Source organism: Paenibacillus sp. NEAU-GSW1 (assembly GCF_009737085.1).
Lineage (GTDB): Bacteria > Bacillota > Bacilli > Paenibacillales > Paenibacillaceae > Pristimantibacillus.
Genome location: NZ_WOVL01000015.1, coordinates 57672 through 115342 on the forward strand (window position 1 = coordinate 57672; position 57671 = coordinate 115342).

Genomic DNA, 57671 nt, shown 5'->3' on the forward strand with positions numbered 1-57671 from the left:
AGCGAAGAGGTGAGCTTCAATGAGCTTGGGACTTGTCGTCGTTGAAGTATGCGACCGTAACGCCATGGCGCTGCTCCCGCTCGAAGAGCTGGAGGAGAAGTACCCGGAGGCGGCGGTCATGCGCACGAATTGTTTGAATATGTGCAATATGTGCCGCGCCAGACCATATGCGATGGTTAACGAAAACCGCGTCCACGCGCCAACAACCGAGGAATGCCTCAGCCTGGTGGAGGAAGCGGTCCGCGAGGAAATTAGACAGTTTTTCGAATGAAATTCGATTTGGATTAGGAATGCAGCTCCCCTTTCGCGGCGGAACTGCATTCTTTTTTGAGTTATGCGATTCGCACTTACAGAGAATATCAGCAATTGACTATATACTTTCATTAATCTGGATTAACAAAATTAGTCCCATACGCACTAGCATGCTCCCAACCATATTCGTGCTTAGAATCCGTTTCAAGCGTAAAATGAATCCATGAAAGACCAGTAAATGATGGTCCTTCATGAAGACCTTCAAAAGAAAGTAAAACCTCATCCGGATTCTCAGAATCCTTAAATATAACAGGACTATATACGGTCCAAGCGGTCCCTAGCTTATTAATGATCTGAAGGGTTTGGAAAACAGCTTCCTCCATGGTCATATCATCTTTCAGTTCACTTACAAACGCTGCTCCTAAAAGTGAAGGGTTCTTCTTAGACCATTCAAATTGTTGCGATACAATGGGATGACCTGTTATTATTTCAATTTGTTTAATCAGCCGAGCTGCTTTCACCTCATTTTTGACAGCAAAAAAAGCCTTCCATATAATTTGAAATTTCATCGCAACTCCTTTTATTTACTTTTTATAAATATCACTATACCTCTACTATTGAATTTCTATATTGTAATAAAGCCCCTTCCTATGTCACATGGCTCCTAACTCCTATACTTCTCAGCTTTTATCAGCGATAATAGCTGTTATCCCTCAACCCTCCTGCTGCTTCCGGTATTGGTTTGGCGAGACGCCTTCAATTTTCTTGAACACCTTGCTGAAATATTTCTCATCATCGTATCCGACCATCTCGGCGATCTGGCCAATTTTCAAATTTGGGTTTGCAAGCAATAAACGAGCCTTCTCTACACGGATCCGGGCCAAATAATCGAACACATTCTCCCCCATCTCCTGTTTGAAACGGCGGGATATATATTCGCGGCTCAAGTAGAAACGTTCCGATATGTCTTGCAGCGTCACCTCACGGTGATAGTGCTGCTCCATATACTTCGCGATTTCGTGCATCACATTCATTTCTTGCTGGCGGTTGGATCCGCCATGATAGACTTGCGCAAGCTCGTTCAGCCCGGCAAGCAGCCGTTCGCGCCATATCGACAAAGACAATCGGCCTGTCTCGTCCATCAAGCTCGACAACAATTGAATTGAATTATCGGCAACGTTCAGCTTAAACTCTCCAATGTCTGCACCCGATTCTTCGGGCCGTGAAGCTTTGTCATTAAATAAACGATTTACGATCGCATCGAATTCGCTAAACCATTGCTCCATCTGCGACTGGCTGATCGATTCAAGCCTGCTGAGCGCATCGATCCAGCTGTCGACAGCGGCTTGAAGATCCTTCTCCCGACCGCTGCGCACGGCGACGCGGAACCGTTCTTCGTAATCGGTCATGCTAAGCGACCCGCCCGCACCGGACGCTGCTGCGGCTGGTTCCACACCATTCAGGCTGTCGCTGAAATCGAGCAAATTGCGCTGCTTAAGCGCTGCCCGCGCCTTCTGATAGGATACCGACACGCCGCTGGGAAACGGCTGAATCGTGCCGATGCCGAATTCGATCCGGCTTTGAATCGTATTGCGGATTCCCGCCTGAACCCGACGGATCGTGTCCGGCCACTCCTCAAGCCTGCCCCACAACAGCAATACCATTTCATGTTCGCTGTTCCAATAACGGAACGCGAATCCGCGCCCGTCTTCCCGTAATATTTCATTGCAAACATTCGACAATGCAAAAAAGAGCAGGTCGCGATTAAGGGCAAATTTCCGCATAACCGCCGGTTCGAGCGTATCGAGCCCAACGACTATCGTCAAGCAGCGTTCAATCAAATCAAGCTTGAATTCATCTTTGAGCACGCTTGGCAGCGAAGTTTTACCGCCGTTCTCGCTGATCAGTCCCGAAAACAGCTTATCCCAATAAAGCGGCTTAATTTGATTAATTTCCATATTCCGCTGCTGCGTAAGCTGACGCGACCGTTCCTCGCCTTCCCAGCTAAGCTTTGCTTTTCTTAATGCTTCAGTCAGCTGCTCCGGGTCAACCGGCTTCAGCAAATAATCAAGTCCGCCGTATTTCATCGAGCTTCGGACCAATTCGAAGTCATCATAACCGCTGACGACGATCGTTTTGCACTTGCGCGATTCCGCTTGCAGCCAAGCAAGCAAACTGACGCCGTCCCGGTGCGGCATGCGCATGTCGGTAATGACGATTTCCGGCTGCTCCTCTTCGATTAGCACAATCGCGGTATCGCCGTTGTCCGCCTCCAGTATCGCATCGATGCCAAGCGTTTCCCAATCGATCAGCAGCCGGATCGCATCGCGCACATGCTGCTCGTCATCCACTAACAATACTTTCATGACTGCTCCTCCAATTCGCTGCTCATCGGTATACGTATCGTCACACTAAAGCCTCCGGCAGCCGCCGAATCGACGCTCATTTCTGCCGCATCGTTGTAGTAAAGCTTAAGCCGCATCCAAACATTGCTGATGCCGATATGGCTCTGTTCCTCGAGCAGACCAGCGCCGGAGCGCTGCAGCAAGCTGTGAAGCTCCCGCAGTTTAACTGAATCGACTCCCGATCCGTTATCCTCCACACGAATCGTGAGCCACTCTCCGCCGGCAATATCTGCAGCAATGCGAATCCATCCGCTCCCGCCGGCATTCTCATAGCCATGCTTGAAGTAGTTTTCGATTAGCGGCTGCAGCAGCATTTTCGGCACTTTTATAGCGAGCGCGTCGGGCTCGATAGCATACACGACAGACAGCCCCTCGTTAAAACGCTGCTGTTGAAGCTCCAAGTAGGCTTTGGCATGGTTAAGCTCAACCGCGAACGATACAATCGTCTCGCTGGTGTTCATATTGTAGCGCATCATCTTCGCAAGCGCAGAGATGAGCGAATACACCTTTGGCGCCTTCGCCTGCAAGGCCAGCGTGCCGATCGATTGCAGCGCATTATACAGAAAATGCGGATTAATCTGCGCCTGCATCGCCCTGAGCTGATTCGTCTTATTCGCTATCTCGAGCCGGTATTCGCTGTTAATCAATTCTTTGATCGTTTGAATCATCGTATTAAATCTTCGCGCCAAAATGCCAACCTCATCGCGCCCCTGCACAGGAACGACGATGTTGAAATTACCGGCTTGCACCTGATTAATATGGCCGATAAGCCGTTTGATCGGTTTTGTAAAATGATACGATACAAACACGCTGGCGACAACGACAAAAGTTATAAAAACAATTAGGATCGATGTATTGATCGTCCGGATGGCATCGGCGCTTTCATACAGATAGGAGTACGGAAGCTGCTTAACGACGATCCAATCCATATAATTCGTTTGAAGCGTATCGTAAATAATAATGCCGGAAAATGAATCGTCCGTCCATTTCACAACCCCGTTGCCGGAGGCGCTTTCCGTTACTTTATCCGCCCATGGCATGTCCTTTACCGAGTCAATCCCGACTCCGTTCTCCGCACAAATGATGTTTTGCTCGCGGTCGATAATATACATTTGCTCCTCGTCGGCAAGCGTCAGCTGTTTGCATACTCGGTTCAACTCCGCCGAATTAATGTCCATCGACAAATAGCCGATCACCTGATCGCTAGGAGTGCGGATAATGGGACGCTGCAAGGTGAAAACGCTTTCTTTTTTAACAGAACTGCTCCAATCCAGCGCATAAGTAACGCTCTCATGAGTCGCCTCGACGAAAGGATTAGGGTTATCCTTTTTGGATTCCGGCCATTCGCTTTCCAGTTCTACACCGCTCCGAAACAGTCCGCGCGCCAGCAAATACGACAGCCGGTTCTTGCCAATTTCCAAATAGATTTGATGAATTCCTCTTGTCGATTGATAAATATTGAGCATGCTCGTATAAATTAGCATATTGTTTTTCTCGTCAAAAGCAAAGGCGTTCACGTTCGGAGACTGGCCGCGTTCAATCAACGCGTACAGCGAGCTGCTCGTATTCAAATTGTTATAGACGTCAAGCGATGTCTCGTTAATCGTCTCCATGTATCGGCTAATGTTGTTTTTTCCGAGCGATAACAGCTTCTGATTCTCGTGAATCGCCTGCTCTGTCACTTGATTTTTAATATAGTGATTGGACAGAATCATCGAGATCGTAATCGGAATAACCGTTACGGCAAGCAGCAGTGCCATCAGCTTCCTGCGAATACTTGTTGCGAACAACAGCCTCACCCCATGTCAATATATTACACCAAACCCATCATATCTATCTGTGTTCGAAAAAACAATAACGTTTTATATTTACATCATTAGGAGAGTCTTCGCAAAACCAAGCAAATGCTTACGAAGCAAAACTTTTAGGAGGGTTAAGAGATGCATACTCGAAAAAAATCAAGTCAATGGCTGCAGCAGCTCGTATTTCTTGGGCCTGGCACAATCGCATTTGCGTTAATCGTGCTCATTCCGTTTCTGCTCGGCTTCTACTACTCGTTCACCGAATGGAACGGACTCGACTTGGACAAAGCCAAATGGACGGGCATGGATAACCTGACGCGTATCTTTACGAATGATGACAAATTTTGGGCCGCGTTCTGGTTTACACTCCGTTTCACGTTCGTAACGATTATAGCGACGAATTTGTTAGGCTTTTTGCTCGCTTTGTTGCTCACGCGGCCGTTGAAAGGAAGAAACGCGTTAAGAACTGTTTTTTTCCTGCCGAACGTGCTTGGCGGCATCTTGCTCGGTTACATCTGGCAATTCATATTCACAAAAGGGTTTAAAACAATCGGCGAAATGACCGGCTGGCCGCTGTTCGAATTGCCGTGGCTCGGAACGCCGGACACCGGCTTCTGGGGACTCGTCATCGTATTCGTCTGGCAAACTGCAGGCTACATGATGATTATCTACATCGCGGCAATTGTCGGCGTACCGAAGGATATGCTCGAGGCGGCAACGATCGACGGCGCTTCCTACTGGCAGACGATTCGCAAAGTAACGGCTCCGCTCATTATGCCAGCCATTACCGTGTGCTTGTTCCTGACAACTTCGAACGCGTTCAAAATGTTCGACTTGAACTTCTCGTTGACCAAAGGCGGTCCCGGCACTTCAACGCAATCGCTCGCTTATAACATTTACGCCGAGGCGCTGGTCAACAATCGTTACGGACTTGGCACCGCCAAAGCGATGCTGTTCTTCTTCGCCGTATCGATCATCGCCATTACGCAAGTGTGGCTTACTAAACGGAAGGAGGTTGAAGCTTAATGGCTGCAAGTCGTTTTAGCCGCTTCACCGTCATCACGCTCGCGCTGCTGCTTGCGCTGCTGTTCTTGTCTCCCTTCTACTTCGTACTCGTCAATTCGTTGAAGGAGCTTGGCGAAATTATGATCGACGCCGCATCGCTGCCGGAGAAGTACTTATGGGGCAACTATAATAAAGTGTGGGAAATTATCCGGTTCCCGAAAGTGCTGTTCAACTCGATTATGATTACAGCTGTCAGCGTTACCGGCATCGTCATCATTAGCGCAATGGCCGGATACCGGCTCGTCCGCAGGCCGACACTGTTCAACAAACTGCTTTTCACCTGCTTCATCGCGGCTATGATTATCCCGTTCCAATCGATCATGCTGCAGCTGGTTCGCGTTACAAGCCTGCTCGAGCTTCGCGGCAACTTATTGGGCATTTTCGTTTGCTATCTCGGCTTCGGCCTCTCGCTTTCGACCTTTCTCTTCCACGGCTTTGTCAAAAGCGTGCCGGTTGAAATCGAAGAAGCGGCTGTCGTAGACGGCTGCACGCCGTACGGCGTCTTCTGGAAAATCGTATTCCCGTTGTTAAAGCCGATCATGGTTACGGTCATCATTTTGAACGGACTATGGATTTGGAACGACTATCTGCTTCCGGTACTCGTTATCGGCGCAAATAAAGATTTAACGACAATTCCGCTTGCGGTAACTCGCTTTTTCGGGCAATATACGAAACAATGGGATTTGGCGCTCGCAGGACTGACGATGAGCGTGGCTCCGATTCTAGCTGTATTCCTGATGCTGCAAAAACATATTGTCGAAGGCATTTCCGCAGGTTCTTTAAAAGGTTAATAGAATTAATCCCTTATTCTTAATGAAGTGGTAAAAACATCAATATATTGCACTTTTGTAGTCAACCATTTCGGTGTTTATCTAAAGATTCCTTATTTATAATCAAATTGTAAGCAGTTACAGCAATAATTCATCAGCAATTAATTTTGGGAGGTCAAAGAAATGAAAAAGCTATCGATTTTACTGGCATCCATCATGCTCGTCTTCGCTGCCGCTTGCGGCAATGGCAACAACGGAGGCAACACAGAAGAACAACAGCAAACGGAATCGAACAAGCCTGCTGAAACCGAAAAAGCAGCTGAAACAACTCAACCGAAGAAAGATGTAACGATTAAAGTGTTCCAGTTCAAGGTTGAGATCGCTGACGCGCTGAACCGGATGGCTGCGGAATACGAGAAAGAAACAGGCGTTAAAGTCGAAATTGAAACGCATGGCGGCGGCGAAGATTACAACGCCCTGCTGAGAGCGGAAATCGCTGCGGGCTCCGAGCCGGAAATTTTCAACTCTGAGGGCTTTGCCGCTCTTGAAGCTTACTATGACCGCGCAACGGACCTTTCGGGCGAAGCTTGGGCGAAAGATGTAATCCCTGCAGCAGCTAACCCTGCGACTGTAGACGGCAAGCTCCTCGGCATGCCGATGAACATTGAAGGCTACGGCATTTTCTACAATAAAGACCTGTTTGCAAAAGCAGGCATTACTGAGCTTCCAACAACTTTGACACAGCTTGAAGATGCAGCGAAAAAACTTGAAGCTGCCAACATTACGCCATTCTCGACAACAAACGAGTGGTGGTCGATCGGCCATCATACGATCAACGTAGCGCTTGCTGAGCAAACGGATCCAGCTGCGTTCATCGAAGGCACAAAAACAGGCGCTGAGCTGTTCAAGAACAACGAAATTTTCAAAAAATGGACGAATTACGTAGATCTCGTCTTCAAGTACAGCCAAAAAGACAAGTTGACAACTGACTATGCAACGCAAGTTGCAAACTTTGCTTCCGGCAAAGCGGCAATGATCCAACAAGGCAACTGGATTCAAGGCGACGTAGACAAAGTGGCTAAACTCAACGTTGGCTTGCTCCCTATTCCAATTGACGACAGCGGCAAAGGCCACATCTATACAGGTCCTGCAAACTTCTGGATCGTAAACAGCAAATCGAAAAATGCGGAAGAAGCTAAAGCATTCCTGAACTGGATGGTTACTTCGGAAACAGGCAAATCGTACCTGACAAAAGAATTCAAATTCATCCCTGCTCTGACTTCCATTAAAGCGACTCCTGAAGATGTTGGTCAAATGGGCGCAGCCGTATCCGAGCAAGCGGCAACAGCTGGCGGCTGGCATTGGGGACGTTACCCGGACGGCGTTATCCAAGCTTGGGGCGCAGCAATGCAAGAATACCAAGGCGGTCAAATCGACAAGGATGCGCTGCTTGACAAGTTCAACAGCGGCGTGGACGACATTGTAAAAAAATAATCAATAACGAAAAAGCGGGCACATAGTTGCCCGCTTTTTTCGTCGTCAATTGCAATAATATAGCAATATGCGTTTGATTATGCGCTGCTTACGGTTATAATAAAGGATGATTATACTACATACGGAATGTTATCAACGTCCATTTCGCTTCGCTTTAGGAGGATCTTATGCAACAAGTTAAAATTTTTTCCGGCACCTCGAACAAGCGGTTAGCCGAAGACCTTTGCAAGCAGCTTGGCTTGCCGCTCGGTCACGTGTATATTAATCGACTGCAAAGCGGCGAAATCCATCCATCGTATCAGGAACCGCTGCGTAATAATCATGTTTTTATCGTACAATCGCTTTCCAATCCAGTGAACGAGCATTTAGTAGAATTGCTCGTCCTGATCGACGCCGCAAAACGCGCTTCGGCTAAAACGATCAACATCGTTATGCCTTACTACGGTTATGCGCGCCAGGAACGCAAATCCGCTCCGCGTGAACCGATTTCAGCCAAGCTGGTTGCCGATATCGTGACGACGGTAGGCGCCAATCGGATCGTTACCGTAGATTTGCACGCCGATGCGATTCAAGGCTTCTTTGAAATTCCGGTTGACCATGTGACCGCACTCGATTTAATTACCGACTACCTTAAAAGCATGGATATTCCGAATCCGGTCGTCGTGTCGCCAGATGCGGGCCGCGCAACGATGGCCGAGAAACTGGCAGGCTATCTGGATTGTCCGTTCGCGATTATGATTAAAAATAGACCGGCACATAACAAAACGGAGATTACGCATGTTATCGGCAATGTCGAGGGCATGACGCCGATTATTATTGAAGATTTGATCGATACAGGCGGCACGATCGTCAATGTTGTCGAAGCTCTCCATAAACGCGGCGCGAATAACGCTTATATTTGCGCAACGCATGGCCTATTCTCCGAAAACGCGATTCAAAAGCTGGATCACCCGTACATTAGCGAGGTTGTCGTAACCGATACGATTGCGATTCCCGAAGATCGTCCGGCAAAATTCAAAGTGCTGTCGATGTCCCCTCTGCTCGCTAACGCGATCCGGATCATCAACAACGGCGGCTCGCTTGATCAAATGTTCAAGCATATTCTGTAACGCTCTAACAACTGAAAGAAGAAGCCTAGGCAACCACGTCGCGGTCCCTAGGCTTCTTTTTTTGTTTTTAGCTTTTTTTTAACCTTCAATATATTCGGCAATGGTGACCTTCCGGCCTTGCTTCGCACTCTCCAGCGCAGCAAGCACCATCGCCATGCTTAGCCGGTTATCGCGGCTGTTCGTCTCTGCCGGGCGGCCTTCCGCAAGCGATAAGAACATCTCATCCAAGCAGCCGTGATGGAACGTATTCGCAAACGTCTTAGGCTCGGTTTCAACTCTGTCGTGAGACCGATAAAATTGGCCGCTGTGATCTCCCTCGGCAACAACTTCGGCGTACGGATTGCTGTGTCCGTCCCATATGGCCGTCCCCTTCTCAGCTGTGATACGCCATGCCGCTTCCCAGGAAGTCGGCGCTCCTTCCGCGCACCATGAGCCGCGGTAGCAGAACACGGAACCGTCCGACATTTCGAAAATGCATATTGCCGCCGCATTGCCAGCGTACCACGACCCTGCAGGATTAAACTCCTGACAATATACCGTAACCGGATCTGCTCCGATAATGAACCGGGCCTGGTCGAACGTGTGAATGGCCATATCGAGCAGCAGCGGACTGTCCATCGCATCGCGGAATCCGCCGAAATGAGGCGCGAGGAAGAAATCGGCTCCGATATAGCCAGGCTTCCCGATCGTTCCCTGCTCGATCATTTCGCGCAATGCCCGGATACGAGGATCGTAGCGGCGATTTTGCATAATCGCATGCGACTTTTGCAATTGATCGGACAGCGCGACCAGCTCGTTGCATTGCTCCATCGTCTCCGCCAGCGGCTTCTCGCCCAATACATCGCAGCCGAGGCGCATCGCGGCTGAACTGATGTCAAAGTGGCTGGCCGGAATTGTCACATCAAAGACCAGATTAGCCCCCGACTCCGCTATCGCTTTCTCTACGTCCGTAAAGATCCCGCAGTTCAGCGAATGCCGTTCCGCCATTGCGCTTGCAAATTCAAATTGAATATCGACCAGACCGACGATTTCCGTATCCTGACGCTTCTTCGCGTAGTCGATCCAGGTGTTGGCCATGCCTCCGCAGCCGGCTACGACAACCCGATATTTTATCTGTTCCATGTATTCATGACCCCCTAAACCGGATTCGGTATGAAATCGCCGCCGCGGCATCTTTTCAAATAATTCAGCGCATGCACTTGGCCTGTCATCTCCAGCTCATCCTTATAAACCGGATCATGCCAGCCTTCTATGTCAATCGTTCCTTTATACCCAGCTTGGCGCAATATCGTAATGATATCAGTCCAATTTGTATCGCCGAAGCCCGGCGTGCGATGCCATACATACTCCTTCGGTCCGTGGATGCCGTATTCTTTCACGATATCCCAAGCGATCGTTGCATCTTTGCCGTGGACATGGAACACCTTATCGACCCATTTGCGAAGCTGCGGAATCGGATCAATCAGCGCAACCATCTGATGGCACGGCTCCCACTCCAGTCCTAGATTATCGGCCGGAACCGCATTGAACATTTTTTCCCATGCGGTCGGATTATGCGCAATATTCCAATCGCCTTTGTTCCAGTTGCCGTCCATTGCGCAGTTCTCAAAGGCGATCCGCAAGCCGCGGTCCGAAGCCCGCTTGGACAGCTCGCCGAACACTTTGGCAAAGGCAGGCATCGACTCGTCGATCGAGCAGCCCGGCAGCCTTCCTGCAAAGCCCGAAACGATGTCCGTGCCGAACAGCTCGGCATGATCGATCAACCGTTCCCAGCTCTTCAGCGTATCGGCATTGTCTCCCGTTTGCACGAGCGGATTGCCGAATACGCCAATCGTCGAAATGGTGAAACCGTATTCATCCGAAAGCTCGCGAACCCGCTTTGCCGTCTCTGCGAGATCGGTGCTTCCTGTCGTTTGCCAGAACGTCAAGCTGAATGATTCAAAGCCGTGCGATGCTATTTGCGGGATGACTCGAACAGCATCTCCGCCGCCAACCAAAGTTCCAATACGCAAGGATGGATTCACTTGTCGACCACTCCAATATTGTCTTATAGTAAGAAGAACACCTTCAGTATATAGAGGAAAATCAACATTTTCTCCACTTATATTGTTTATTACTAGTCGGATATTGCGGGAGTTGAAAAGAATGACCTACCCAAAAGAGCTGCGAGAAATAACGCCGTTGGAACAAAAAACGTACCCGTTTCGAGTGTTTCTGAACGAACAGCAGCATGTCGTTAAGGGCCAAAACATTTTATTTCTTCATTGGCATGAGCATTTCGAAATTATCGTTCAGCGTCAGGGCCGGGCCATTTTCCATATCGACAGTGATCCTTACGAGGTATGTCCGGGGGATGTCTTGTTTGTGCCTGCTGGCGGGCTTCATGTCGGATACAGTCTGGAAGACGGCAAATCCTCCTTCGTGTCCATCGTATTTAACGGCTCCTTGTTCAAGGATTGGGCGCATGATCCGATCCATATGCAATTTGTTGCGCCTTATCTGGAGGATCGCCGCCGCCTCCCAGTAAAGCCCGACCTGATCGAGCCGCTGTCCGCTCATTATTACAGTCTCATCAACCAACTGATCGACGAATCGCTCGCGAAGCGCCCCGCCTATCAGCTCATAGTAAAATCACAGCTGCATCTTCTGCTTGCTCAACTTGCGCGGCTTTTCTTCAATCGGCAAAGCGCTGCAGAAAAAGGAAAAGACCACTCGCCGAACCGGGAGCGGTTTAAACCGCTAATCGAGTATATTGAGGAGCGTTTTGCCGAGCCGATTACAATTGAGCAAGCAGCGCAGCAGGTAAGCCTCTCTCCCTACCATTTTTGCAAAATGTTTAAAAAGCTGACCGGCCGCACGTTCATTGAATATGTCAACGTATGCCGGGTCAACGAAGCCGAGCGGCTGCTGCGCGAATCCGATCTGAGCGTGACGGACATCGCCGGCCAAATCGGCTGCGATAACCCGAACTATTTTACGAAGCTGTTTAAACAGTACAAAGGGATAACCCCTTCAATGTGCAGGAAACAAGATTAAATGGCAAAAAGGCTGCGGGGCATCTGTTTTTGCCCGGCACAGCCTTTTATTTTTTCAGCAACGTTACTGTTTACGTTCAATCCTATATAAACCCAATTTGCTATTTGTTGCGATGACCTTCCCTTTAGGGGAAGCATACAGATCGAAGTAGCTGAGTCCTTTGTCTTTGACAATAATAATGAATCGTTCATTGCCATTGGAATCCAAGCTGTACAGATTTCCGCCGTTATCGTTAAAATAAACATTTCCATATTGATCGGAAGCTACGCTTCGAACTGCGCTATAACCGGAAAAGCGGATTTTATAATGCCATAAAATTTTACCGCTTTCATCTACCTTAACGAGACCGTTGCCGCTTGGCATTTTATACGGATCAAGCTTTTCAGGCTCATACCGGTTGCCTTTTCCGTCATTTGGCATGAGCTTCCCATCGTAAATTTTAGTTTGAATAGCTGAAGACGATACTGTTTTTCCAGTCTTCGTATCGATATAAGCGGTCTTTAAATGATTCGTATGAATAATATAACGCTCATCGCTAAGCAATGCCAGCCTGCCCTCGCCTATGCTCTTTTTCCACTGTATCTTTTTCTGAGCATCGATTTTGTATAAAACATAATCATTCGTCTCGAAGAATAGATTGCCCTTGCTATCGGAAAAAAGATCGTAAATATTGAAGTTGTTTTTATATTCCCATACCACTTTTCCGTCTTTAATGCCTGCAATTGAATTTTTCGTCTGTACGTACACCATACCCTTGGAATCGATATGAATGGCCGGGAAATCGTAATCCTGATGAGGCTCGGCAAATGTATATTTCCAATTTATTGTTCCGTCCGGTTTGAAGGAATACAGGACTGCCGGGATGTCATTTACGTCCTCGAAAAATATAGAAGTGATGACAAAAACATAAATGGCATTCTCGGTTGCCAGCATTCGTGCATATCCACGCTCCTCAATCGTATACGACCATGCTTGCTCTCCATCCTCATCGTAGGCAAATACTTCATCAGTATAGTCATTTACCCCATAGATGAGTTTATTTTTGTCCGAATAGTAAATATCTCTCGTTAATCCGTCAGGCGCAAGCTGTGCTTTAACCTGAAAATGATCGCTTCCGCGCATTTGGGCTTGAACAATACCGTCAATTGTAATTGGCTTCGATTGATCGGAGGGCAGCTGCTTTAAGCTTGCCGCAAATACGGCGGGAATCGCAATAAACATTAGCAGGATACAGATGGTTATTATTTTATAGCCAGAAAAAGCTCGTTTCATCATCTCTCCGATCCCCCTAATTTCTTCTGTTAAATAATTCAATTCAACGAGGATCGTTAATTACCTTCTATCTCAGTATTCCACGCGGTTTGAACAACAAAAAATCTTCATCCGCCTTACAGCGTGATGAAGATTTCGTCTATCCATTATAAGTTCGTTTTGTCAGCTTGTTTCTTGGCGATTTCCCGTCTAACCACCGGCGCTACCTTAACGGCCAGCAGCTCGATCGCATGAGCAACTTTAGCGTACGGAACCGCGCCGATATCGAATTGCGCAAGGAAACGCGTATGTCCGAACAGCTCATGCTGCAGCAAAATCTTCTCGGTCACTTCATCCGCGCTGCCGACGACAAGACCCATGTCAGGAGCGGTTAACTGATTGAATTGTTCACGGGTCGGCCGTTCATTCCCCATGAAATGCGAGAAGTAGTAAGCGTAATGAGGATAAAATTCCTCCCTCGCTTGCTGGGAAGAATCTGCGATGTAGCAATGCCCGGTAATGCCGACCGGCAATCTCGCCAAAGCATGTCCCGCCTTTGCGCCAGCTTGGCGGTACGCCTCAACGAGCGGCTGAAACTTTTGCATATCGCCGCCGAGTATAGCGAGCGCCATGCCTGCGCCCAACTGCCCGGCAAGTGCAGCGCTTGCCGGCGTTCCGCCTACGCCAAGCCAGATTGGCAGCTGGCGTTGCGCAGGCCGAGGCGCAATTTCCGCCTCTGACAGCGCGGAGCGGAAATTGCCGTCCCACGTTACCCGCTCATTCTCATTCAGCTGCAGAAACAGCTCCAGCTTCTCTCTGAATAGCTCCGCGTAGCTGTCAAGCTCGTACCCGAATAAAGGGAACGATTCTACATAAGCGCCCCGGCCTGCAATCATTTCAGCACGGCCGTTCGAAAGCAGGTCCAGCGTTGCGAAATCTTCAAAAACGCGGACCGGATCGGCCGTTCCAAGCACCGTAGTCGCGCTGGTCAACCGAATTTGTTTGGTCGCTTGCGCAATGGCGGCGAGCAGCACCGGCGGCGACGAAATGGCGAAGTCCAAACGATGATGCTCGCCGACGCCAAAGACGTCGATCCCGGCTTCATCCGCTAGCTTTGCAGCATCAATCACTTCTCGAATGCGCTGCTGCGCGCTCGCGGTTTGTCCGGTATGTGGATCGGGCGATAAATCGCCCAATGTATATATGCCGAATTCAAATGGCGCGCTCTCTTGTTGTTGCGGAATTACAGGCTGCGATGATTCCGGTTTACCGGCGATTTCACTATGTTCCATGATGATTGCATCCTCCTGAAAAAGCTGCTGTTCATATCTATTATGCGCAAAGTAAAAACATAACCACTAGTTACTAATTGTAAGTAATTATAATAAAGTAATTGAGGTATGTCAAACGAGATAGCAAAAAGAGCCGGCCGAAGTCGGCCAGCTCTTGGAACATTTATCTTAATAGGATGTCCAACCCGCGTCAGCAGTAACGACCGTGCCATTGACGAAGCTTGAATCATCAGAGGCGAGGAACAGCGCCACTTTTGCGATTTCTGACGGCTCGCCTAATCTTGGCATTACAGCCATCCCTGGCATCGTTTTACTCATGCCGAATTCGTTAGGCGCTGTGCTGCCTACTCCGATATTCGTATTTACGCCGCCCGGAGCGATTGCATTGGCGCGAATGCCGTTTTTCGCGTACTGGTAGCCGACGTTTTTCGTTAAACCGACTACCGCGTGCTTCGCCGCAGTGTAAGCTGCGCCAGCTCTGGAGCCGAACAAACCGCCGACTGAAGCGATATTGACGATCGTTCCTTGGCCTTTCTCCATAAAGATCGGCAGCGCTTTGCGAATCGCGCGCATTGGCCCCGTCGCGTTAACGGCAAATACTCGCTCCCATTGCGCGTCGGTTACTTCATGAGCTGGCACCATGCCGTCCATAATTCCGGCGTTGTTAATCAATATATCGAGCGTGCCGAATTTTTCGACCGCTGTGTCAATCATTTTTTGAACGTCTTCTTCAATTGCAACGTTCGATACAACCAATACGGCTGTACCTGCTTCTGCTGTAATTTGATCCACAGTAGCTTGCGCCGATTGTTCGTTTAAGTCCGAAACGACGACTTTAGCGCCTTCCTTTGCAAACAGCAATGCGATTTCTCTGCCCATACCGGAGCCTGCTCCCGTTACTACCGCCACTTTGCCATCAAGTCTCATCGAAATAACCTCCAATATAATTGTTGGGTGCTGAGCATGTTAAGAAGTATAATATACTGAACAGGTGTACGTTATCGTACATCCGTTGCTTTAAGTATAGTCAATGTCCAAATCCCGAACAATCAGCAAACAAATCGCCGTTGTACGTTAACGTACAACTTGCGCCATTTTGTGCAATAAGAACGAATGGAAGGATTGGAAGCATGGATAACGACAGCCAAAAAACGGACAAACGGATCGTTCGGAGCAAGCTTGCATTAAAATCGGCATTGCTGGAACTAATGAAGAAAAAAAGTTTTGCTTCAATAACGACAACGGAAATTGTAAAACATGCCGATTTCAATCGCGGCACGTTCTACGCGCATTACGAGCATAAGGAAGCGCTGCTCGAAGATATTATGCACGATTTGCTGGAGGGACTATCCGAAGCTTTTCGCAAACCTTATGAGAAAATCGATTCCTTTGAGATCGCGAGTTTGCCGGCAACGGCTGTCGCCCTGTTCGATCACATTTACGCCCATGCAGAAACCTACTCGTTGATGGTCGATGAGCGTGTCATGCCCGGGTTCCGGGAAAAGATGTTCAACACTTTGAAAAATACGAGCTTAAACGATTTGATTCATCAAGCCAATATGCCTGAAAAAAATATTGATATTGAGTTGTTTGTCATTTATCAGATGCACGCTTTGCTCGGACTTGCCTGCCACTGGATTCAATCCGGCTTTCAACATCCGCCTAAATATATGGCCGAGCAGCTTGTACATATTTTGCAGGCCCGGCCGAACAAAGTGGTCACGAAAAAGAGCTTAAATCGGTAGACAGCAAAAATAGAAGCGGAGTCGAGTGAAGAAACGGCGGCAGAGAACTGCCCAAACAAAGCTGATTTCAGCCTTGTTTGGGCAGTTGAGATGCGTGCCGCTTTGGATTGAAAAGAACAAGGCCGATTTCGGCCTTGTTCAGGAGGAATGGACTGCGGATTTGCGTATCAAGGCTAAAATCAGCCTTGTTTAAGCAGTGGGTCGCGCGCCGCTTAACGATGCTGCTCGTACGTATTCAATCTGGTCAAGCTGCGCAGTGTTGACAGCTCTTCCTCGGTCAGCGCCTTCACTTCCGATGCCGCGATATTGTGAAGCAGCTGCTCCAGTGAGCTGGCTCCAGGAATCGCCACAGAAACGGCCGGATGAGCCAGCGTATACCGAATGGCCAGCTGGCTCAAGCTCCTGCCTTCGTCTGCCAGCTCCAGCAGCTTGCCGTGCATCGAAGCAAGCTCCTCTGCCGAGTAGTCCAAGTAACCTTTCGCCGTCCGGGAGGCGCCTTTTTCTGTCAATATTCCTTTCGCTACCGGTCCGCGGGCGATCAGGCCGATGCCCTTCTCCTCCAGCAGCTCCAGCACCGTTTCTTCGGAACGGCGATCAAGCAAGCTGTACTGGCTCATCAAACTGACGATGCTTGAGCGATTTGCATATTCGCGAATAACGTTTGGACGGATCGAGGAAATGCCATAGTGGCGAATCCACCCTTCTTGCTTCAATTGCTCGAACGCCTCGATCGTTTCGTCGATCGGGTCCTCTATGGTGCCGCCATGAAGCTGATACAAGTCGATATATTCGACGCCCAGCCGGCGCAAGCTTCCTTTTACAGATGATAAAATATATGCTTTAGAGGGGTCCCAGACCCAGCCCTCTTGTCCAGGAATGCGGCGATTGCCAACCTTCGTCGCAACAACGATATCCTCGCGGCGAACGCTGCTGCTTCTAATCGCTTCCCCAACGATTTCCTCATTCAAACCGTCGTCATATAGATCTGCAGTATCCAGAAAATTGACGCCGCGATCGAGCGCTTCGTGAAGTAGCGAGACCGCCTTCGTCTTGTCCGTTCCGAGCGACATGCAGCCCAAGCCGATCTCGCCGACATACAAATCGGAATTGCCCATTCGGTTGCGTTTCATTCCAACCACTCCATTCTTCTATGTATATATCAGTTCTCAATCATTATATTATATTTTACTGAAAAGAAAGAGCCCACGGCCGTTCAAATCGGGGGAAATAAAAATGACTCCAACCATCCTCGGCATGCCTATAACGGCAAACTTAGAAATGTCTGAGACCTGTCTACAAGCACAGTCGCGATCGTGGACGTCAGCATATATAGTAATAACCAAGGATACAGCTCCATCAAATCTAGTAACAGTTGACGGTATGAGGCTGCTATTCTATTTTACTTAACGTTACGTTATATTTATTTTATTCTGCTATGAAATCCCGTCGTAGAGGTCGGAGGAGATACCTATGCAGGCTCACGAGATCATGATCAGACAAATCTACAAAGTGAAAAAAGACGACACCGTAAGGGATGTCGTCGATAAATTCATCAAATATCAGATCAGCGGGCTTCCAGTCGTGAACGACCGCAATGAGCTTGTCGCCTATATTAGCGACGGGGACATTATGCGTTATATCGGAAAACATAAGGATCTTATTATTAACAATATGTACTACATCGCCATTCTGCAGGGGGATTGCGATCATTTCGACGAACGGGCATCCCGACTGCTGAATTTGAATGTCATGGACATCGCGCGCCGTAAAGTCATAACCGTCTCATGGGATGAAGAAATCGAGAACATTGCCGCAACATTGGGCGAGAAGCGTATTAAAAAACTGCCTGTACTGCGCAGCGGTGTGCTCGTCGGCATTATTAGCCGAGGCGATGTTATCCGCAGCGTGTTTAAACAAAGAGACAGCCTGTAGACGCTCGCCCCGCTCTTTGCCTATTTATTGTTCTAAAGAGAGGCTGCCCGTTATGGGCAGCCTCTCTTGCCGTTTCTTATTTATTACCTTTGATTGGTTCAAGCGCCACTGGCACATGGCCATAGCTCGGATATTCGCGGCCAACCGGCTTCGCCCATTGGATCGCATTTGAAATGACTTTTCTTACTTCCGTATTGTAATAAGTCGGATACGTCTCGTGGCCTGGACGGAAGTAGAAAATTTTACCCGATCCGCGTGTATAGCAGCAGCCGCTGCGGAACACTTCTCCGCCTTCGAACCAGCTCGTAAATACAAGCTCGTCAGGCTGCGGAATATCGAAATGCTCGCCGTACATTTCCTCTTGCGCAAGCTCAATATATTCGCCAATGCCTTGTGCGATTGGATGGCCGGGATTTACAACCCACAGCCGCTCCTTCTCCCCCGCTTCGCGCCATTTCAGGTCGCAGCTTGTCCCCATCAGCTTTTTGAAAATTTTCGAGAAATGGCCGGAATGGAGTACGATCAGTCCCATTCCTTGCAGCACACGGTTGTATACGCGCTCGACAATGTGATCCTGCACATCGCCATGCGCCATATGTCCCCACCAAAGCAGCACATCCGTGCTGTTCAGCACTTCTTCCGTTAAGCCGTGCTCGGCATCATCCAGAACAGCGTATCTTACGCTTACGTCACCAGTAATCCCTTCGCCAATTGCTTGATGGATGCCGTTCGGATAGAGCTCGGTAACAGCCGGATTCGATTTTTCATGGCGGAATTCATTCCATATCGTTACATTTATCGTCATTGCAGATTCAATCCTCCTGGGTTGGTTAAGATGCTTTATATGCTTAACATTGTAAACAATTCAACCTGCATGACCAATTCCATATTCCAGCTTATTATTACGGTATTCTGTTGTATAATAATGATTATACTGGACGAGCAGGTGAAAAAATGTACCCTGATCTGTTATATGAGAAAGTCATCTACCAGAATCCGCTGCTTGCTCTGCGCGTGTGGCGAATTGACGAATACGACCGCACTCCGCCGGAGGAAATCCGTTTGCAAGCGGAAAACGATTGGCAGCAAAAAAAATATGTGAAATGGCATTACCATAAAGAAATTGAATTCGTCGCGATCGTACAAGGGCAACAAACCGCCTATTGCCCGGATGAAAAGCTGGTGCTGAATGCCGGAGACGTTGCCATCTTCGGTTCGAACGAGCCGCATACAACGATGCCCGCGGATCAGCAGTTGAGCTATTACGTCTTCCAAGTTGATTTACAAAACTATTGGGATCAAAGTACGATGGACAGCATGAAGCGGTTTTCCGAGGTTCTTCGTCCGCTCAGCTCGCTTAATTATATTTTCCGGGAACATGCAAATGTACGTATCCAAATTGCCGCCCTTATCCGAGAAATTCACGATGAAATGGAACGGGGCGAGGAAGGGCATGACTTGGCGGTCGCCTCCAAGTTCAAGCAGATTTTGCTATTGCTGCTCCGCCATGACAGCAAGCGTCGACTTCATTACAATGACAATCCGATGCTGCAGCGCATGCAGCCCATTCTTGATTATGTCGAGCAGCATCTGGACATCAAAATCGCCGTCGCCGATCTATGCGGGCAGATCAACATGAGCTATACGTATTTCATCAAGCAGTTCAAGCTCGCGGTCGGCATGTCTTTTACTGACTTTTTATCGTACAAACGAGTCAAACGGGCCGAACAGCTGCTGCTGACGAAAGATATGAGCATTGCCGAGGTTGCCGCCTCCGTCGGCATGTCGAACATCGGACATTTCTATTCGATGTTCCGCAGATACAATCATTGCTCGCCTGGCCAGTTCAAAGAAAAGCTCGGAGAGCCTTTCAAATAAACTAGAATACGCCATTCTCGTGGGGAGACTCCTCTGGAATAGGCTGCCCTACATCCCATAATTCGGCGATGAGTCCGTTGTCGAAGCGGAAAATATGGACGACAGCGCCGCTGGTACGCAGCCCGCACCTCCCCCGACGAAACATACTGTAAAAAGGATATTGCTTTTTCTTTATTGGAAATGATCATGGCGTTAGCTCCTTTCTTTCTTGCAACTGAATATCAGTCATCATTTCCTGTGATGAGCGCCATCCTTTTTGCTTCGTTCACAAAGCCGTGGCGTTTCAGTTCTGCGATTAATAGCACATCGGTTTCTTCGAAAGACGGGATATCGATATAACTGTTTTCTTGAACATCACGGATATAGGCCAGCTTGCTCTCCAGACTTGATGACTTTAGAAAATCGGTCAATAGAGCCATTATCTCCTCATCATCCTCCCCATCCGGCACGACAAACCGTTGGTGTGCCGTTGAACCCGTCAAGGTGCTGACGCCAAGGCCGTTATAAGTATCGACCACACTATTTTTTGCACGGTCCGCTTTTAACTGCTGTTTGTAAGACTGGACGCTTGCAAAAGGTTCAATCTGAAAAGTTTCCATAATCCGTTTATAAATATATTGATCTTCCGGGCTTACATCTGAAGCCGTATCCTCTTCAGACATCAGTCCAAAAACGCTCTTCTTTGTTATGAGCAGCCTTAAAAAATCGATAAAATGATGTGCGATCAATGTTGCATGCTTGTCCAATCCGATCGACTCGTATTGAACGATCGGCGCGTTCGCTAGATCATCAATCGTGCTAAACTCCGTTATAAATCCAAACGAACATTCAGAAACGGTTGTCGTCGCAAGCAATACCATATCGATAGGCATGTTCTCTTCATCATACTCAGCGTTTTCATCCTCAGGCCAATAATCGAAAGAAATTCCGATGGAATCAAAAAAGCTTTTTCCTATTTCTTCTTCAATTTCCCTTTCCAGCTCTTCCATCCTCTTGAGTGCTTCAAAAGCAGGATATGCCGATTGCCGAATCTTCTTATGCATCATTCGATCTCCTTGACAAAGATTTTCCCTACTGGTATGAAATATTATTCTCTTTCTAAACTGCCGATCGGTCATCTGAGTCATATACTTTGGGGTAGTATATTCTGTGCTCGTTGAAGTGTTTTCTTCAGTCAGGTCCCTTAATTTCAATTGCATATGATATCGCCTTTTCCCTGCTCATAGCCGGCGTTTCATAATACCAATATATAAACAATTTTACTGCGAGTATTGTAATGCATGCAGAAATAATAAAGGAGAAAATAGCAGTTAGACGGCTATATTTCGATTGGAATATACATTTGATATGATACATAAAAAGGACTACTGTAAAACATATCCATATTATTCCGTTTAATCCGATTAAACCATCCCGCAGCCAGTTTCTTTTTATCTCAATGTCATCAAGCAATGATAAGTAATTATCCATCATCGCCACTGCGGACATATATACTAAAGTGTAGAAAATCCATACAAACCAAACGATATTGAGGATAAAGCTTAATGAAATATATTTATAATCAATCCACTTTTTCCGCAATGGTCCGCCCCATCCCTATAACTAGATCGTTTCAACTGCCTAGATAATTATATTCACCAGAAAATGTTAATCACCTTGTATCGAATTAATTATAAGTTCCTTCTCTTCTGCCGCAATATCCTCATAGAGGTCGGCTATCGGATCGCCTTTCGCCTGAATATCAGCTGCTGTAAACGGAACTCACGAAGCGTTCTGATAGAATAACGCATTGTCATGCGACACATACGTATCGCCGAGGCCAACGGCCCGCATTTGGTCAGGAGTCGTGTCCTTCGTCAGCTTGTAGACCATGGCTGCATTCATTTCGAGGTGCGCAAATCTTTCTGTACATTAATGATATCAATAAGTTTTTTCGTTCATATTGAGTGATATAAATAAACGGAAGTTAAGCGTAATGAAATTGTGCTAAAATGAGGACATTATGTATATGGAGTGTGGGCAAATGAGCTCATTAGTCTTTCTGAAAAAATCAAAAGTAAAATATCTGCTACTACTGTCTTCCTCCGTTGTTACGTTTATTATTCTTTTCCTTTCTTACCTTTCGTTATTTGGTTTCGAATACGAACATCGTTTCAGGGACGAATACATTGGTCCGAGTCCAGCTTCAAAGTTGATTGGGGTTATAATAGTTATCGGTTACATCATAATGACATATATACTAATGTGGTTTTATAATGGGGACATAATTGGAACTTTCTCGAGGCTATCCAGATCATTGTTTAATACCTTTATTATTTTTACTGTGGGATGTATATCGAGTCTTCCGATGCTCATCTCTGCTTACTTTTCTCTAATAAGCTGACGGAGAACATAGGAGTCCAATCAAAAGAGGGTTGCCGGCACTAACTGTACCGGCAACCCTCTTTTCATTCCCACACTCAATAATAAATCTTCTCGTCCCGCTTCTCCTTTAGGATCTCCACCGCTTCGCGGAAACGCAGCGAGTGGACGATTTCCCGCTCCCGCAAGTACTTCAAACCATCCTGTAAATCGACGTCATCGGTCATGTCGATGAGCCATTGATACGTCGCTCTTGCCTTCTCCTCCGCCGCGATATCCTCATAAAGGTCGGCGATCGGATCGCCTTTCGCCTGAATATAGGCTGCTGTAAACGGAACTCCCGAAGCGTTCTGATAGAATAACGCATTGTCATGCGACACATACGTATCGCCGAGGCCAACAGCCCTCATTTGGTCAGGAGTCGCATCCTTCGTCAGCTTGTAGACCATGGTTGCAATCATTTCGAGGTGCGCAAACTCCTCCGTCCCGATATCTGTCAGCAACCCAATCACTTTATCGGGAATCGTATACCGCTGATTCAAGTACCGCAGCGCCGCAGCAAGCTCTCCGTCAGCCCCGCCGTACTGCTCAAGCAAAAACTTTGCCATAAGCGGGTCGCATTTGCTGACTCGCACCGGGTATTGCAACTTTTTCTCGTAAATCCACATGCCGGCGTCCTCCTCGCTTTCATGCCGAAGCCTAGCTTACAAACGGGCTTGCTCCCATCCAGTCCAGTCCAGTCCAGTCCAGTTCAGTTCAGTCCTGTCCTGTCCAATCCATTCCATTCTTACACCTGCCACGGCCAAGGCGTGTCGTTCCATTGCCAAGGAGCACCGGAAAAGCTATGTCCGAAGTTATTCAGCGGACCGTATCTCATTTCGTACTGATGAGCAAGCTGCTGCCTCACCTGCGCGCAATGATTGTACTGCTGTATCGCATTGAAATCGTTCGGGTGGGTATCGAGATATAGATTCAGCTCGACCAAAACGAAGTCAACCGCCTGCAATTCATGCAGCAGCTTGTAAAATTCCTCATCCATCGTTTTAGTCACCGGCTTCCTCCTCGCTTTCCTCTTTCCGCATGCATTTCGATTCATACGAGCTGTACAAAGCCGGCCATAGCGTACCGTATTTCAAAGCATCATGAGGACTGAACTGCGGCCAGTTCGGCGGCTGAAACGGTATAAATAATTGGGGCGGCGTACTATAGCTTTTCACACGGATGGGCGGGCAAGGATCAAAAGGACCGACATAAGGCTTGTAATACCGGATTCCATCGTTCGCGGACATACGAAAGCCTCCTCTCTTCTGCGCTTCGTTGCAGTATATGAGGAGGCGCTTGGCCAAAAGTACGGTTATCTAATAGCTTACTTCTAAAAATCCAGCTCGAACAGCCGCGCCGTTCTCGGTTCCGGCAAGCGGACAACAAGCGTTCCCGCTTCCGCATTCCACTGCGAAGACGTCCCTCTCGTGTCTGCCGGATACGCACAGCGTTGACTTGAAGCTTCCTTGCCTTTAAACGCCGAAAGCGGCAGACGAACCTCTTTCTCCCCTCCGGCAAGACGCCAAACGGCAACATATACGCGATTGCCCGCGCGCAGCCCAAAGCTGATCCAGTCATCCTGCTGCTTCGGCAAACCCAGCGGCCAGAACGGCAGCGCTTCCGGTATATCCGCGCGAATCGTTTTGTAATAATCGAGCGCCTCTTTCACCAGCGCGAGCCGGCGCGGGCTTAACTCCGCCAAATGGCCGCTCTGATGAATGCGCAGCAGCAGCGCGTTGACCATATTAAAAATAACTTCCTCATCGTCGCCTTCGCGCAGCGGATACGACCAGATCGCCGATTGTTCCGGCGTGAGCGCGGCTGGAGAACTCGCAGCGATGCCCGCATATTTAACGTAATCCTCTTGATCGCTCGTCGACTGGATGCTGTGCCGGCTGAGCATCGCATAATCCATGCGCATGCCGCCGCTTGAGCAGTTCTCAATAACAAGCTCCGGATAGCGCGCAAATATCCGGTCGAGCCATGCCAAATACGCGCGATTGTGCGCAAGCAGCCCGTCCCCGACGCTGTCCGCATCGGTTTCCGTGCCGATGCCCGCATTAATGTTGTAGTCCATCTTAATGTAGCCGACGCCATAGTCCTCGACCAGACGGCGAATGACTTCATCCGCATGCGCAATCACTTTCGGATTGCGGTAATCGAGCTGGTAGCGGCTGCGGTCTACGACCCGTTTGCCGTGCCGTTTGAAAAACCAGCTGTCATCGGTCTCCGCCAGCTTAGGGCTTCTTATCCCCATCACTTCAAGCTCCAGCCAAAGACCCGGAATCATCCCTTTGCTCCGAATATAGTCGAGCACATATTTAATGCCTTCCGGAAACCGTTCCGACGACGGAAGCCATTCGCCGACGCCGTCCCACCATTCGCCCGGCGCATACCATCCGGCGTCGATGCAGAAATATTCGCTGCCAACTTCTGCGGCCGCATCAATTAGAGGCAGCAGCTTGGCGGTTGTCGGGGAACCCCAAAGACAGTTCATGTAGTCGTTGAAAATAATCCGAAGCAGCCGATTATCGTCATTCGGCCTGCGAATGCGGCGGCGATAGCTTGTCAACTCGCCGATCGCTTTCTCGAAGCCGCCCTCGGCAACGCCTACCGCAACAGGGACAGAGACAAATTGCTCGCCTGGCATCAGCCGCTTCCACCAATGGTTGTCATGCTCCGTCGGGCCGCTGACCAGCAGCGTCAGATGGTCGTATTGATCAATGATCTCCCAATGCCAGGAGCCGCTATGCTCAATTTGCCAGAACAGGCTCGTCGCCGTTTCCGTATTCGTCAATACCGCCATCGGAATATGCTCCGCCGCCGACCACGAACCGGTATTGCTGCATGAAATGCGCTTTGAGCCGCGGTCTTTCATATGCGACATGCCAAGCTCCGGCAGCGTATAGCTGCGCCATTGCAGCTCGCTTTGCCACCCGTTATGAGGAATATAGACGCTCATTTTTTCGTCGCGGTCCAGCGTCCCTTCTTTCTCGATACCGGTCAAAGCAAACGAAGACACATATTCCACTTCCGCTGCTTCCGAGCCTTCGTTGCGAAGAACCGTCCAGCAGCGAACCGTCTTCACGCCGTTATAAAATTGAATATGAAGGTCCGCTTGCAAGCCCGTGACCGGATCAGCAAGCAATAGCTCCAGCTTTCGTCCTTGCTCATTTCGGCTGTCGTTCATGCCTTCATAAACCATGCGGAGCCCCGGATAGGTCGCGCGATGCGTACGGCCGTGATATTCCGCACGGTCCTCGCCGGTCAGCTGAAGCTCCAGCAAACGGAAGCCCGGCTTTTGCTCCTCTGCAATATCTGCCTCTACTAAAGGACGAGCGCCAAAATGAAGCAGCCGCGCGTCCCCTTCCGCAGTCACTTCTATTTTCAAATAAAGTCCGTTTTCTTCGATATCAATCATCATCGACTGCCGTATTCCGTTCATCCCGTTTCCCTCCATAAATAGCTTCACTCAGCGCCAATAGGCGCTGAGTGAAGGAAAGTTATTATTTAGAAGTTCCGAATTGTACCCAAGCCTTTTGAATTTCCTCGATCGCTTGATCCTTCGATTTGCTGCCGCCGATATAAGCTTGCATCAGCTCGCCGAATTTTTGGTGGAACGTATCAAGCGAGTAGTTGACGGAAAGGTCGCCTGCAGCTTCTGTTTTCAGCGCTTCTTCCATCAATCTCGGCATATCCAGCTTCGGAAGCGGAGCGTCCTTGATTGGAGGAATGACTTTCGCTACGTCAGAGAACCACGATTTGCCGTAATCCGAAGTGTACAGCCAGTTGAAAAATGCAATCGTTTCAGCAGCTACCTTCGAATCTTTGTTAATGCGAAGCGCTTGGTCGGCGCCGACGATCAGCTTGCTTTGCTCTGCTTTTTCGCTTACAGGATAGCCCGCGATGCCGATTTCAATGTCCGGCGTAATTTTTTTGATCGCTTCTTCATCCCATGCGCCCTTACCTGTCATGAATGCCGCTTTGCCAAGCGCAAAGTCGCTGACTTCCGCGTTGCTGTCGCGCTCCAGCGGTTTGTCCGTGCCGTGCTTAACTGTCAAATCGATGAATTTGAAGAAGTTGTCGTTCAACACCGGATGATCCTTGAATGTTGTTTCGCCAGCAATAAACTTGTTCACGAGCTCTTTAGGCGTAATGCCTGCATCCTCTGCAGCCGCATCAACGAAGTTTTGGAAAATATGCTTCCATACCCACCACTCTTTATAAGCGTTAGCGAATGGCGTAATGCCTTTTGCTTCAAGCTTCGCGATTACGTCTTCCATTTGCGCAGTCGTCTTAGGTACTTCGGAAATGCCGGCGTCTGCAAGCAGCTTTTTGTTGTAAATCATCATCATCAGGTTATTTTTGACCGGCAATCCAAGCACTTTTCCGTCCGAGGACGTCATGTTGATTTTAACCGCGTCAGTCATTGCCGCTGCAAGCGGCTCATTCGTCAGATCGGCGCTGTATTCGGCAAATGTATCAATATCTCCGCCCGCTGTCGTTTGGAATACGTCCGGCGTGCTTCCTGCAGCGATTCTCGATTTCAGAACCGTATTGTAATCGGCTTGCATAATTTCAAGATTGATCGTAACGTTTGGTTTTACTTTTTTGTACTCCGCGATATAAGCGTTGAAAGCTTCCGTGTATTCCGGAGATGCTGTAAACATGTTGATCGTTACCGGCTTGTCACCGCTTTCCGCTCCCTTATTTCCAGTACCTGCATCGTTGTTGTCCTTGTTGCCGCATGCTGCCAACGCTCCAGTCGCCATAACAAGACTAAGCGTCAGCGCCGCCATTTTTTTCTTGGACTTAAACATCGTAATGCCCCCGTTTCCGTAAAGGTTTATCTTTCATGTTGTCATTGTAAATAAAATGATTGTCGATCAAAATGCACTTAAGTGGCTTGTTAAGGGTAAAAAAGTGGTTTTTGTCCGCGGTTCGCTTTTTTGCTTATTTTCACACCTTCAATTGATCGCTGCGATATTCGGACGGCGAAATATCGAAGTAATTTCGAAACGCTTTGCTGAAATAGTTTTTATCTTTAAAGCCCAGTCTCTCCGAAATATCCTGGATTTTCATGCTTGGATCATCCAGCAGCACCTTCGCTTTTTCCATGCGAACCTTCTGCACATATTCATGGATGCCGCAGCCAAACTGTCCCTTAAACAGCTTCATTAAATATTCCCTGCTTAAAAAATATTTTTCGGTGAACATTGAGATTTTAATATCCTCAAAGTAATTATCGTCAATATAGCTCTTAATATCGCTAATATCGAACGGTTTATTTGCCGTTTGCGACTTGCGAATTTCGTTGCTGAAATAATCGATCAGCTTTTGGAGCAGCACTTCGTACTGCTCAAAGCTGCCGAAATCGCAGTTCTGACCAAGCTTTCGAAGCGACTGCATGCCGCCAAGCGGAAGCCTGTCCTTCATTACTCCCTGCTCAAGCGACAAATCATTCAGCAAAATAATAAACTCGTTCAACGTGCGGTCCATATCGCCAATAGCAAGCCGATCCATAGCTCTCCATTTGTCAGCTAGTTCCGTTATAACGCTTTTCGCATGATGCACGTTTCCGCTTTCCAGCCCGCTGCGAACGTGAGCGAATCGGCTTGTCAGACTCGCAATCATACTTTCCTTGCTTTGTTGCGACAACCCCTCCTCTACAACGGCATCCGCAGCCGCGCCTTCCTTTAAATGCAGCAGATCAATTCCGTTTAACGCCGATTTGGCCCGTTGATAGCTGCTCGATAATTGGATAACGTCATCCTCCGCGCCGCCATAACCGGAAATTGCAGCAACGCCAAACAGCTCCCGCAGCGCGGATACCGCCTTTGCCGTCTTATGCCTTGCATGAAAGGCGACATCCTTCAATTGAACGCTGCCCGTCATCGTCAGAATAGCGATCATTTCACGCTCCTGCGTCGGATTAACGAAGCTGAAGGAGCGAAATTGACTATCAGCCATCTCGTTAAGCACATTGCTTGCCGCAAAGATCAGCAGCTCCGAATCGTTATTGAACCGCGTCTCCCTGACATGATCCATATTAAGCAATCGAAAAATAATAACGGCAAAATGGTTGCCCGCTTCATCGGCCCCGATCAAGGGCAAGAATGCTTCGTTGGACTTCTTCTTGAAGCTTTGCTCAATGATCGACCAATACACTTTTTCCTTCAGCTTCGGCAACGACATGTTGAGCGTAATATTGTTGGCAATAAATTCGCTCTCCCTTTTTCGCTTAGCCTCCATCAGATCGACCGCTTTGCCGAGCGCCGAATTTAAATCTTGCCGATTAATCGGTTTCAGCAAATAATCGACAACCTTTGAACGAATCGCTTGCCGCGTATAGTCAAAATCGTTATACCCGCTAATGACGATTGTAAGCAAATCCGGGTATTGCCGCTCCATCTGCTGCAAAAACTGGATGCCATTCATCTCCGGCATTTTCATATCGACCATCACAAGATCGATTTTGCTGCTAGCAAGCATCTCTAAACCTAGCTTGCCGTTCTCGGCTTCCAGCACCTCTTCGACCGCAAACTTTTCCCAATTGCCCAAAATGCGAATCGCTTCCCTTAACGGCTCTTCATCATCAATGATCAACACTTTATACATGCTGTTCGTTGCCTCCCCGCGGTATTAACATTACCATCCGTGTCCCGGTATGATCCGAATGGATTTCCAAACGAGCATCTTCTCCATAAAGCAGACGCAGCCGAGTATGAAGGTTGACCAAGCCCACACTGTCGCCTTCCCGATCCTCCCACTCCGCTTCGAACGACTGCAGCACGCTTCGAAGCCTGTCCGGTTCGAAGCCCGGACCGTCATCCGCAACCGTAATCTCGATATGATCGACCGTTAAGCTTGCCGCAATGGCAATCGTTACGGTAGCAGACACTTTTTCCAGCGCGTGCTTGATCGCATTTTCCGCCAAAGTCTGAATCGATAGCTTGGGCAGCATATAGGTCATTAACGCCTCATCCCAATGATATCCCACCTTTAGCCTATTCCCGAAACGCGCTTTCTGCAGCGACATATACCGATTAATATGCTGCAATTCCTCTTTCGCCGATACGATATCCTTGCCGCTAATGCAATAACGGAATGTGAGCGCCAGCGCATCGACCATTTCTGCAATATCGTCGCGCTCATGCTTCAACGCCTTGGTTGATATCGCTTGCAGCGCGTTATACAGAAAGTGCGGATTGATTTCCGCCTCTAGCGCCTTCAGAATCGCGCTTTTCTCTACAAGCTTCATTTTGTAACGTTCATTGATCAGCTCATTCGAGCGCTTGACCATCAAATTGAAATGATGCGATAAATAAGCGATTTCATCCCGCCCGTATACCGGCGCTTCCGCTTCGAAATCGCCTGCGCTGAATCGGCTCATCTGTTTATGCAGCGTTCCGAGCGGCTTCGTAATTTTCCGCGAGAAAATGACAACGGCCAATATAGCCAGCAGCAAGAAGCCAAGACCGATCGCAAAGCCCAAATTGCGGTTTGTCATAGCCGCTTCATAGATTTCACGATAAGGGATCGGTTTGGCAAGCGTCCACCCTTGATCGCTTCCTCTATCGTAAACGACCAAGTATTTGTTATCTCCTTCTGTCCATGTAAAGTGGCCGCTCGCGTTCGCGGCAATCGCGTCCGTCAGACCGACATGAATCGCCCTGCGGTAAAAATCCATATCGTCCGCATGGAACAATCCGTTATCGGGACTTAGAAACAGCAAATGCTGGCCAGCGTCAAAAGGAACGTCCCGCAATATTTTATCTTTGACTGCACTGTTGAAGTAAAACGAAATAACAGCTTGCGGCTTGCGCGTCGTGATCGAGCGCATCAAGCGGTGGTACGCCATAAAGCTGTCATTCAAGTTGGCCGGATAGACGGTCTGTTCTTTTGCAGCCGTTTTGTCCTCCAGCGATTGGAACGCGTGGTTTTGCGGATCTTGCATAGCCGACGCATACCACGATGTATTTGGAACGACATCGCTGGTTCCGGTGCGGACCGTTACATTATAATTTTCCTTCGTCACGGCATAATAAGTTTGGCTGCCAACGATATACAAATAAATACCCTCAAGATCGTCCCTGGAGTAATACAAGCTGCGCAAATAATCCTCTACATACATGCGCGATGAATATTCTTTATCGGCATGCAAAATCGCGTAATTAAGCTCGTCATAATCGAATTGGGGCAAAGAAAGCTGCTTAATGCCCGCTAAATATGCTTCAAGATTGCGGTTCACCAAGAGCAAATTATTCGATGTACTCGAAATGCTGTTGTTTACCGATTCCCGCTGAAGCATCTGATACGAAATGACCGTTAGCGAAGCGACTACCAGAATAATAATCGTCGTGAACAAAAGCACGAGCTTATTGACCAATCTACGTGAAAGCCTTTCGGTAAGGCCGGATAACGATTGGATAGCGTGTTTAAAAATAATAGCGACGTCCTCCTTATACACAGTTCACCTTTTTACCCTTAACTGTTTTCTATAATCCATTTTGACTCGCCTGGGGCTAATCTATAATCACATTATAGGCAATTATGAACGATTGTGAAGGGCAAGCCAAATAAACCTTTTACAGCAAAGAAAGAAGAAACGGGGTGCGATGTATGTTTAAAGCTTTAGGCAGAAAGTGGAGCGAACGATTCGAATTCGGCATTTTTACAATACCGGTGCTGATCTGTATTGCAGTCGCCTTCTACATTCCGTTTGCCATGACAATCGGCTATTCCTTGACCGAATGGAACGGAATTTCGAAAAACCCGACCTTTGTCGGATTGGACAATTTTAAGCAAATTTTTTCGGGCGACGCTAACTTTGCGAATGCGGCATGGTTTACGGTGAAATATTCCGTGTTGTACATTGCACTGGTCAATGTCATCGCCATTTTGCTCGCCGTTATTCTTGATATGGGGTTAAAAGCGACAACATGGCTGCGTACGGCGTTTTTCGTCCCTTATATTCTCAGTCTCGTTATCGTCGGATTTATTTGGAAATTCATTTTCATGCAAGGCTTCGAATCTTTGTCCGCAAGTTTGGGCTGGGGCATTTTCGATCTAAGCTGGCTCGGGGAGCCGGGGTTGGCTTTCGTTTCGATTCTTGGCGTTTCCATCTGGCAATCGGTTGGCTTCTACATGGTTATCTATATTGCCGGCCTCCAATCCGTTCCGGACGATTTGAAAGAAGCGGCGACGGTAGACGGCGCCGGGCCCGTTCGGCGGTTTTTCAGCATTACGCTGCCGCTGCTTGCACCTTCGATCACGATTTCCGTCTTTATGGCGCTGACGAACTCGATCAAAGTATTCGACGTCATTCTTTCTTTGACGGGCGGCGGTCCTGGCGGTACGACTTACAGCGTTGCTTACGACATTTACCGCGACACGTTCCAGAACAACCTGTACGGGTACGGCACAGCCAAGGCGCTCATTCTGTTCGTCGCAGTATTGGTCATTACGGTCGTACAGCTGACTTTGTTTAAACGCAAGGAGGTTGAAGCCTGATGAAAACTGCAAACAAACCGTTGCGTATCAGCCTCGAAATAATTATGGTGCTGCTGTCGCTCGTCTTCCTGTATCCGATCTTTTTGGCGATCAACAACTCTTTGAAAAGCTTCGGCGAGGTCATGACCGACGTCATTGCGCTCCCGAAAAAACTAGCTTTCGCCAACTACTCCTATGTATGGGAATTTATCGATTATCCTAGGCTGTTCTTAAACAACCTGATTATTACGGTGCTTGGCCTTGCAGGGATCATTCTGATCTCATCGATCGCTGCTTATAAGCTCGCTCGGACTAAATCGCGTTTCAGCAATCTGCTCTATATTCTCGTCATTATGCCGATGCTCATACCATTCCAGTCTATTATGCTTACAGTGCTGCAGCTGGCGAAGGACTTAAATCTGTCCGACAGCACTTGGGGACTTGGACTGCTCTACTGGGGCTTTGGAGCGCCGCTTGCGGTGTTTATCTATCACGGCTTTGTGAAAGGCATTCCGAAGGAAATCGATGAAAGCGCGACGATCGACGGCGCATCCGGCTTTCGGCTGTTTTTCAGCGTCATCTTCCCGCTTCTCAAGTCAGTGACGACGACAATCATCATTATCGACGTCATGTGGATTTGGAACGACTTCCTGCTGCCGCTCCTTATGGTAAACGGCTCGCCGGATACGAAGACGCTGACACTCGCCGCTTATACGTTCGTCGGCCAATATACGTCGGATTGGCAATATGCGATGACCGCAATGGTAATGGCCGTGCTTCCATCCATCATCGTGTTCATGTTCCTGCAAAAATATATCGTCAAAGGCGTTGTCGCCGGCGCGGTTAAAGGCTAATTAGTAAGAAGAGGCTGACCCCTATATCATCTGAGATGATATGGGGGTCAGCCTCTTCTATGGAGTTACTTTAATCTGCTGCGCATTCGAATGTTCCACTATCATTTACGAGGCCGTTTTCGGCCTTACAGCGTTATTATTCCGCCTACTGCGGCCAGTTCCGCTAATATAAGGCCGCCGTTTTCGGCCTTACATCCTCGCTTGCGCCTACTTCAAACAGCTGTAAGGCCGTATTCGTCCTTACAGCGTTATAATTCCGCCTACTGCGGCCGGTTTCCGCTAATATAAGGCCTTTTTCGGCCTTACATCCTCGCTTGCGCCTACTTCAAAGGTAGTGTCAATAAGTTTGTGTATTTTGGTTTTAGGTAAGGTTATCCATCGGAACGATGGATAATGGTGTTTCTAGGGGTGGGGGTACCCCCACCGGAAATTTTACTTACATTTCCAAATCCGCGGATTCCGTTGATTTCTCATAACGCTTTTGGAACATTGCTTCAAGCGCTTGTTTTGTGTTCTCCATCCCGAACCCGCGAATGATTCGGGTTGCCCAACGCTCATTGTAAGCATGAACAACAAGGTATACGATCTTTTCCGCTGCTTCCACGTTTGGAATGCTGTTCATGGGATACAGGCGCTTACGGAACTCTTTGATGGTTCGCTCGATGACATTGGTCGTATAGATACTCTTCCGAATATCTTCTGGATACTTATAAAACGTTAACAGTACAGGCAAATCATCCCGCCATGAAGCGATCTCCTTTGGATATCGCTTTTCCCATTTAGCCTCGAAACGGTAGAACTGTTTGTCTGCATCTTCCCGACTCGGAGCCGTGTACACTTGCTTGAGATCATCTAGAAACTCGACTTTATCCTTGACGCGGATTTTCGGGAACGTATTACGGATTTTATGCACCACACACCGCTGAACGTCAGCTTTTGGGTATACGCTGTGGAACGCTTCTTCCAGCCCAGTTAGCCCGTCAAATACGCCTAGCAGCACTTCCGTCGCTCCACGGCGATACAGACCTTGCAACAGCTCTTTCCATCCATGCGCACTCTCAATTCCACCAACGTAGAAGCCAAGGATTTGTCGGTAGCCATCCTCATCGATTCCCATCGCAACGTAGATGGCTTCCTTGGCGACAGAATCACGACGCAAACTGAAATACAGACCATCTAGATAAACGACAGAGTATCTCTTTTTCAAGGGACGATTTTGCCAAGCCTGAATGTCTTCCATGACGGTATGAGTGATGTTGCTGATCGTAGTTGGAGAGTAGTGTGTGCCGATTACCTGTTCAATGAATCCGGCGACATCTCGTGTGCTCATACCGCCTTTATACATCCGAATAACAGCTTCTTCTAACCACCCGTCCCGGCGCTGGTAAGGCTCAAATATTTGCGTTTGAAAATCGCCTTGACGATCCCGAGGTACCTGTAATTCCTCAATTTTTCCAAAGCGCGTTTCCAGTGTACGTGGATAATAACCGTTACGGGTGTTTGGTGTGTCCGGATGTTCCACATGCAGGAAGTTCTTAATTTCTTCTTTCATAACCAGCTCGATCTTGTCCTTCACAAAATGAAGTACAGCATTTGCTAATTGATCAGCGAAGTCGGAATTGGTTATACTTTTCATGGTAGGGTATCCTCTCTTTTTGGAATGTCGCGATTCCGAGGATACCCTACTTTTTTGTCGCCTGAATAGGCTCCAAATCCTGGTACACAAACTAATTTACTTCATCACTTCAAACAGCTGTAAGGCCGTATTCGTCCTTACAGCGTTATAATTCCGCCTACTGCGGCCAGTTTCCGCTAATATAAGGCCTTTTTCGGCCTTACATCCTCGCTTGCGCCTACTTCAAACAGCTGTAAGGCCGTATTCGGCCTTACAGCGTTATAATTCCGCCTACTGCGGCCGGTTTCCGCTAATATAAGGCCTTTTTCGGCCTTACATCCTCGCTTGCGCCTACTTCAAACAGCTGTAAGGCCGTATTCGGCCTTACAGTGTTCTCGTTACACACTGCAAGTGCGGCGGCGTGCATCCGAATGCTAGAGCACTTGAAACAGCGGCTTGTCCTCGATGAAATGAACCGGAACCGCCGGCAGCATTGCCTGCAATCGTTCCGCCAATTCCCGCATGCCCGGCTCCTCGCTCTCCGCATGGCCAAGCACAATTAACGCCTTTTGAACCCCTTGCATCGCCGCGTCCTTCACATACATCGGTGTCTCCCATTCCGGGCCTTCGCCAACGATCGCCACATCAATCGTATGATCGCTAAGCAGTGGAATAACGTTCGCTCCGCCCCCGCGATAGCCGACAAATATGCCGGCGCGTCGGCAAGAAACCGAAGGGTCACCTGCAATCCGAACGTAAGGAATGCCCAGCGCAGCTTTAATAGAAGCAGCAGCTTCCCTTACCGTCATCTCCGGCAGCGCCATTATAGATACCGCAGGCCGATGCTCGGCGACGAACGGCTCCCATCCCAAACGCTTAATCAGCCCAAGCGTTACGCCGTCCGGCTTATACCGATGCAAGTAATCGTGCATCCGGAATACGGCAATGCCGGATTGCTCAAGCAGCGCTTTTTTGCTTAACATGACGCGATCCTCAGCCAATCCATAGCAGCCGTTCGGCTGGTGGCTGTAATAGCTTGCCTCATGTGTAATGAGCAAATTAACTCCAAGCTCAATCGCCCTGTCGACAACATGCCGGCTTGCGACAAACGCAGCGGCGATTCCGCGAACGGTCTCGTTCGGATCGCCGTTTTCCAATCGATCCACCGTCGAGTCGAGCGGACCGACAGGAGCCATTAATAGATCCATCACCTGTTGAATCGTCCATTCCTTCGTGCCGTTTCTCATCATTTCGATCCTCACCTGTTGTTTATGACCCGATGTAATCGCTGAATTGCCTGAATGAAGCGATTACTGCTGCGGCAGCTTGCTCATATCCATATAGAGCACATTCCAGCGATGTCCGTCCAAATCGGTAAACCCTGCTCCGTACATCCAGCCTTGGCTCCATCCCGGTTTGGCATATACCGTGCCGCCCGCTTCTTCCGATCGACGAATGAGTTCGTCCACCTCGTTTGCGCTTTCTGCGTCGATAGACAGCAAAACCTCGCTTGCGCTTCCGGTATTGGCAATTTCATTACGGGAAAATGATTGAAACGTCGCTTCCGGGAAAAGCATCACAATGACGCCTTTCTCGCCTAAAACAAGAGCTGCAGCTGCATCGCTGTTCTCATGCCTAGGATCAAATGCAAAGCCAAGCTCACTGAAAAACTGCTTCGATTTTTTTACATCTTTTACCGGCAGGTTCAACCAAAACTCTTTTACCATTCGTGCGCCTCCATCCGTTTTTCACAGCAATAGCCCAAACCGCTCGCTCCAAAGCCTCATACAATAGTGCCACAACCTGCAGTTGAAAGGAAGTTATGCGCCATTAACATATTTCTCGATGACACAAGACCTTGTCCGCCCGGCTTCATTCTGGCAAAAACGGCACAGGAATGCATTTCGTTGCTGAAATCGGGCAAGGTCAACAAACTATCCCTCGACTACAACTTAGGCATAGGCAAACCGACTGGCTACAAAGCGGTTAAATATATACTCGACAATCGGATCTGCGTCCGCAGCATCGTTATTCACAGCTCTGATCGCAAAGGAAGAAAAAAGATGTTCGATGCGCTGCAAAAGCATAAAGTTTACGGAACATGGATTACGATAAAGCCGATTGCCAAACGCCGATTCTAACGTACAGTTATTCGTCTTCCTGCGCACAATTTCCTCCATCGTTATGCTGCAAACGATATGTTGTCATTATATTCATTATACACCTCCCGACATTTGACATTAGAATAGCAACTGCCCTTTCGTTTGGACAGTACGCACTTTCTCGTATGATCGGACCCAATTGGTAACGTAGGCACCTGAATGATACCTGACATGGCAGCAGGAAGCTAAAAAAAAGAAGCTGTCCTGCAACTCGCAGGACAGCTTCTTATCTAAATATTTTTTTCGCTTAGCTATGGAAGTTGGTTCCATCCGTAACCGCTGCTACATAACCGGCACGAACAACGAAATCGCCAAAATGCTCGCCGATGTTCCGATCCTTGCCATAATGCTGCAAAATCGGCTTCAGCGTATCGATGATTTCCTCTTCGCCGATATTTTCACGGTACATTTTGCTCAGTCTGTCGCCAGTAAAGCCTGCGCCCATATACATGTTGTACTTGCCTTGCGCTTTGCCGATAAACGAGATTTCGCCGAGTGCAGGACGCGCGCAGCCATTCGGACATCCGGTCATCCGAATGTTGATCTCTTCCTCGCGCAAGCCGGCTTCTTCGATAATAGGCTCAAGCTTGTCGATCAAGGTTGGCAGATAGCGTTCCGCTTCCGCCATTGCCAGGCCGCAAGTCGGGAAAGCGACGCAGGACAAAGCGTTGCGGCGCAGAGCTGAAAGATGTGCGCCTTCCGTGATACCGTGCTCTTTCAGGAGCGCATCGACTTTCGCTTTTTTCTGGCTTGTCACGTTAGCGATGACCAGATTTTGGTTCGCCGACAGACGGAAATCGCCAGTGTGGATTTTCGCAATTTCACGAAGTCCAGTTTTGAGCTTATGCGTATCCGTATCAACGATACGTCCGCTTTGAATGTAGATGTTAATGTTCCATTTGCCGTTTTTGTTTTTCACCCAGCCGTACTGATCGCCTGTATGGGTAAAATGGAACGGACGCGCAGGCTCCAGCTTCCAGCCGAGACGGTCATGAAGCTCTTCCACAAACCAGTCCAGACCGTGACGATCGATTGTATATTTGAAACGAGCGTATTTACGAACAGAACGGTTGCCGTAATCGCGTTGAATCGTAACTGTTTTCTCAGCAACGTCGAGAATTTGTTCCGGCTTCACGAAGCCGATCACTTTCGCGAGCTGCGGATACGTTTGGTTATCGCCGTGCGTCATGCCCATGCCGCCGCCAACCGTAACGTTGAAGCCGACCAGCTTGCCTTTTTCTACGATTGCGATATAGCCAAGGTCTTGCGAGTAAATGTCGACATCGTTCGATGGCGGAACCGCAACGCCGATTTTGAACTTACGCGGCAAGTATACGCGGCCATAGATCGGTTCTACCGGGTCTTCGCCTTCGATTTTCGCGTCCTCGCTGCTAACGACCTTCTCGCCGTCCAGCCAGATTTCATGGTAAGCAGGCGTTTTCGGCGCAAGATGGCTCGTCAGCTGCTGCGACCAATGAAACACTTCACTATGAATTTCCGATTGATCCGGATTCGGGTTGCACATAACGTTACGGCTTACGTCGCCGCATGCGGCCAGCGTCGTCAGCATCGCATCGTTAATTTCACGGATCGTGCTTTTCAAATTCCATTTCAGAACGCCGTGCAGCTGAAACGCTTGGCGCGTCGTAACGCGCAAGCTGCCGCTGCCGTATTTGTCAGCAAGCTCGTCCATGACCAGCCATTGTTCTGGTGTCGATACGCCGCCTGGCGTAACGACGCGAAGCATAAATTGATAAGCCGGCTCCAGCTTTTGCTTCTGACGTTCATTGCGCAAATCGCGGTCGTCCTGCATATAGCTGCCATGGAATTTCAACAGCCGGTTGTCAAGCTCAGGCAATCCGCCTGTGATGCGGTTGTTCAGAGAGCCTACGAGCGATCCGCGCAAGTAGTTGCTCTCCTCTTTCAGCAATTCCACATCGCTTGGAGGTCCGCCAATCGGCTCTACTTTATGTTTGTTTGCCATTGTTTCTGACTCCTTACATCAGGATCTTTAAGTGGAGCTTAAAGTCACTCATTGTTACATCAGGATCTTTAAGTGGAGCTTAAAGTCACTCATTGTTAATACACATCGCGTTGGTAACGGCCTTGTTCTTGCAGTCCGGAGAGGTATGCAGCCGCTTGCTCTGCGTTTTTGCCGCCTTGCTTCTCGATAATGGAGAGCAATGCACCGTGCACATCGTGCGCCATATGCTTCTCGTCGCCGCAAATGTAGACGTGAGCGCCCTCTTCCAGCCATTGATACAGCTCGGAGGACTTCTCTATCATGCGATCCTGTACATAAACTTTCTCAGCCGTATCACGGGAGAACGCTACATCCAGATTCGTCAGCACGCCGTCGTTCAACATGCGCTGCCAATCTGTTTGATAGAGGAAATCGGTAACGAAGTGACGGTCGCCGTAGAACAGCCATGTTTTGCCGTCTGCGCCTTGCTCTTCCCGGTCTTCGAGGAAAGCTCTGAAAGGCGCTACGCCTGTGCCTGGACCGATCATAATAACCGGTGTTTCCGGGTTAACCGGCGGTTTGAAGTTCGGATTTTGCTGAATGAAAATCGGAAGCGTATCGCCCGGCTCAAGACGTTCGGAAACATGAACGGAGCAAACGCCGCTGCGCGTGCGTCCATTCGATTCGTACTGTACCTTGCGGATCGTCAAATGCACTTCATCCGGATGCGCGTTGTAGCTGCTTGCGATCGAATAGAGGCGCGGCGGCAGCTTGCGCAGCAATCCGACAAGATCGGACGCCTTCAGCGACCATGGACCGAAATCTTGAATCAGATCCAACAAATCGCGGCCGTTCATATAGGCTTTCAGCTCTTCTTTGCTTTCAGGTTTAACGAGCTCTTGCAGTTTGCCGTTGCCAGTAAATGCGGCTGCTTTCTCCAGCAGCGGCTTCGTCAGCACCGTAATTTCGTAGTGGTGGAGCAGCGCTTCTCGCAGCGTCGCCGTTTCGCCGGCTTTGCCTGCTGCTACTTGCTCTTCCGCATTCCATTTCAGTTCATCAATAATAGCTGTAACCAATGCCGGTTCGTTCTGCGCATAAACGCCTACGCAGTCGCCAGGCGCATAAGTCAGTCCCGAGCCTTCGAGCGAAAGCTCAAGATGGCGGGTTTCGCGATCCGAGCCGCGGCCGTTCAAGTTCAAGTTGTCCAGCACTTCCGCTTTAAACGGATTGCTGCGCGAGTATTCCGATTCAATAGAAGCTTCTGCCGTTGCAGGAGCTGCAGCGGTTGCGGAAGCTGCTGTCGGAGTTGCCGCAGCTGCTGCGCTTAACGCGTTCGCTACGCTGGCAATCCATGCCGATGCCGCTTCTTCAAAGTCGACGTCGCAATCGACGCGGTCAACAATACGCTGAGCGCCGAGCTCTTCAAGACGTTTATCGAAATCTTGCCCTGTTTTGCAGAAAAACTCATAAGACGTATCGCCGAGAGCAAGTACGGAAAATTTAACTTCATCCAGCTTTGGCGCGCGTTTGCCAAGCAAAAATTCATGGAACGTCAACGCATTGTCCGGCGGATCGCCTTCGCCATGCGTGCTGGCTACGATAAACAGGTGGCCGGCTTTTTTCAAATTGTTCGTTTTGTATTTGCTCATCGCCGAAAGCGTAACGTCAAGACCTTGCGCTTTAAGCTTATCCGCCAGGCGGCCAGCCAGGCGTTGAGAATTGCCTGTTTGGGAACCAAATAGAATCGTCGCTTCGCGCGGCACTTGAACCGCAGCAACAGCTTCAGCAGCCGGCTGTGCAGCCGGCACTGCCAGCGCTGTTTGCGCAGGCGCTTCAACCAATGAAGCGGCGCTGCCGCCGCGATAAAACGTCAAATATCCGCTTAACCATTGAATTTGCGACTCCGTTAACGTCGGCACAAGCCGATTCAAGAGCTCAGCTTGCTCTTCTGTAAACGGACTGTTCGTAACTTTAAGTTGCAACAACATCCACCTCGCATCGAATCTTTTCGTTAGTACAATTCCAAGTTGCCCACTGTGTTTTTAATCTGCTCTAATGCTACCGCAGTAGCGTTCTGGGGTCAATGAATTTAGCCTTTTTTTTATATAAATAATTGTGCGGTTATCTTTCAGTTTTTCTTATAATACTCGTTTTTTCTGTTTTTCAATGATGATTTGCAGTTAATTGCAAATGTTTCTCAATTAAATAGGCGATTTTATACCAATAGTTATCGCAGATGAAGTGTATTCGATGTAGAAGCGGCAGCTCTATTTATTTTCTGTGGCAAACTTCTTGTACATTTCTGGCAAATATTTAATCTTATATTCGATCGTTTCTAAGTTGCACTGCATTTCCTTCAGCTGCTGCTCCACGTTCTGCTTATGGCGCTTCAAAATATCGATGCCTTTTTCCAGTACGGCGTTATGGTCCGTGCAATGTTTAATCAATGTTCGAATTTCCTTAATCGGCATTCCCGTATTTTTCAAGCAGCAAATCAGGTCGATCCAATCGATATCATTCTCGTGAAAAACCCTTGTTCCGCCCCGCCGGTCGAGAAAAGGAAGCAGCCCTTCCTTATCATAATATCGGATCGTATAGATCGATAAATTCGTTCTTTTAGCCACTTCTGAAATGGTGTAATTCATCGCAATCACCTTCTTTTTAAAAAAATCAAATAAGTAGTTGACCTAGAGTTAACTCTATCGTTTATCGTGAACTTGTAAAGTTAAAAAATAAATGCGTGACTTTGAGCTCCGCCCAAAGATCCTGATGTAGCTATTGCGTGACTTTGAGCTCCGCCCAAAGATCCTGATGTAGCTATTGCGTGACTTTGAGCTCCGCTCAAAGATCCTGATGTAGCTAATGCGTGACTTTGAGCTCCGCTCAAAGATCCTGATGTAGCTATTGCGTGACTTTGAGCTCCGCTCAAAGATCCTGATGTAGCTATTGCGTGACTTTGAGCTCCGCTCAAAGATCCTGATGTAGCTATTGCGTGACTTTGAGCTCCGCTCAAAGATCCTGATGTAAGGGAGAATTTTTAATGAAATATTTCAAAATTGCCAATACCGATTTGAACGTCTCCAATATTATTATGGGCAATATGCGCCTGAAGCAGCTTTCCTTGCCGGAGGCTGAGAAGCTGATTCGCACTGCGATGGAGGAAAAAATCAATTTCTTCGACCATGCCGATATTTACGGCCCGTCCTATGGCGAATGCGAAACGTATTTTGCCGAAGCGATTCAAATGAACGCTACGATTCGCGAGCAAATGATTTTGCAAAGCAAATGCGGAATCCGTCCTGGCTTCTTCGATTTCTCCAAAGAACATATCCTTGCAGCTACAGACGGCATTCTAAAACGGCTGAATTCGGATTACCTCGACATTTTGCTGCTGCATCGCCCGGATACGCTCGTTGAGCCTGAGGAAGTTGCAGAAGCGTTCGAGCAGCTGCATGCGAGCGGCAAAGTCCGTTATTTCGGCGTCTCCAATCAAAGCCCGGCGCAAATCGAACTGCTGCAAAAATATACGCCGCATAAACTCATTGTCAACCAGCTCCAATTTAGCATTGCGCATACGCCAATGATTGATTCGGGCATTGCGCTCAATATGAACATTGACCAATCCGTCAACCGCGACAGCAGCATTCTCGACTACAGCCGCTTGAAAGAGATGACGATTCAAGCATGGTCGCCGTTCCAAAAAGGATTTTTCAACGGGCCGTTCTTGGGCGATTTGGAGCAATATCCGGAGCTTAACAGCCTCATAGACAAGCTTGCTGAAAAATACAGCGTAAGCAACACAGCGATCGCTGTCGCTTGGATTACACGCCATCCGGCTAACATTCAAGTCGTAACAGGCACGACCAATGTTCAACGTTTAAAAGACAGCTGCCAAGGCTCCGACATTCCGCTGACGCGGGAAGAATGGTACGGCATCTATAAGGCGGCAGGCAATATTTTGCCATAATAAAGGAGAAGAAGCAGCTGCGGCTGCTTCTTTTTTGTTTGTCATTTGTAATTGCAGGTTGGCAGAGTCAATCATACTGAGACTGATTTCCCGTTCCCTTATTCCATCTTGCCGCCCAGCTTTCCATTTCCTTCAACGATGTCCGGAAATCGAAGCCTTTCTCTGTAAGCGAATATTCAACGGTTACGGGCACCGTCGGAAAAACCTCACGGCGAACGATCCCACTTTTCTCCAAATGCCGCAAGCAATCCGTCAGCGACTGTGTCTTCACAATCTCCAAATCCCGATGCAGCTGATTAAATCGTTTTGGCCCCTTCGTCAACTCGGCAATAACGAGAAACGACCATTTCGCCCCCAGCACTTGAAGTACGGAGCATATATTTTCTGCGTTCAAGTCGGCTTGAACAGACGATGGTGTTGGCGGCTCGGCAGCTAGCTGGCGTGTCGATCGCTGTGCTTGTAAGGTCATTTTTTCCTCCGGCATCCTCTTTTATCGCCCCTATTCACTTTATTATTGTTAGTTAGTCAATTTGATTGGATAATGTCCAAAATATTTGTCTTCTTACATAAAGTAATCTCCCTCATTATAATACAAATTACCACTAATAAGGAGGGGTTTTACATGAACCGATTAATGGTCTACACTATCGCCCTAGGCGTATTTTTAACTGCTACCGCAGAACTTGTCGTCTCAGGTATTGTCGACATTATTGCCAAAGATTTGCAAGTCTCGCTCGCAGCAGCCGGGCAGCTCGTCACCGTCTTTTCGCTTGCTTTTGCCATTGGCACGCCAATCGTTATTTCCCTGGCAGGCCGCATTAACCGCAAAAAAATGCTGCTGGGCTCCTTAGTCGCATTTGCTCTCGGCAGCCTTCTCGCGTTTATGAGCACCGATTTGCTTCCATTATTGATTTCCCGTCTTTTACTTGGCGTCAGCGCTGGCGTCTATCTCGTTGTCGCCCTTGGCTCTGCTGCTAAGCTGGTACAGCCGGCTCAATTAGGCGGAGCGATAGCAACGATGATTCTCGGCTTCAGCGCCGCGATGATTCTTGGCGTTCCGATCGGCATTTTCGTTGCTGAACGGTTGGATTGGCATACGATTTTCGCCATCCTCGGTTTTCTCGCTATTGTAATCGGAGCGATTATTTATAAGCTCGTTCCGGATATGGAAGGCGATGCTCCGATTTCTTATATGAAGCAGTTTAAAGTACTGGGCGGCACATTGATTATTAGCGGATTGCTGCTGTCCTTCTTTAAAGAAGCAGGCAATACCGTATTGTTGACCTATATGATTCCCTATATGAAAGAGGTGCTGAATATCAACACCTCGATAGTAACGGCCGTTATGTTCGGACTTGGTCTTGTCGGAGCGGTTGGTTCCCGGCTCGGCGGTTTCGCAGTCGACCGTTGGGGCGCAGCGCGGACTGTTGTCATTACGATTGCCACCCTTTTTATGTCGTTTGCGCTATTGCCGCTTGCCGCTCCATCTTCTGCGCTGAGGCTTCTGTTAATCGCTCTAATCATACTGGCTATGTTTGCTTCAGGTCCGGCCGTCCAAAGCTACTTTATTCAAAGCTCGCCAGCATCTTCTAATCTCGTATTGAGCTTAAACACATCCATCATTCATCTGGGGCTCGCCTCAGGCGCTGGAGCCGGCGGCTTGCTAATCGAAACCTCCTCTACTTTCGTCTACCATCCTTGGATGGGCGCCGCATTTCTATTGCTTGGCCTTTCCTTTGCTTTGTTCGCTTTCAGAGCTAGTCGTCGAGAGAAAAATAAGATCGTCAAAACAGCCACTTCTAACCAGGAGCTTGGCCGAGGTTAATGTGTTTATTTTAAACAGCGAACCCGCTTCGCAATTTTGCGAAGCCAGGTTCGCTATTTTGGTTAGTTTGGAGCGGCCTGCTGCGACTAGCGAAGCGAGTTGCGCTATTTGTGAATGCTGGTTCGCGAAAAGCGCAATCTGGTTCGTTAACCGGGCGATAGCTTACATCTTTCGCCAGTTTAGCGAAATTCGCTTCGCTATTCAGTGAACCTGCTTCGCTCGGTTGCCTTTCTCAGCTGTATTGGTGCTTTACAGCCTAACTGGCGGGATGAAAGAGCCGTCCCTTGCCTAAACATCATACTTTTTCAAGAAAGCGGACATGGTGAGCAACGGCCATATATAGTTGTAGCTCGGATAATTAGCGTAGACGCTGCCGGGCAGCATTGCTCCGGTCGGATAGAAATACGTCCAGCTTTTATTGTCCAGCGCACGCACTAACGCTTCCGCCCCTCTCTCCAGCTCAGGCGTCAGCTTGTCGCTTCCCGCGATCAGCACATCCAGCGCCCAAGCCGTTTGCGACGGCGTGCTTGCCGATAAAGGAACATATCGCTTCACCTTATCGCTTATGCACGATTCGCCCCAGCCGCCGTCCTCGTTCTGGATGCTTAATATCCATTTGACCGCTTTCTTAATCGCAGGATGGTCGCTCGCCATCCCAAGCGCCGTCAAGCCTTGAACAGCCGCACCCGTTCCGTTGATATAGCAGATGCCCCATCTTCCGTACCAGCTCCCGTCCCTTCTTTGCTGCGAGAGCACCCATTGCACGGAATCATCAATCCAGCGATGGCCGATCGTCATATCCAGTTCCTCGCCAAGAAAGCTTAGCACGCGGCTCGTTAAATCGACGGTCGATGGATCGGAGGCAATGTCCGAGACGCCTTCGAAATTAAACAGCTCGGTCGGCAGCCGCCTTCCCTTCCGCTCAAAAGCTGGCCATCCGGCGTCGTCGTTTCGCATAGCGAGCGCCCAGTTCAGGCCGCGCTGCCATTTAGCAACTCCGTCCGGGAGACCTTCTCGATACGGCCGAAGCGCCCTTAGCGCGGCAATCGTATCATCCACATCCGGATATAGCGTGTTGACATCGGAAAATCCCCAGCCGCCCGCTTCCGTATCCGGACTGCGCTTCGACCAATCGCCCACCCGGCTTTGCTGCCTGACAGCCAAATATAACGCCGCATTCAATAAGGGATTCGAATGCGGCGGCGTTCCCGCTTGCCGCAGCGCATGGCTGAGCAGCGCTGTATCCCATACTTCGGATGTCGCTATCTGGATATGCGGCCGGTCTGAACATCCCATAGATCGAAGCCCGCGCAGCAATTGATGAATTAATGTCGATTGCGGCGAATAATTGAGCGCGGCAAGCGCAAGAATCATGAGCAGGGTCGATGTGGCATACGTGAGCAGCGTGCCGTTGGGCTCCACTCGATCGAGCATATAAGCTTTTGCTTGCTCCAACGCATCCGACTCTCCGAGCGAAGTCAATCCGTCAAGGGGCAGCGTAGACAGGAATCCGCTTAACACCGATATCCACGTATCGTCATTCTCAAAGCTTCTTGAGCTTCCCGCAAACAGATCGGATAAATCCGGCAGCGCGGAATTTCGCGCAACAAATTGGCGGTTTGCCATAATTAGCGCGGGTATCAAATGAGCGCGGGCATGGCCGGAAAGTGAATACAAATCAAATCCGATTCCAAGCTTGTTGAAAAAAACAGTTAACGGCATGCGAAGCTGCCTCGGCCAATCGGCCTGGCCGGTAGCGGCAAAGATGACCTGCGTGAGCAAGCTCTTCGCCTTGGACAATCCACCGCGGGAGCGTACAAACTGTTTAGCCATCGCGATACGCGGATGCGCAGCCGTATAAAAGCCTGCACAAAGCAGCGCGTAGCATGCTTCCGCCGTCGTCTCCAGATGTCCTTCTTCCTCATCCGGATAAAGCTTCCAGCCCCCGTTCGCTTGCTGCCTCGACGCTATTCTGCCGGCCAAAGCTTGCACTAAATTTGAGTCCTTAATTCCGAGCGCTGTCATAACAATAATTAAATAACTGTCCGTCATCGTGCCCGAATCATAACAAAACCGCCATGCGCCGTCTGACGATTGCAGTCGCAGCGCTTCGACTGCCAGACTGTTCATGCGATCGCGCAAAATCCCCATGTCCATGTGCTGTCTTCATCCTTTACCGGATTCATTTCTTCATATATATGCGGATAGCAGCCGCTCGCATTCGAGCACGCTTGGAATCGCCGTCAATATAAAAAAACGAGCAGTTCCCAGGGCCGAATCACCGGCCTAAGAAACTGCTCGATTCATTTCAATTCGTTGCGGAGGCTTGCAACGCCATTTTTCACCAGGTCGAAAACTTGCTTAAACCACATTTGCCGATCAAACACTTCCGGTCTGAACAACACACAGTAAATATAGGCGCCGCAAACGAGATCGACTAGCACTTCATCGTCGGCATCACGACGAATTTCGCCCCGTTCCTTGCCTTCGCGAACCTTTCTTGTATAAAGCACCCTTCTTGGCAATATAAAATCGTTGCGGTACTGCTCAAGAATAAATGCCGAATCCAGCATGCTCGCAATTAATCTGGGCGAGAAAGGCGCTCCTGCGAACATCGCGTCCATTGATTGGAGCATGTTCAGCAAGATGTCCTTAATATCCTCCAGCGCATTGCCGCTTTCAGGCAGCTCGACCGGATTGGAAGAAAAACCGATCGTGTCGGAAATCATTTCTTCCTTCGATCGCCATCGTCGGTAGATCGTCGGTTGGCTGACCCCGGCGCGCTGCGCAAGGTCATCCATGCTGAAGCCTTGCAAACCGCGTTCTAATACGAGCTTTATATCGATATAAGTGCGTCGATGCTTTGATTGTTGCCGAGTATTTTTATTTTTTTGCTCCGGCCAGCAACAGCGACTCCCCTGGCTTCAGCAGTGAAAGCTCTACATTTCCATGCGCGCTGCTCTCCAGCCTCTCGATTAAGTCCGGCGTCTGAATATAGGCAGGAGGGTTATGAATCGTTCCATAATGAATTGGAATGAGATAGGAAGCGTCCAGCAGCGTAGCCGCAACTACCGCCTGCTCAGGAGCGAGCGTAGCCGGGATGCTGCTTGTCTTCAATCCAGGAATCGTAATGACCGCGCTGTTGACCGGCAAACATACGGCATCGAACGGACCGTGCTGCCTTCGAATCGTCCACCAATAACCATGCCACAGCGTATCTCCGCAATGCAGCGCCTTCATGCCTTCGCCATCCACAACCCAGGAAACTTGCGGAGCGCCAAAGCCGTCAACCGATTGTGCCGCCGTTACTTTCAGCTGACCGACTTCGATCGTTTCGCCAAGCTCAACGCCGATAAGCTGCTTCAGTCCCCGCTCGCCCATAATAGGCAAAGCAGCAGTTGGGGCATACACCGGCACATCGCCATAGAACTGTTTGATGGCTTCCGGATCGAAATGATCATCATGGTGATGCGTAATGAAGACCGCATCCACTGTGCCGAATGTATCCAGAGGCAGCATTTCTTCATTTGGCTTGCCGAATTTCGCCGGAAAATGAAACAATGGATCAATTGCAATGCTAGAACCGCCGCTCTCCAAACGCACGCCTGCCCAAGTAAGCTTCTGAATGTTCAAGTCGAATCCGCTCCTTAACAATATTACATCACCGTTTAGTATCTATATTATTCTATATATGCAAATTATGTCCAGTTACCGTTTTGTCATTGTTATACTCCGCTTTGAAGGTCTTCTAATCATGTCGAATATCAGTATGGTCAAAGACTCTTTTCAATATTTTACATCATTTTCCTCTGTGCCTAACAAACATTTCCTGCTTCAAAAGCTCATTTTTGCAGCGAGCGCGCTTGCGCATCCTGGAGCTTTTTCGCTACATCCTCCGGTTTGCCTCCCCTCATCAGCTCTTGCAAGCCGCTATTAATAGACTCGCTGGCTTCCGCTGACAAATAGGCGTCATATACCGGCGTAATTTCCGACCCTATCGCCAGCGCAAACGCTCTAAAATAAAGCGGGCTTACTTTATACTCTTCCAAATCCACCTTATACATCACCATCGAATTGCTTTCGGCAATTGCGGTTTGTCCCTCCGGGCCGCTGACTGTGTAGAAGAGATCCAAAGCAGCCTGCTTGGCTGCCCCTGCCGTAGCTTTGTTTAGTGCGAAGCCGCCTCCCGCTCCTCCTGACAGCGTGTTCGCTCCTCCCTCTCCGCCTTCAATACCCGGCATCGTTGTAACATCGATCGAAGTAAGCATCTCCGGTGTTGCCGATGCGGCGAGATTCGTTAGCGACCATGCGCCGCTAATCATCATCGCTGCTTTTCCTTGTATAAAATATTGTTCGGCTTGCGTATTATCCATGCTGTTTGCGCCGTCTTGGAACGCCTTATTGTCGGCGAGCTGTTTAAACTTGTACAGCGCATCAATAAAGACGGGATCGGTAAAAGAAGCGCCGTCCTGCGCCACAGCGCGCATAAACCATTCCGTACCGGTTACGCGATCGGCAAGCGAACCGAGTATTGTCGATTGAGCAACCCAAGCCGCTTTGTTGCCGAGCGCAATAGGCGTTATGCCGTTGTCGTTAAAAACATGAATGGCTGACAGCAGCTCTGTCCAGGTCGCAGGCACTTTTGCGCCGTACCTCTCGAACAGCTCCTGATTGTAATATAGAAATGAGGTAGCGGACATTCCGATCGGGGCCGAATAGATTTGCCCTTCTTCAAATTCGAAACGGCTGAACGCATCTTCGATAAAATTGTTTTTCCACTCCGGATACCGATCCGCAAGTTCTGTAATCGGCTGCAGCATGCCGTCATCGTACAATTGCTGCGATTGGCTGCCTGCATAAACAAAAAACAGATCGGGCAATGCATTCGCCGCCGCAGCTTCTTTGAGACGAAGACGATACTCGTCTACTGGAATAGCGTGAGCGTCAACCTCGACATTAGGGTGTTCCGCGATATATTGATTGATGAGTCTCCTTACCGTTATGGCGCGAAGGTCATCGCCCTCAAAGTTGTGCCAAACCGTAATTTTCACCTTCGCATTCGTTACGGCGCCGTTTTTATCGACTGCGGCGTTCCTGTCGCAAGCCGTCGCGAGCATGGCAACCAGAACAACAATCATCACAATGTATATACTCTTCATTCCATTCCCCCTCCTGTCCACATCCATCGTACTCTAAGTTAAGCCGCCGGGGTAGCAGATTTTGTAATATTTTTGTTGTTAACTGGCTTCCATCGAACAAATGACCATGCCATTCCGCTTCACCTGAATAGGATAAGTAGAATTGGAGACAAGCTCTCATTTTACCGTACAGAAGGAGGATGTCATGAGTCCATTATTATGGTGTTTCGTTGGCGCGCTGTCTGTTTTCATTCTAAAATTTATCCACTGGCAGTTTTGGGGAGAAGGCTTTATCCGAGGATATATTCGCGAGGACCAGGAGCCGGAAGGCGGCTACCGTATCGTAAAAAAATATAAAACGCCGACCCAGCGTATCGCTCTCGTCGAAACGGAGGGCGAACTGTGGATTTATTGCAACGGCGATGTCATGCTCAGCACATCGGAAAGTGAAGATCGGTATGCCGAGGCGATGATGCATATTCCGATGGCAGCCGCCGAACACCGGAAGAAAGTGCTTATCATCGGGGGCGGAGGGGGCGTGACGACACGAGAGGCGCTGCGCTATCCCGATGTCGAGTCGATTGTCACCGTCGATGTCGATGAAGAAATCATTCAATTCGGCAAACATCTGAATGAATTGGTCTCTTTTAATAACGGCGCGTTAAACCATCCGAAAGTACTAACCTTTATCGACGACGGAAGGCGGTTTATCGAGAAGCATCCGACGAAATGGGATGTCATTATCATTGATGTGCCCGAGCCCTCGTCCCAGTGTCCGGAGCTTTCGAGACTATACAGTTTGGAGTTTTTCAGCTTGCTGATGGAGTCTCTGGAAGAAGACGGAGCGATGGCGGTCGCTTGCTCAACCCCTCTATGGATGCCGGATTACTATTGGAGCATCCAAGCGACACTTCGCAAAGCCGGCTTTTTCACGCTTCCTTATCATAACTATGTGCTCGAGGATAATGAAGATTGGGGCTTTCTGCTGGCCACAAAATCGCCCGTTGCAGCAGCGGACGTCCGCATGCGAGTTTCTCCCCGTTTTATGACTCCAGAAAAACTTGAAGATATGTTCCACATGCCCTATTATTTCGCCGCTAACCGCAGCAAGGAACGCATACAAACCGACAACAACACGGTGTTGAGCGATATCGTGGATAAAATCGAAAGGGACTAAAGTTTTTTGGCTAAAATATATACTTTTTAAAGGTTTGATTCTGCTTAAAATTTGTTAAAATAGTATTGCAGACAAACTGCTATCTCGCTTATTTATAGGAGGACGTAAAAATGACCGAACCTGTTAAACCGAATGAACCGCTAGTTAAGCATATCTACACAGCAGACCCTTCCGCACACGTATTTGAAAATAAGCTTTATATTTATCCTTCACACGATCTTGACCACGTCATGGAATCGAATGACAACGGCGACCAGTACGATATGGAAGATTACCATATCCTCTCGCTCGAAGATATCGACGCGCCTTGCGTCGACCATGGAGAAGCGCTTCATCTTCGCAGCATCCCTTGGGCCAAACAGCAGCTTTGGGCTCCTGACGCAGCGTACAAAAACAACACCTATTACTTGTTCTTCCCGGCAAGAGACAAGGACGATATATTCCGAATCGGCGTAGCGACGAGCGCTTCCCCATCCGGTCCTTTTACGCCTGAGCCCGATTATATAGAGGGAAGCTTCAGCATCGATCCCGCTGTATATGTAGACGAAGATCAGAAGGCGTATATGTTCTTTGGCGGCCTTTGGGGCGGTCAGCTCGAGAAATGGCAAACAGGAAGCTACGTTCCCGATGCGGAAGGACCTGCCGAGAATGCTCCTGCGCTTGGACCTAGAATGGCGGAACTTAGCGACGATATGCTCTCGCTCAAGCACGAACCGAGAGAGATCTCCATCGTCGACGAGAATGGCCAGCCAATTACGGCAGGCGATGAAGAAAGAAGATATTTCGAAGGACCGTGGGTTCATAAATACAACGGGTACTACTATTTATCGTATTCTACAGGCACAACGCATAACATTGTGTACGCCATCAGTAAAAATATCGAAGGCCCTTATGTATACCAAGGAAAAATTTTGACGCCGGTCATCGGCTGGACAACCCATCATTCGATCGTGCAGTTCAAGGATAAGTGGTATTTGTTCTATCACGACAGCTCGTTGTCCGGCGGAGCGGACAACAAGCGCAGCGTAAAGTTTACGGAATTGAAATACAACGCAGACGGTACCATCCAAACCATCGATCCATATAACAATTAAAAAGAAGGGGCATGCCTACAAATCATTAATACGACTTGTAGGCGTGCCCCTTCTCCCATGTGCGCTTAGCGACTGACAATCACCCCCTTAAACTCACTTCCTCCGAGCTGAGAACGCAAAAATGGAAATGATAAAACCAATGACGCTGAGCGCGACGGGGGACGCAAACAACAGGAACAGCGAACCGACAATCCCCTCGTACGTTTCTGTTCCAATGACGACCGGAATCCGTATTCCGGCTAAATATAGAATGAACAGAATGATCCCGATCACAAAGCCGAAGATACCGAACCCCGCCGCATATTTAGCAGCAAACGAACCAAATGATGATGATTTCATCTTCATTCTCCTCTCAAAGCCTGCTTACGCCACAAATATGCAACGAGCAGCAGCGCTGCGCTTATTGCCAAATAGATTAAACTCATCGCTCCGGCATTGGAAGTGAGCGCCGTTTGGAGCGAGCCTTCGGATTGAAAGCCCAAAAAATTAAGGTAAGGCATCTGGTTGAATGGACCCATATACCAAATAATCATATACAAAACCTCAAACGTACGATTCGTGTTCGTCAACACTCCGCAAGCAAGCGCAATGCTCGGAATTAATATGACCGCTGCAAGTCCAAAAGTGAAATAGCTGAACTCCCCTTCCGCCGCCAACCGTATCAGCATGCCCGAAGCGATTGCCAGCGACATGGATACGCCTGAAATCCATATCGCATATAACTGTCTGACAACGACGCGCGGGCTTGCGGCAATAAGAAACTGCGTGCGATAAAGCGCCTCCCGATTTCCCATGCCAGACCAAAGAACGATCGGCCACAGCCAAATAAACGGCCAAATCATATAGTTGAGTGAAATAGGCGTCGGCAAAGCAACGCCCAATATGATTAATACAGCGGCAATAAGATACCAGCCAAGAGACGCCTTCTTCAACATGAGCCTGGCTTCAGCGATCACTAAAGCAAGAAGCGTATTTCGCTCCGATACCGGTGAAAGTTCCGCTGCGCGAATCCGAGGCGTAGAGCGAGCTCCTTGCTCAAGCGCAGCCGCGGTATCTTCTTGTTTCTCCTTAGATTTCCTAGTTTTATCCTTTCGTTCCGACACTTGCTGAAATCCGCGAAACATAAGCGCAGCCGCAATCACAACAACTAAGGCAATCGGAAAAGGAATCAATTGCCGTAAAATAAGCTCCCCAGTCCAATCCACCCCTTGCCACTCAAACGACTGCAACGGCTGCTCGACAGTCAGAAAACCCATGCCGTACGTACCCGTGAAATCAGGTTTTAGAGCCGTAAGCTCCTGAAGCATATCGGAGGTAACGAGGGTTACACCTGAAGGCAACAGACTGGAGGTCGTCGCGTAGGCAAGGAAAAGCACGAAATAAATCGCATTGCCAAGGCCTCCCTGCAATGCATTTCTCGATTCGAATAAAACAGCCAGCGCCGCGACGACAGACAGTACGGGAAGCGTGACAAATAAGAACGGCGATATAAACGGCCAGAACTCGATGGTCAGCACTTCGCCGCGAACCCGCTGCATAATAAGCGTGATGACCATAACGCAAGCCATAATAATGGTGAGTACGGCAAAATTGCTGATCGCCTTGCCCAGCATATAGGTCAGCTTTTTCACTGTAGTCGAGGCGATAATTTGTCCAACACCTGTTTGACGGTCACGCTGAATGCTGTTTTTGATCAAATAAAACCCGAGCAGCGGGAGAAACGTAACGGTTGAAAGCGCGACCGACGCGCTTACCCAAGCGGTATTGTAAATCCCCCGATATTGTCCGTCCAGATGAAGCGTTACATATTCTGAATCAATCGGAGGAACGAAAAAGTAAGCCCCAATTATCGTCAATCCCAGCATAACGAGAAACGAGTACTGCCTGATCCGTTCAAGCAAATCAGCTCGCGCGATATGGTAAATCGAGCGGAATACAGCCATGTTACGCACCCTCCCGGGTCGTTCTAACATACAGGTAGGCATCTTCGAGATTCGGAGCAAGCTGAGTGGCTTGCGCATCGGGCTGAAGGTCGGATACGATCCGCAGCTGCAGACCGTCCTCGCGGCGAATCGTTCCGCTGATCGTCCACTTGGCGCGAGCTTCCGGAAGCTGCTGTTCCTGAATAACAACCGACCAAACCTTGCTCTGGATGCTGCGCAATAGCTGCTCAGGATCAGCCTGCGTCAACAACTTCCCCTTCGACAACATGACAATTTGGTCCGCAGTCGCTTCGATATCCGAAACGATATGCGTCGAGAAAATAATGACTCTCTCTCCCGAAAGATCGGTCAGCAAGCTTCGAAACCGCACCCGCTCCTCCGGATCAAGTCCTACTGTCGGCTCATCAATAATAAGCAATTGCGGATCGTTAAGCAGCGCCTGCGCGATGCCGATCCGTTGCCGCATGCCCCCGGAGAAACTGCCGATCGGCCGCTTGCGGACTTCTTGCAAATTCAATAACTCCAGAAGCTCCAATATGCGAGCGATGACGTTTCGTCCGCCAATGCCTTTCAATGCTGCCGCGTATTCCAAAAATTCAAGAGGGGTTAAATGAGGATAGACGCCAAAATCTTGCGGTAAATAACCGAGGGTACGGCGCAATTCGTCAGGACGCTTGCTAATATCGATTCCATCCCAAGTCATGTTCCCTTCACTTGGCTGCGATATTGTTGCCGCAATACGCATAAACGTCGATTTGCCGGCGCCGTTCGGCCCGAGCAAGCCAATAATGCCCGGTTTTAATTGCAGGTTAATGTTGTGCAAAGCCACTTTGTCTTTTTTGTACGTTTTGCTTACTTGATTCACTTCCAACATGTGTATGCCTCCCAATCGTTCAATGCTTTCATACAAGCATTGTAGACATTGAGAGTAAACATCGGGTAAACAGCAAGCAATATACAGCTTAATTCTAGCAGTGAAGCGATATTGTTATGATCGTTCCTCTTTGGGGCACGCTCTTAACTTCAATATGACCGTTATGCGCCAAAATGATTTGATTAGCAATTGCCATGCCCAGCCCGGTGCCTTCGGAATCGCGCTCAGTCGTCGTCCCGCGATAATATTTCTGAAAAAGACGGGCTACAGTTTCTTCGTTCATCCCTACACCGTCATCCTCGATGACGATTTTTACAACTGCAGCTTTACGGATATGGACCTGTAAATGGGTACCGCTAGGATTATGCACAATGGCGTTGATCATTAAATTAAGCAGCGCTCGCTGCAGCAATTTAACGTCCATCTGTGATTGAATATGCGCGATGTCGGTTTCGAAAGATACAATGTGATTTATCGCGCGCGGATCGTTAGCCGCATCGGCGACAACGCGCCGAACATATTCAACCAGATCGCCTTTTTCCAAGTTAACGGGAAATTGCTGTCCTTCAAGACGGAACGATAAATTCAGATCGCCGATCAGCTCTTCCATATGGTTCGCCTTCTGTTGAATTTCGGACAGAAACCTCGTCTTCTCCTCTTCGCTCCAGTCATACTGGGGGGCAAGCAGCAGCTCAGAATAGCCTTTAATATACGTGAGCGGCGTTTTGAGATCATGCGATATGCCGGCAATCCATTCCTTCTGCATCGTATCCAGCCGGACGCGTTCATTCTTGCTCTCTTCCAGCGTTTCAGACAGCCGTTCAAGATGTTCGACCAGCTCTTTGTACAAACGATAGGGCCTTTTTAACTTATTTCCGCCTTTCCTATACGGACTTGCTTTTGCATCGCTGTATAAGCCGTCAGCCAATCGATTAATTTTGCCGACAATGTAGAAAATCGGCCTTCCGATATATAAACCATAGGCGATAAAAAAAAGGACGAAGACGCCCGCAATGCCCGATAGAATGGCGACATCTTGAGCGTCCCCCTCCTTAGGCCATAGCGATTCCATTACAGAAATGCTAAAGCTTATAAGCAAACTCAGCAGTACGAGACTGATCATAAAATGAACGGCAAGGCGAGAAATAAGCCGAATATTAGCTTTCATGGGCATCACCTTGGTTGGACGGAGGCATAAAACGATAACCAATCCCTCGAATATTAACGATGATTCGCGGGTTTGCCGCGTCGAGTTCGATTTTTTTCCGAAGCCGGGAAATATGAATCACAACCGTTTTTTCATCCCCCATCAACGCCGTCCCCCATACTTGATCGTAAAGCTGCATGGCGGTAAACACTTGGTTCGGATGCTCGCACAAAAAAGTGAGCAGCTCGAACTCCTTTGCCGGACAAGCCGTTTCCGCGCCGTTTACAAGCAGCTGGCCGGAGCCTTTGTTTACCGCAAATACGCCAAAATCAAGCAGCTGCGGCTTTGCTCGCGGCTTCGACTTGTACACGTTATGGCGACGCAGCTGCGCATTAACTCTCGCAACCACTTCCATCGGATGAAACGGCTTCGTAATATAATCATCGCCGCCGAAGCCGAGCCCCATCACCTTATCCAAATCGCCGGTGCGGGCGGAAACAAATAGAATCGGCACGGAAGTCAGCTTGCGAATTTGCTGGCACAGCTCGAAGCCGTCCATATCGGGGAGCATGACATCAAGCAGGATAAGCTCAATCGCGCTGCTTGTCTTAACGTATTGCAGCGCTTCCGCCGCCGTAGTAGCTGTCATTATCCGTTGAAAGCCTTCTTTACGCAGCAGCGTTTCGAGCATCGTCAAGATGCCTTTCTCATCGTCGACCAACAACAATTGTTCATTTCGCAAACGAATTCCATCCCCTTCTATATCAATTACCGGCTTGCCATTCCTTCAGTCTCTTCTTATCGCGCTTGCCTAGAGGGGTGTAAGGAATTTGATCGATCAACACAATCCCCTTCGGCATTTGGTACCTTGCCGCCTTGGAACGCAGCCATTCCGTTAGTTGTTCTTCTGTAAGATACGCATCCGGAGCTGTCTGCACGAACGCTTTTAACCTTTGCCCAAACTGTTCGTCAGCAATGCCAATGACAGCCGCATCTTCTACAGACGGATGCTCCAGCAATATGCGTTCAAGCTCGATCGGATACACATTTTCCCCGCCGGAAACGATCCGGTCATCCACTCTGCCCTTCAAAAAATAGTAGCCGTTCTCATCCCGATAGCCTAGATCGCCGGTTTCAATCCAGCTGCCGCGCCGATTTCTCATCGACCAGTCATTGCGAATGCAAAATTGGCCGACCGTGCCGTCAGCGACTCTATTATAATCCCGATCTACGATGTAAAGACGGACGCCCTTAATCAGCTTTCCGATCGTGCTCGGGGAATATTTCAAATGATACGGTGTCGCAATGACGTTCAATCCCGCTTCGGACGTCCCGTACAAATTGTACAGAACATCTCCAAGCTTCGCGGACACTTCAGCAGCAAGGCGCGGATTGAGCTCAGCGCCGCCTGAAGCGATACAAGCCAGCGATTTCAAATCTTCCGCGTTCTGCTTTAGCATTCGTTCGATCATTAACGGAACGACGGATATAACTTCCGCCTTGTATTCCCGAACGATCCCGCACGCTTTCTCGGCATGAAAGCCTTCACTTATAATCATTCTTTTGCCCAGCGCCGAGAATAACAGCAGCAGCGCTATGCCGTAGCCGTGATAGATCGGCGTAGCGATATAAGCCGTCTTGTACTCCGTAAGACGCAGCCGCGTCAGCATTGTCGAGAACGGAATCAAATAGTTCATCAGCGACGGCTTGTGCGCAACGCTTTTCGCCTTTCCGGTAGTGCCGCCAGTCAGCAGCATCAATTTGCCCGAGGAATGACGCCCCGGTCTTCTGCTTGGCATCACCTCGTTCGAAGCTGTCTCCAGCAAGCGATTAACCGCCGGCAGCCGTTCATGGCAAGCCGCGAGCTTCGGGGTGCCGCGAGCGATGCGTTCGACAGTCGCAATCCGTTCTGCATCATAGATAATTAGGTCAAAAGAATACGCCTCTTGAAGCTGGCGGAATTGATCGTCGCTCATCTCGGCGTTA

The 57671-nt window shown here is 48.9% G+C and carries 53 protein-coding genes and 2 pseudogenes (2 of these 55 cut by a window edge); 18 read left to right on the forward strand and 37 right to left on the reverse strand.

The genetic code is table 11. The features are described 5' to 3' along the window. On the forward strand, position 1 holds a 1-nt sliver of the coding sequence (gene trhO, locus GOM71_RS13455; RefSeq protein ID WP_156281887.1) for an oxygen-dependent tRNA uridine(34) hydroxylase TrhO. 932 nt of this gene lie to the left of the window's left edge; just 1 of its 933 coding nucleotides falls inside the window; the start codon falls outside the window, past its left edge; the stop codon is cut by the window's left edge — 1 of its three bases falls inside, at position 1. A gap of 18 nt (positions 2-19) precedes the next feature. Further along, positions 20-271, forward strand: coding sequence for a DUF1450 domain-containing protein (locus GOM71_RS13460; protein WP_173275593.1), 252 nt, complete (start codon positions 20-22; stop codon positions 269-271). Between the two features lie 112 nt (positions 272-383). Here GOM71_RS13460 and GOM71_RS13465 read toward each other — a convergent pair whose 3' ends face one another. From GOM71_RS13465 to GOM71_RS13475, 3 genes are all read right to left on the reverse strand, one after another. Then, the gene (locus GOM71_RS13465; protein WP_156281889.1) at positions 384-821 is read right to left on the reverse strand and encodes a hypothetical protein; all 438 of its coding nucleotides are present in this window, start codon (positions 819-821) and stop codon (positions 384-386) included. Between the two features lie 144 nt (positions 822-965). Continuing rightward, positions 966-2618: a response regulator gene (locus GOM71_RS13470; protein WP_156281891.1), complete on the reverse strand. Its 1653-nt coding sequence runs from the start codon at positions 2616-2618 to the stop codon at positions 966-968. Further along, on the reverse strand, positions 2615-4417 hold the full coding sequence (locus tag GOM71_RS13475) for a cache domain-containing sensor histidine kinase (protein ID WP_156282013.1): 1803 nt from the start codon (positions 4415-4417) through the stop codon (positions 2615-2617). The genes GOM71_RS13470 and GOM71_RS13475 overlap by 4 nt, the downstream gene beginning before the upstream one ends. Before the next feature lie 180 nt (positions 4418-4597). On the opposite strand from GOM71_RS13475, the gene GOM71_RS13480 reads away from it, so the two are divergent. The 4 genes from GOM71_RS13480 to GOM71_RS13495 all read left to right on the forward strand — a co-directional run bounded on the left by GOM71_RS13480 (position 4598) and on the right by GOM71_RS13495 (position 8897). Beyond that, on the forward strand, positions 4598-5485 hold the full coding sequence (locus GOM71_RS13480) for a carbohydrate ABC transporter permease (protein WP_156281893.1): 888 nt from the start codon (positions 4598-4600) through the stop codon (positions 5483-5485). Further along, positions 5485-6315, forward strand: coding sequence for a carbohydrate ABC transporter permease (locus GOM71_RS13485; RefSeq protein WP_156281895.1), 831 nt, complete (start codon positions 5485-5487; stop codon positions 6313-6315). Before GOM71_RS13480 ends, GOM71_RS13485 begins: the two co-directional genes overlap by 1 nt. A gap of 162 nt (positions 6316-6477) precedes the next feature. Then, positions 6478-7788: an ABC transporter substrate-binding protein gene (locus GOM71_RS13490; protein ID WP_156281897.1), complete on the forward strand. Its 1311-nt coding sequence runs from the start codon at positions 6478-6480 to the stop codon at positions 7786-7788. A 167-nt stretch (positions 7789-7955) separates the two neighbouring features. Then, on the forward strand, positions 7956-8897 hold the full coding sequence (locus tag GOM71_RS13495) for a ribose-phosphate diphosphokinase (protein WP_156281899.1): 942 nt from the start codon (positions 7956-7958) through the stop codon (positions 8895-8897). Between the two features lie 78 nt (positions 8898-8975). On the opposite strand, the gene GOM71_RS13500 is transcribed toward GOM71_RS13495, so the two are convergent. Together GOM71_RS13500 and GOM71_RS13505 are read right to left on the reverse strand one after the other, a co-directional pair. Beyond that, on the reverse strand, positions 8976-10019 hold the full coding sequence (locus GOM71_RS13500; RefSeq protein ID WP_156281901.1) for a Gfo/Idh/MocA family protein: 1044 nt from the start codon (positions 10017-10019) through the stop codon (positions 8976-8978). Between the two features lie 14 nt (positions 10020-10033). Then, a complete protein-coding gene (locus GOM71_RS13505) occupies positions 10034-10921 on the reverse strand; it encodes a sugar phosphate isomerase/epimerase family protein (RefSeq protein ID WP_367649600.1) in 888 nt (295 codons plus the stop codon). A gap of 121 nt (positions 10922-11042) precedes the next feature. Here GOM71_RS13505 and GOM71_RS13510 point away from each other — a divergent pair, with 121 nt between their 5' ends. Next, positions 11043-11933: a helix-turn-helix transcriptional regulator gene (locus tag GOM71_RS13510; protein WP_156281903.1), complete on the forward strand. Its 891-nt coding sequence runs from the start codon at positions 11043-11045 to the stop codon at positions 11931-11933. 63 nt (positions 11934-11996) lie between these two features. Here GOM71_RS13510 and GOM71_RS13515 read toward each other — a convergent pair whose 3' ends face one another. The 3 genes from GOM71_RS13515 to GOM71_RS13525 form a co-directional block, all read right to left on the reverse strand. Further along, on the reverse strand, positions 11997-13208 hold the full coding sequence (locus GOM71_RS13515; protein WP_156281905.1) for an outer membrane protein assembly factor BamB family protein: 1212 nt from the start codon (positions 13206-13208) through the stop codon (positions 11997-11999). 143 nt (positions 13209-13351) lie between these two features. Continuing rightward, positions 13352-14476, reverse strand: a complete 1125-nt coding sequence (locus GOM71_RS13520) for an LLM class flavin-dependent oxidoreductase (RefSeq protein WP_156281907.1) — start codon at positions 14474-14476, stop codon at positions 13352-13354. A gap of 168 nt (positions 14477-14644) precedes the next feature. Further along, positions 14645-15403 (reverse strand): SDR family oxidoreductase, encoded by a 759-nt coding sequence (locus GOM71_RS13525; RefSeq protein ID WP_156281909.1) that lies wholly within the window; start codon positions 15401-15403, stop codon positions 14645-14647. 203 nt (positions 15404-15606) lie between these two features. Between GOM71_RS13525 and GOM71_RS13530 the strand changes: the two genes are divergently transcribed. After that, positions 15607-16221: a TetR/AcrR family transcriptional regulator gene (locus GOM71_RS13530; protein WP_156281911.1), complete on the forward strand. Its 615-nt coding sequence runs from the start codon at positions 15607-15609 to the stop codon at positions 16219-16221. 25 nt (positions 16222-16246) lie between these two features. Beyond that, a complete protein-coding gene (locus GOM71_RS13535) occupies positions 16247-16414 on the forward strand; it encodes a hypothetical protein (RefSeq protein WP_156281913.1) in 168 nt (55 codons plus the stop codon). 19 nt (positions 16415-16433) lie between these two features. On the opposite strand, the gene GOM71_RS13540 is transcribed toward GOM71_RS13535, so the two are convergent. Then, a complete protein-coding gene (locus GOM71_RS13540; protein WP_156281915.1) occupies positions 16434-17351 on the reverse strand; it encodes an aldo/keto reductase in 918 nt (305 codons plus the stop codon). Between the two features lie 340 nt (positions 17352-17691). On the opposite strand from GOM71_RS13540, the gene GOM71_RS13545 reads away from it, so the two are divergent. Continuing rightward, positions 17692-18153, forward strand: coding sequence for a CBS domain-containing protein (locus GOM71_RS13545; RefSeq protein ID WP_156281917.1), 462 nt, complete (start codon positions 17692-17694; stop codon positions 18151-18153). Between the two features lie 76 nt (positions 18154-18229). Here the strand turns inward: GOM71_RS13545 and GOM71_RS13550 are convergent, their stop codons facing one another. Further along, on the reverse strand, positions 18230-18958 hold the full coding sequence (locus GOM71_RS13550; protein ID WP_156281919.1) for a ThuA domain-containing protein: 729 nt from the start codon (positions 18956-18958) through the stop codon (positions 18230-18232). A 149-nt stretch (positions 18959-19107) separates the two neighbouring features. Here GOM71_RS13550 and GOM71_RS13555 point away from each other — a divergent pair, with 149 nt between their 5' ends. Beyond that, entirely contained in the window at positions 19108-20031 is a 924-nt protein-coding gene (locus GOM71_RS13555; protein ID WP_156281921.1) for an AraC family transcriptional regulator, read from the forward strand. 1 nt (position 20032) lies between these two features. On the opposite strand, the pseudogene GOM71_RS25145 reads toward GOM71_RS13555, so the two are convergent. The 10 genes and pseudogenes from GOM71_RS25145 to GOM71_RS13605 all read right to left on the reverse strand — a co-directional run. After that, positions 20033-20140, reverse strand: a pseudogene (locus GOM71_RS25145) (nuclear transport factor 2 family protein); the annotation flags it as partial. Positions 20141-20252: 112 nt separating this feature from the next. Next, entirely contained in the window at positions 20253-21230 is a 978-nt protein-coding gene (locus tag GOM71_RS13565; RefSeq protein ID WP_156281923.1) for a hypothetical protein, read from the reverse strand. A gap of 481 nt (positions 21231-21711) precedes the next feature. Next, positions 21712-21939: pseudogene (locus GOM71_RS13570) on the reverse strand (manganese catalase family protein); the annotation flags it as partial. Positions 21940-22490: 551 nt separating this feature from the next. Next, on the reverse strand, positions 22491-23060 hold the full coding sequence (locus tag GOM71_RS13575) for a manganese catalase family protein (protein WP_156281925.1): 570 nt from the start codon (positions 23058-23060) through the stop codon (positions 22491-22493). Between the two features lie 119 nt (positions 23061-23179). After that, positions 23180-23431 (reverse strand): spore coat protein CotJB, encoded by a 252-nt coding sequence (locus GOM71_RS13580; protein WP_301539630.1) that lies wholly within the window; start codon positions 23429-23431, stop codon positions 23180-23182. A gap of 4 nt (positions 23432-23435) precedes the next feature. After that, positions 23436-23681, reverse strand: a complete 246-nt coding sequence (locus tag GOM71_RS13585) for a spore coat associated protein CotJA (RefSeq protein ID WP_156281929.1) — start codon at positions 23679-23681, stop codon at positions 23436-23438. Positions 23682-23764: 83 nt separating this feature from the next. Next, on the reverse strand, positions 23765-25879 hold the full coding sequence (locus GOM71_RS13590; protein ID WP_173275598.1) for a glycoside hydrolase family 36 protein: 2115 nt from the start codon (positions 25877-25879) through the stop codon (positions 23765-23767). A gap of 61 nt (positions 25880-25940) precedes the next feature. Beyond that, on the reverse strand, positions 25941-27254 hold the full coding sequence (locus GOM71_RS13595; protein ID WP_156281931.1) for an extracellular solute-binding protein: 1314 nt from the start codon (positions 27252-27254) through the stop codon (positions 25941-25943). 139 nt (positions 27255-27393) lie between these two features. Continuing rightward, complete coding sequence (locus GOM71_RS13600; protein WP_156281933.1) at positions 27394-29052, reverse strand: response regulator; 1659 nt, start codon at positions 29050-29052, stop codon at positions 27394-27396. Then, positions 29045-30904: a sensor histidine kinase gene (locus GOM71_RS13605; RefSeq protein ID WP_367649601.1), complete on the reverse strand. Its 1860-nt coding sequence runs from the start codon at positions 30902-30904 to the stop codon at positions 29045-29047. The genes GOM71_RS13600 and GOM71_RS13605 overlap by 8 nt, the downstream gene beginning before the upstream one ends. 152 nt (positions 30905-31056) lie before the next feature. Here GOM71_RS13605 and GOM71_RS13610 point away from each other — a divergent pair, with 152 nt between their 5' ends. Together GOM71_RS13610 and GOM71_RS13615 are read left to right on the forward strand one after the other, a co-directional pair. Beyond that, entirely contained in the window at positions 31057-31947 is an 891-nt protein-coding gene (locus tag GOM71_RS13610; protein ID WP_156281935.1) for a carbohydrate ABC transporter permease, read from the forward strand. Then, positions 31947-32780 (forward strand): carbohydrate ABC transporter permease, encoded by an 834-nt coding sequence (locus GOM71_RS13615; RefSeq protein WP_156281937.1) that lies wholly within the window; start codon positions 31947-31949, stop codon positions 32778-32780. The genes GOM71_RS13610 and GOM71_RS13615 overlap by 1 nt, the downstream gene beginning before the upstream one ends. Positions 32781-33216: 436 nt before the next feature. On the opposite strand, the gene GOM71_RS13620 is transcribed toward GOM71_RS13615, so the two are convergent. From GOM71_RS13620 to GOM71_RS13630, 3 genes are all read right to left on the reverse strand, one after another. Beyond that, the gene (locus GOM71_RS13620; protein WP_156281939.1) at positions 33217-34416 is read right to left on the reverse strand and encodes an IS256 family transposase; all 1200 of its coding nucleotides are present in this window, start codon (positions 34414-34416) and stop codon (positions 33217-33219) included. A 413-nt stretch (positions 34417-34829) separates the two neighbouring features. Next, positions 34830-35645: a Nif3-like dinuclear metal center hexameric protein gene (locus GOM71_RS13625; RefSeq protein ID WP_253944835.1), complete on the reverse strand. Its 816-nt coding sequence runs from the start codon at positions 35643-35645 to the stop codon at positions 34830-34832. A gap of 60 nt (positions 35646-35705) precedes the next feature. Beyond that, positions 35706-36122 carry a VOC family protein gene (locus GOM71_RS13630; protein ID WP_156281941.1) on the reverse strand — a complete coding sequence of 139 codons (417 nt, stop codon included), beginning with the start codon at positions 36120-36122 and terminating at the stop codon, positions 35706-35708. A gap of 66 nt (positions 36123-36188) precedes the next feature. Here GOM71_RS13630 and GOM71_RS13635 point away from each other — a divergent pair, with 66 nt between their 5' ends. Next, the gene (locus tag GOM71_RS13635) at positions 36189-36536 is read left to right on the forward strand and encodes a cyclic-phosphate processing receiver domain-containing protein (protein ID WP_367649602.1); all 348 of its coding nucleotides are present in this window, start codon (positions 36189-36191) and stop codon (positions 36534-36536) included. A gap of 268 nt (positions 36537-36804) precedes the next feature. Here GOM71_RS13635 and cysI read toward each other — a convergent pair whose 3' ends face one another. The 3 genes from cysI to GOM71_RS13650 form a co-directional block, all read right to left on the reverse strand. Beyond that, the gene (gene cysI, locus GOM71_RS13640; RefSeq protein WP_156281947.1) at positions 36805-38541 is read right to left on the reverse strand and encodes an assimilatory sulfite reductase (NADPH) hemoprotein subunit; all 1737 of its coding nucleotides are present in this window, start codon (positions 38539-38541) and stop codon (positions 36805-36807) included. A 95-nt stretch (positions 38542-38636) separates the two neighbouring features. Further along, a complete protein-coding gene (locus tag GOM71_RS13645) occupies positions 38637-40502 on the reverse strand; it encodes an assimilatory sulfite reductase (NADPH) flavoprotein subunit (RefSeq protein ID WP_156281949.1) in 1866 nt (621 codons plus the stop codon). A 285-nt stretch (positions 40503-40787) separates the two neighbouring features. Beyond that, positions 40788-41165 (reverse strand): MerR family transcriptional regulator, encoded by a 378-nt coding sequence (locus GOM71_RS13650; RefSeq protein ID WP_156281951.1) that lies wholly within the window; start codon positions 41163-41165, stop codon positions 40788-40790. Positions 41166-41560: 395 nt separating this feature from the next. On the opposite strand from GOM71_RS13650, the gene GOM71_RS13655 reads away from it, so the two are divergent. After that, on the forward strand, positions 41561-42487 hold the full coding sequence (locus GOM71_RS13655; RefSeq protein ID WP_156281953.1) for an aldo/keto reductase: 927 nt from the start codon (positions 41561-41563) through the stop codon (positions 42485-42487). 67 nt (positions 42488-42554) lie between these two features. Here the strand turns inward: GOM71_RS13655 and GOM71_RS13660 are convergent, their stop codons facing one another. Then, positions 42555-42956: a winged helix-turn-helix transcriptional regulator gene (locus GOM71_RS13660; protein WP_156281955.1), complete on the reverse strand. Its 402-nt coding sequence runs from the start codon at positions 42954-42956 to the stop codon at positions 42555-42557. Between the two features lie 153 nt (positions 42957-43109). On the opposite strand from GOM71_RS13660, the gene GOM71_RS13665 reads away from it, so the two are divergent. Next, positions 43110-44312, forward strand: coding sequence for an MFS transporter (locus GOM71_RS13665; protein WP_156281957.1), 1203 nt, complete (start codon positions 43110-43112; stop codon positions 44310-44312). Positions 44313-44600: 288 nt separating this feature from the next. On the opposite strand, the gene GOM71_RS13670 is transcribed toward GOM71_RS13665, so the two are convergent. The 4 genes from GOM71_RS13670 to GOM71_RS13685 form a co-directional block, all read right to left on the reverse strand. Further along, a complete protein-coding gene (locus tag GOM71_RS13670) occupies positions 44601-46469 on the reverse strand; it encodes a prenyltransferase/squalene oxidase repeat-containing protein (RefSeq protein ID WP_253944836.1) in 1869 nt (622 codons plus the stop codon). Positions 46470-46615: 146 nt separating this feature from the next. Further along, a complete protein-coding gene (locus tag GOM71_RS13675; RefSeq protein ID WP_367649603.1) occupies positions 46616-47158 on the reverse strand; it encodes a TetR/AcrR family transcriptional regulator in 543 nt (180 codons plus the stop codon). Positions 47159-47195: 37 nt separating this feature from the next. Further along, positions 47196-47945 carry an MBL fold metallo-hydrolase gene (locus GOM71_RS13680; RefSeq protein ID WP_156281961.1) on the reverse strand — a complete coding sequence of 250 codons (750 nt, stop codon included), beginning with the start codon at positions 47943-47945 and terminating at the stop codon, positions 47196-47198. Between the two features lie 209 nt (positions 47946-48154). Further along, on the reverse strand, positions 48155-49471 hold the full coding sequence (locus GOM71_RS13685; RefSeq protein ID WP_156281963.1) for an extracellular solute-binding protein: 1317 nt from the start codon (positions 49469-49471) through the stop codon (positions 48155-48157). A 184-nt stretch (positions 49472-49655) separates the two neighbouring features. Between GOM71_RS13685 and GOM71_RS13690 the strand changes: the two genes are divergently transcribed. Next, positions 49656-50627: a spermine/spermidine synthase domain-containing protein gene (locus GOM71_RS13690; protein ID WP_156281965.1), complete on the forward strand. Its 972-nt coding sequence runs from the start codon at positions 49656-49658 to the stop codon at positions 50625-50627. A gap of 110 nt (positions 50628-50737) precedes the next feature. After that, the gene (locus GOM71_RS13695; RefSeq protein ID WP_156281967.1) at positions 50738-51721 is read left to right on the forward strand and encodes a glycoside hydrolase family 43 protein; all 984 of its coding nucleotides are present in this window, start codon (positions 50738-50740) and stop codon (positions 51719-51721) included. 93 nt (positions 51722-51814) lie between these two features. On the opposite strand, the gene GOM71_RS13700 is transcribed toward GOM71_RS13695, so the two are convergent. The 6 genes from GOM71_RS13700 to GOM71_RS13725 form a co-directional block, all read right to left on the reverse strand. Continuing rightward, complete coding sequence (locus tag GOM71_RS13700) at positions 51815-52060, reverse strand: hypothetical protein (protein ID WP_156281969.1); 246 nt, start codon at positions 52058-52060, stop codon at positions 51815-51817. Positions 52061-52062: 2 nt separating this feature from the next. Next, the gene (locus GOM71_RS13705; protein ID WP_156281971.1) at positions 52063-53664 is read right to left on the reverse strand and encodes an ABC transporter permease; all 1602 of its coding nucleotides are present in this window, start codon (positions 53662-53664) and stop codon (positions 52063-52065) included. A gap of 1 nt (position 53665) precedes the next feature. Further along, a complete protein-coding gene (locus GOM71_RS13710) occupies positions 53666-54538 on the reverse strand; it encodes an ABC transporter ATP-binding protein (RefSeq protein ID WP_156281973.1) in 873 nt (290 codons plus the stop codon). Positions 54539-54632: 94 nt separating this feature from the next. Continuing rightward, positions 54633-55706, reverse strand: a complete 1074-nt coding sequence (locus tag GOM71_RS13715) for a sensor histidine kinase (protein ID WP_173275601.1) — start codon at positions 55704-55706, stop codon at positions 54633-54635. Continuing rightward, the gene (locus GOM71_RS13720; RefSeq protein WP_156281977.1) at positions 55696-56427 is read right to left on the reverse strand and encodes a response regulator transcription factor; all 732 of its coding nucleotides are present in this window, start codon (positions 56425-56427) and stop codon (positions 55696-55698) included. The genes GOM71_RS13715 and GOM71_RS13720 overlap by 11 nt, the downstream gene beginning before the upstream one ends. A gap of 22 nt (positions 56428-56449) precedes the next feature. After that, positions 56450-57671: the 3' portion of an AMP-binding protein gene (locus GOM71_RS13725; protein WP_156281979.1), read on the reverse strand. It continues 341 nt past the right edge of the window; 1222 of the gene's 1563 nt are visible here — the last part of the coding sequence; its start codon lies off the right edge, out of view — the gene reads right to left on this strand; it ends in the stop codon at positions 56450-56452.

What these genes read in the sequence shown, in the direction of transcription:
- GOM71_RS13460 (WP_173275593.1), top strand. Translation starts at nt 20, where the DNA reads ATGAGCTTGGGACTTGTCGTCGTTGAAGTATGCGACCGTAACGCCATG.
- GOM71_RS13465 (WP_156281889.1), bottom strand. Translation starts at nt 821, where the DNA reads ATGAAATTTCAAATTATATGGAAGGCTTTTTTTGCTGTCAAAAATGAG.
- GOM71_RS13470 (WP_156281891.1), bottom strand. Translation starts at nt 2,618, where the DNA reads ATGAAAGTATTGTTAGTGGATGACGAGCAGCATGTGCGCGATGCGATC.
- GOM71_RS13475 (WP_156282013.1), bottom strand. Translation starts at nt 4,417, where the DNA reads ATGGCACTGCTGCTTGCCGTAACGGTTATTCCGATTACGATCTCGATG.
- GOM71_RS13480 (WP_156281893.1), top strand. Translation starts at nt 4,598, where the DNA reads ATGCATACTCGAAAAAAATCAAGTCAATGGCTGCAGCAGCTCGTATTT.
- GOM71_RS13485 (WP_156281895.1), top strand. Translation starts at nt 5,485, where the DNA reads ATGGCTGCAAGTCGTTTTAGCCGCTTCACCGTCATCACGCTCGCGCTG.
- GOM71_RS13490 (WP_156281897.1), top strand. Translation starts at nt 6,478, where the DNA reads ATGAAAAAGCTATCGATTTTACTGGCATCCATCATGCTCGTCTTCGCT.
- GOM71_RS13495 (WP_156281899.1), top strand. Translation starts at nt 7,956, where the DNA reads ATGCAACAAGTTAAAATTTTTTCCGGCACCTCGAACAAGCGGTTAGCC.
- GOM71_RS13500 (WP_156281901.1), bottom strand. Translation starts at nt 10,019, where the DNA reads ATGGAACAGATAAAATATCGGGTTGTCGTAGCCGGCTGCGGAGGCATG.
- GOM71_RS13510 (WP_156281903.1), top strand. Translation starts at nt 11,043, where the DNA reads ATGACCTACCCAAAAGAGCTGCGAGAAATAACGCCGTTGGAACAAAAA.
- GOM71_RS13515 (WP_156281905.1), bottom strand. Translation starts at nt 13,208, where the DNA reads ATGATGAAACGAGCTTTTTCTGGCTATAAAATAATAACCATCTGTATC.
- GOM71_RS13520 (WP_156281907.1), bottom strand. Translation starts at nt 14,476, where the DNA reads ATGGAACATAGTGAAATCGCCGGTAAACCGGAATCATCGCAGCCTGTA.
- GOM71_RS13525 (WP_156281909.1), bottom strand. Translation starts at nt 15,403, where the DNA reads ATGAGACTTGATGGCAAAGTGGCGGTAGTAACGGGAGCAGGCTCCGGT.
- GOM71_RS13530 (WP_156281911.1), top strand. Translation starts at nt 15,607, where the DNA reads ATGGATAACGACAGCCAAAAAACGGACAAACGGATCGTTCGGAGCAAG.
- GOM71_RS13540 (WP_156281915.1), bottom strand. Translation starts at nt 17,351, where the DNA reads ATGAAACGCAACCGAATGGGCAATTCCGATTTGTATGTCGGCGAGATC.
- GOM71_RS13545 (WP_156281917.1), top strand. Translation starts at nt 17,692, where the DNA reads ATGCAGGCTCACGAGATCATGATCAGACAAATCTACAAAGTGAAAAAA.
- GOM71_RS13550 (WP_156281919.1), bottom strand. Translation starts at nt 18,958, where the DNA reads ATGACGATAAATGTAACGATATGGAATGAATTCCGCCATGAAAAATCG.
- GOM71_RS13555 (WP_156281921.1), top strand. Translation starts at nt 19,108, where the DNA reads ATGTACCCTGATCTGTTATATGAGAAAGTCATCTACCAGAATCCGCTG.
- GOM71_RS13565 (WP_156281923.1), bottom strand. Translation starts at nt 21,230, where the DNA reads ATGCAATTGAAATTAAGGGACCTGACTGAAGAAAACACTTCAACGAGC.
- GOM71_RS13575 (WP_156281925.1), bottom strand. Translation starts at nt 23,060, where the DNA reads ATGTGGATTTACGAGAAAAAGTTGCAATACCCGGTGCGAGTCAGCAAA.
- GOM71_RS13580 (WP_301539630.1), bottom strand. Translation starts at nt 23,431, where the DNA reads ATGGATGAGGAATTTTACAAGCTGCTGCATGAATTGCAGGCGGTTGAC.
- GOM71_RS13585 (WP_156281929.1), bottom strand. Translation starts at nt 23,681, where the DNA reads ATGTCCGCGAACGATGGAATCCGGTATTACAAGCCTTATGTCGGTCCT.
- GOM71_RS13590 (WP_173275598.1), bottom strand. Translation starts at nt 25,879, where the DNA reads ATGAACGGAATACGGCAGTCGATGATGATTGATATCGAAGAAAACGGA.
- GOM71_RS13595 (WP_156281931.1), bottom strand. Translation starts at nt 27,254, where the DNA reads ATGTTTAAGTCCAAGAAAAAAATGGCGGCGCTGACGCTTAGTCTTGTT.
- GOM71_RS13600 (WP_156281933.1), bottom strand. Translation starts at nt 29,052, where the DNA reads ATGTATAAAGTGTTGATCATTGATGATGAAGAGCCGTTAAGGGAAGCG.
- GOM71_RS13610 (WP_156281935.1), top strand. Translation starts at nt 31,057, where the DNA reads ATGTTTAAAGCTTTAGGCAGAAAGTGGAGCGAACGATTCGAATTCGGC.
- GOM71_RS13615 (WP_156281937.1), top strand. Translation starts at nt 31,947, where the DNA reads ATGAAAACTGCAAACAAACCGTTGCGTATCAGCCTCGAAATAATTATG.
- GOM71_RS13620 (WP_156281939.1), bottom strand. Translation starts at nt 34,416, where the DNA reads ATGAAAAGTATAACCAATTCCGACTTCGCTGATCAATTAGCAAATGCT.
- GOM71_RS13625 (WP_253944835.1), bottom strand. Translation starts at nt 35,645, where the DNA reads ATGATGAGAAACGGCACGAAGGAATGGACGATTCAACAGGTGATGGAT.
- GOM71_RS13630 (WP_156281941.1), bottom strand. Translation starts at nt 36,122, where the DNA reads ATGGTAAAAGAGTTTTGGTTGAACCTGCCGGTAAAAGATGTAAAAAAA.
- cysI (WP_156281947.1), bottom strand. Translation starts at nt 38,541, where the DNA reads ATGGCAAACAAACATAAAGTAGAGCCGATTGGCGGACCTCCAAGCGAT.
- GOM71_RS13650 (WP_156281951.1), bottom strand. Translation starts at nt 41,165, where the DNA reads ATGAATTACACCATTTCAGAAGTGGCTAAAAGAACGAATTTATCGATC.
- GOM71_RS13655 (WP_156281953.1), top strand. Translation starts at nt 41,561, where the DNA reads ATGAAATATTTCAAAATTGCCAATACCGATTTGAACGTCTCCAATATT.
- GOM71_RS13660 (WP_156281955.1), bottom strand. Translation starts at nt 42,956, where the DNA reads ATGACCTTACAAGCACAGCGATCGACACGCCAGCTAGCTGCCGAGCCG.
- GOM71_RS13665 (WP_156281957.1), top strand. Translation starts at nt 43,110, where the DNA reads ATGAACCGATTAATGGTCTACACTATCGCCCTAGGCGTATTTTTAACT.
- GOM71_RS13670 (WP_253944836.1), bottom strand. Translation starts at nt 46,469, where the DNA reads ATGGACATGGGGATTTTGCGCGATCGCATGAACAGTCTGGCAGTCGAA.
- GOM71_RS13685 (WP_156281963.1), bottom strand. Translation starts at nt 49,471, where the DNA reads ATGAAGAGTATATACATTGTGATGATTGTTGTTCTGGTTGCCATGCTC.
- GOM71_RS13690 (WP_156281965.1), top strand. Translation starts at nt 49,656, where the DNA reads ATGAGTCCATTATTATGGTGTTTCGTTGGCGCGCTGTCTGTTTTCATT.
- GOM71_RS13695 (WP_156281967.1), top strand. Translation starts at nt 50,738, where the DNA reads ATGACCGAACCTGTTAAACCGAATGAACCGCTAGTTAAGCATATCTAC.
- GOM71_RS13700 (WP_156281969.1), bottom strand. Translation starts at nt 52,060, where the DNA reads ATGAAATCATCATCATTTGGTTCGTTTGCTGCTAAATATGCGGCGGGG.
- GOM71_RS13705 (WP_156281971.1), bottom strand. Translation starts at nt 53,664, where the DNA reads ATGGCTGTATTCCGCTCGATTTACCATATCGCGCGAGCTGATTTGCTT.
- GOM71_RS13710 (WP_156281973.1), bottom strand. Translation starts at nt 54,538, where the DNA reads ATGTTGGAAGTGAATCAAGTAAGCAAAACGTACAAAAAAGACAAAGTG.
- GOM71_RS13715 (WP_173275601.1), bottom strand. Translation starts at nt 55,706, where the DNA reads ATGAAAGCTAATATTCGGCTTATTTCTCGCCTTGCCGTTCATTTTATG.